The 57,671-nt window shown below is 33.1% G+C and carries 58 protein-coding genes and 1 tRNA gene (1 of these 59 running past the window's edge); 32 read left to right on the top strand and 27 right to left on the bottom strand.

What is annotated here, in order from left to right; all coding sequences use genetic code 11:
- Window positions 1-300: the 5' portion of a hypoxanthine phosphoribosyltransferase gene (gene hpt / locus IRZ78_RS13920; protein WP_194617136.1), read on the bottom strand. 231 nt of this gene lie to the left of the window's left edge; 300 of the gene's 531 nt are visible here — the first part of the coding sequence; it begins with the start codon at window positions 298-300; its stop codon lies beyond the left edge, outside the window.
- A 184-nt stretch (window positions 301-484) separates the two neighbouring features.
- On the opposite strand from hpt, the gene IRZ78_RS13915 reads away from it, so the two are divergent.
- From IRZ78_RS13915 to purE, 5 genes are all read left to right on the top strand, one after another.
- Window positions 485-1,759 carry a sorbosone dehydrogenase family protein gene (locus IRZ78_RS13915; protein WP_194617135.1) on the top strand — a complete coding sequence of 425 codons (1,275 nt, stop codon included), beginning with the start codon at window positions 485-487 and terminating at the stop codon, window positions 1,757-1,759.
- Window positions 1,760-1,981: 222 nt separating this feature from the next.
- A complete protein-coding gene (locus IRZ78_RS13910; protein ID WP_194617134.1) occupies window positions 1,982-4,078 on the top strand; it encodes a TonB-dependent receptor in 2,097 nt (698 codons plus the stop codon).
- Between the two features lie 21 nt (window positions 4,079-4,099).
- Window positions 4,100-4,654 (top strand): hypothetical protein, encoded by a 555-nt coding sequence (locus IRZ78_RS13905; RefSeq protein WP_194617133.1) that lies wholly within the window; start codon window positions 4,100-4,102, stop codon window positions 4,652-4,654.
- A gap of 318 nt (window positions 4,655-4,972) precedes the next feature.
- Window positions 4,973-6,127: a 5-(carboxyamino)imidazole ribonucleotide synthase gene (locus IRZ78_RS13900; protein WP_194617132.1), complete on the top strand. Its 1,155-nt coding sequence runs from the start codon at window positions 4,973-4,975 to the stop codon at window positions 6,125-6,127.
- A gap of 102 nt (window positions 6,128-6,229) precedes the next feature.
- Window positions 6,230-6,712: a 5-(carboxyamino)imidazole ribonucleotide mutase gene (purE, locus tag IRZ78_RS13895; protein ID WP_194617131.1), complete on the top strand. Its 483-nt coding sequence runs from the start codon at window positions 6,230-6,232 to the stop codon at window positions 6,710-6,712.
- 114 nt (window positions 6,713-6,826) lie between these two features.
- Here purE and IRZ78_RS13890 read toward each other — a convergent pair whose 3' ends face one another.
- The gene (locus IRZ78_RS13890) at window positions 6,827-7,498 is read right to left on the bottom strand and encodes a hypothetical protein (RefSeq protein WP_228520484.1); all 672 of its coding nucleotides are present in this window, start codon (window positions 7,496-7,498) and stop codon (window positions 6,827-6,829) included.
- Between the two features lie 220 nt (window positions 7,499-7,718).
- Between IRZ78_RS13890 and IRZ78_RS13885 the strand changes: the two genes are divergently transcribed.
- Both IRZ78_RS13885 and IRZ78_RS13880 read left to right on the top strand, forming a co-directional pair.
- A complete protein-coding gene (locus IRZ78_RS13885) occupies window positions 7,719-9,746 on the top strand; it encodes a M3 family metallopeptidase (protein WP_194617130.1) in 2,028 nt (675 codons plus the stop codon).
- Between the two features lie 131 nt (window positions 9,747-9,877).
- Window positions 9,878-10,537 carry an ElyC/SanA/YdcF family protein gene (locus IRZ78_RS13880; RefSeq protein WP_194617129.1) on the top strand — a complete coding sequence of 220 codons (660 nt, stop codon included), beginning with the start codon at window positions 9,878-9,880 and terminating at the stop codon, window positions 10,535-10,537.
- A gap of 169 nt (window positions 10,538-10,706) precedes the next feature.
- Here IRZ78_RS13880 and IRZ78_RS13875 read toward each other — a convergent pair whose 3' ends face one another.
- The 4 genes from IRZ78_RS13875 to IRZ78_RS13860 form a co-directional block, all read right to left on the bottom strand.
- Window positions 10,707-11,969, bottom strand: coding sequence for a sodium:proton antiporter (locus tag IRZ78_RS13875; RefSeq protein ID WP_194617128.1), 1,263 nt, complete (start codon window positions 11,967-11,969; stop codon window positions 10,707-10,709).
- A 187-nt stretch (window positions 11,970-12,156) separates the two neighbouring features.
- Window positions 12,157-12,855: a hypothetical protein gene (locus tag IRZ78_RS13870; RefSeq protein WP_194617127.1), complete on the bottom strand. Its 699-nt coding sequence runs from the start codon at window positions 12,853-12,855 to the stop codon at window positions 12,157-12,159.
- A gap of 83 nt (window positions 12,856-12,938) precedes the next feature.
- On the bottom strand, window positions 12,939-14,432 hold the full coding sequence (locus IRZ78_RS13865; protein WP_194617126.1) for a hypothetical protein: 1,494 nt from the start codon (window positions 14,430-14,432) through the stop codon (window positions 12,939-12,941).
- 145 nt (window positions 14,433-14,577) lie between these two features.
- A complete protein-coding gene (locus IRZ78_RS13860) occupies window positions 14,578-14,991 on the bottom strand; it encodes a DUF1842 domain-containing protein (protein WP_194617125.1) in 414 nt (137 codons plus the stop codon).
- A 351-nt stretch (window positions 14,992-15,342) separates the two neighbouring features.
- Here IRZ78_RS13860 and IRZ78_RS13855 point away from each other — a divergent pair, with 351 nt between their 5' ends.
- The 8 genes from IRZ78_RS13855 (at window position 15,343) to IRZ78_RS13820 (ending at window position 19,563) form a co-directional block, all read left to right on the top strand.
- Window positions 15,343-15,846: a MarR family transcriptional regulator gene (locus tag IRZ78_RS13855; RefSeq protein ID WP_194617124.1), complete on the top strand. Its 504-nt coding sequence runs from the start codon at window positions 15,343-15,345 to the stop codon at window positions 15,844-15,846.
- Between the two features lie 55 nt (window positions 15,847-15,901).
- Window positions 15,902-16,240 (top strand): hypothetical protein, encoded by a 339-nt coding sequence (locus IRZ78_RS13850; protein WP_194617123.1) that lies wholly within the window; start codon window positions 15,902-15,904, stop codon window positions 16,238-16,240.
- Window positions 16,237-16,974 carry a DUF2071 domain-containing protein gene (locus IRZ78_RS13845; protein ID WP_194617122.1) on the top strand — a complete coding sequence of 246 codons (738 nt, stop codon included), beginning with the start codon at window positions 16,237-16,239 and terminating at the stop codon, window positions 16,972-16,974. The genes IRZ78_RS13850 and IRZ78_RS13845 overlap by 4 nt, the downstream gene beginning before the upstream one ends.
- A 35-nt stretch (window positions 16,975-17,009) precedes the next feature.
- A complete protein-coding gene (locus IRZ78_RS13840; protein WP_194617121.1) occupies window positions 17,010-17,357 on the top strand; it encodes a hypothetical protein in 348 nt (115 codons plus the stop codon).
- 18 nt (window positions 17,358-17,375) lie between these two features.
- On the top strand, window positions 17,376-17,762 hold the full coding sequence (locus tag IRZ78_RS13835) for a hypothetical protein (RefSeq protein ID WP_194617120.1): 387 nt from the start codon (window positions 17,376-17,378) through the stop codon (window positions 17,760-17,762).
- A 109-nt stretch (window positions 17,763-17,871) separates the two neighbouring features.
- The gene (locus IRZ78_RS13830) at window positions 17,872-18,780 is read left to right on the top strand and encodes a TIGR01777 family oxidoreductase (protein WP_194617119.1); all 909 of its coding nucleotides are present in this window, start codon (window positions 17,872-17,874) and stop codon (window positions 18,778-18,780) included.
- A gap of 140 nt (window positions 18,781-18,920) precedes the next feature.
- Window positions 18,921-19,391, top strand: a complete 471-nt coding sequence (locus tag IRZ78_RS13825; RefSeq protein ID WP_194617118.1) for an SRPBCC family protein — start codon at window positions 18,921-18,923, stop codon at window positions 19,389-19,391.
- Entirely contained in the window at window positions 19,381-19,563 is a 183-nt protein-coding gene (locus IRZ78_RS13820; protein WP_194617117.1) for a DUF1090 family protein, read from the top strand. The genes IRZ78_RS13825 and IRZ78_RS13820 overlap by 11 nt, the downstream gene beginning before the upstream one ends.
- A 370-nt stretch (window positions 19,564-19,933) precedes the next feature.
- Here IRZ78_RS13820 and IRZ78_RS13815 read toward each other — a convergent pair whose 3' ends face one another.
- The gene (locus IRZ78_RS13815; RefSeq protein ID WP_194617116.1) at window positions 19,934-20,740 is read right to left on the bottom strand and encodes a hypothetical protein; all 807 of its coding nucleotides are present in this window, start codon (window positions 20,738-20,740) and stop codon (window positions 19,934-19,936) included.
- A 221-nt stretch (window positions 20,741-20,961) separates the two neighbouring features.
- Between IRZ78_RS13815 and gcvP the strand changes: the two genes are divergently transcribed.
- The 6 genes from gcvP (at window position 20,962) to IRZ78_RS13785 (ending at window position 28,912) form a co-directional block, all read left to right on the top strand.
- Window positions 20,962-23,811: an aminomethyl-transferring glycine dehydrogenase gene (gene gcvP / locus IRZ78_RS13810; RefSeq protein ID WP_194617115.1), complete on the top strand. Its 2,850-nt coding sequence runs from the start codon at window positions 20,962-20,964 to the stop codon at window positions 23,809-23,811.
- A gap of 813 nt (window positions 23,812-24,624) precedes the next feature.
- Window positions 24,625-25,683 carry a ketoacyl-ACP synthase III gene (locus IRZ78_RS13805; protein WP_194617114.1) on the top strand — a complete coding sequence of 353 codons (1,059 nt, stop codon included), beginning with the start codon at window positions 24,625-24,627 and terminating at the stop codon, window positions 25,681-25,683.
- Between the two features lie 169 nt (window positions 25,684-25,852).
- On the top strand, window positions 25,853-26,380 hold the full coding sequence (locus tag IRZ78_RS13800; protein WP_173972579.1) for a methyltransferase: 528 nt from the start codon (window positions 25,853-25,855) through the stop codon (window positions 26,378-26,380).
- A 97-nt stretch (window positions 26,381-26,477) separates the two neighbouring features.
- Window positions 26,478-27,326 (top strand): glycosyltransferase family A protein, encoded by an 849-nt coding sequence (locus IRZ78_RS13795; RefSeq protein ID WP_194617113.1) that lies wholly within the window; start codon window positions 26,478-26,480, stop codon window positions 27,324-27,326.
- A gap of 78 nt (window positions 27,327-27,404) precedes the next feature.
- Window positions 27,405-28,151 (top strand): ABC transporter permease, encoded by a 747-nt coding sequence (locus IRZ78_RS13790; protein ID WP_194617112.1) that lies wholly within the window; start codon window positions 27,405-27,407, stop codon window positions 28,149-28,151.
- A complete protein-coding gene (locus IRZ78_RS13785; RefSeq protein WP_194617111.1) occupies window positions 28,151-28,912 on the top strand; it encodes an ATP-binding cassette domain-containing protein in 762 nt (253 codons plus the stop codon). The genes IRZ78_RS13790 and IRZ78_RS13785 overlap by 1 nt, the downstream gene beginning before the upstream one ends.
- A gap of 153 nt (window positions 28,913-29,065) precedes the next feature.
- Here IRZ78_RS13785 and IRZ78_RS13780 read toward each other — a convergent pair whose 3' ends face one another.
- The 4 genes from IRZ78_RS13780 to IRZ78_RS13765 form a co-directional block, all read right to left on the bottom strand.
- The gene (locus tag IRZ78_RS13780; RefSeq protein WP_194617110.1) at window positions 29,066-29,668 is read right to left on the bottom strand and encodes a SprT-like domain-containing protein; all 603 of its coding nucleotides are present in this window, start codon (window positions 29,666-29,668) and stop codon (window positions 29,066-29,068) included.
- A gap of 88 nt (window positions 29,669-29,756) precedes the next feature.
- Window positions 29,757-30,434, bottom strand: coding sequence for an SDR family NAD(P)-dependent oxidoreductase (locus IRZ78_RS13775; protein WP_194617109.1), 678 nt, complete (start codon window positions 30,432-30,434; stop codon window positions 29,757-29,759).
- 35 nt (window positions 30,435-30,469) lie between these two features.
- Window positions 30,470-31,447 (bottom strand): M20/M25/M40 family metallo-hydrolase, encoded by a 978-nt coding sequence (locus IRZ78_RS13770; protein ID WP_194617108.1) that lies wholly within the window; start codon window positions 31,445-31,447, stop codon window positions 30,470-30,472.
- A gap of 140 nt (window positions 31,448-31,587) precedes the next feature.
- Window positions 31,588-32,730, bottom strand: a complete 1,143-nt coding sequence (locus tag IRZ78_RS13765; RefSeq protein ID WP_072960457.1) for an acyl-CoA dehydrogenase — start codon at window positions 32,728-32,730, stop codon at window positions 31,588-31,590.
- A 486-nt stretch (window positions 32,731-33,216) separates the two neighbouring features.
- Here IRZ78_RS13765 and IRZ78_RS13760 point away from each other — a divergent pair, with 486 nt between their 5' ends.
- The 3 genes from IRZ78_RS13760 to IRZ78_RS13750 all read left to right on the top strand — a co-directional run bounded on the left by IRZ78_RS13760 (window position 33,217) and on the right by IRZ78_RS13750 (window position 36,376).
- Window positions 33,217-33,792: a chalcone isomerase family protein gene (locus tag IRZ78_RS13760; RefSeq protein WP_194617107.1), complete on the top strand. Its 576-nt coding sequence runs from the start codon at window positions 33,217-33,219 to the stop codon at window positions 33,790-33,792.
- 146 nt (window positions 33,793-33,938) lie between these two features.
- Window positions 33,939-35,165, top strand: coding sequence for a Glu/Leu/Phe/Val dehydrogenase dimerization domain-containing protein (locus tag IRZ78_RS13755; protein WP_194617106.1), 1,227 nt, complete (start codon window positions 33,939-33,941; stop codon window positions 35,163-35,165).
- A gap of 308 nt (window positions 35,166-35,473) precedes the next feature.
- Complete coding sequence (locus IRZ78_RS13750) at window positions 35,474-36,376, top strand: energy transducer TonB (RefSeq protein WP_194617105.1); 903 nt, start codon at window positions 35,474-35,476, stop codon at window positions 36,374-36,376.
- Between the two features lie 344 nt (window positions 36,377-36,720).
- Here IRZ78_RS13750 and IRZ78_RS13745 read toward each other — a convergent pair whose 3' ends face one another.
- Both IRZ78_RS13745 and IRZ78_RS13740 read right to left on the bottom strand, forming a co-directional pair.
- The gene (locus tag IRZ78_RS13745; RefSeq protein WP_026983008.1) at window positions 36,721-37,116 is read right to left on the bottom strand and encodes a biopolymer transporter ExbD; all 396 of its coding nucleotides are present in this window, start codon (window positions 37,114-37,116) and stop codon (window positions 36,721-36,723) included.
- Window positions 37,117-37,119: 3 nt separating this feature from the next.
- A complete protein-coding gene (locus IRZ78_RS13740) occupies window positions 37,120-37,815 on the bottom strand; it encodes a MotA/TolQ/ExbB proton channel family protein (protein WP_194617104.1) in 696 nt (231 codons plus the stop codon).
- A 131-nt stretch (window positions 37,816-37,946) separates the two neighbouring features.
- Between IRZ78_RS13740 and IRZ78_RS13735 the strand changes: the two genes are divergently transcribed.
- Window positions 37,947-39,173: a folylpolyglutamate synthase/dihydrofolate synthase family protein gene (locus tag IRZ78_RS13735; RefSeq protein ID WP_194617103.1), complete on the top strand. Its 1,227-nt coding sequence runs from the start codon at window positions 37,947-37,949 to the stop codon at window positions 39,171-39,173.
- Window positions 39,174-39,351: 178 nt separating this feature from the next.
- A tRNA-Val gene (locus IRZ78_RS13730) sits at window positions 39,352-39,429 on the top strand.
- A 205-nt stretch (window positions 39,430-39,634) separates the two neighbouring features.
- Here the strand turns inward: IRZ78_RS13730 and IRZ78_RS13725 are convergent.
- From IRZ78_RS13725 to IRZ78_RS13700, 6 genes are all read right to left on the bottom strand, one after another.
- Window positions 39,635-40,102, bottom strand: a complete 468-nt coding sequence (locus IRZ78_RS13725) for a hypothetical protein (RefSeq protein WP_194617102.1) — start codon at window positions 40,100-40,102, stop codon at window positions 39,635-39,637.
- Between the two features lie 121 nt (window positions 40,103-40,223).
- Window positions 40,224-40,799: a hypothetical protein gene (locus tag IRZ78_RS13720; RefSeq protein WP_194617101.1), complete on the bottom strand. Its 576-nt coding sequence runs from the start codon at window positions 40,797-40,799 to the stop codon at window positions 40,224-40,226.
- A gap of 76 nt (window positions 40,800-40,875) precedes the next feature.
- Window positions 40,876-41,400: a hypothetical protein gene (locus tag IRZ78_RS13715; RefSeq protein WP_228520483.1), complete on the bottom strand. Its 525-nt coding sequence runs from the start codon at window positions 41,398-41,400 to the stop codon at window positions 40,876-40,878.
- A 112-nt stretch (window positions 41,401-41,512) separates the two neighbouring features.
- Window positions 41,513-41,695, bottom strand: coding sequence for a hypothetical protein (locus tag IRZ78_RS13710; RefSeq protein ID WP_194617100.1), 183 nt, complete (start codon window positions 41,693-41,695; stop codon window positions 41,513-41,515).
- A gap of 222 nt (window positions 41,696-41,917) precedes the next feature.
- Window positions 41,918-42,688: an SDR family oxidoreductase gene (locus IRZ78_RS13705; RefSeq protein ID WP_194617099.1), complete on the bottom strand. Its 771-nt coding sequence runs from the start codon at window positions 42,686-42,688 to the stop codon at window positions 41,918-41,920.
- Between the two features lie 32 nt (window positions 42,689-42,720).
- Entirely contained in the window at window positions 42,721-43,476 is a 756-nt protein-coding gene (locus IRZ78_RS13700) for a glucose 1-dehydrogenase (RefSeq protein WP_194617098.1), read from the bottom strand.
- A gap of 108 nt (window positions 43,477-43,584) precedes the next feature.
- Between IRZ78_RS13700 and IRZ78_RS13695 the strand changes: the two genes are divergently transcribed.
- From IRZ78_RS13695 to IRZ78_RS13670, 6 genes are all read left to right on the top strand, one after another.
- The gene (locus tag IRZ78_RS13695; protein ID WP_194617097.1) at window positions 43,585-43,938 is read left to right on the top strand and encodes a helix-turn-helix domain-containing protein; all 354 of its coding nucleotides are present in this window, start codon (window positions 43,585-43,587) and stop codon (window positions 43,936-43,938) included.
- Window positions 43,939-44,208: 270 nt separating this feature from the next.
- Complete coding sequence (locus tag IRZ78_RS13690) at window positions 44,209-45,078, top strand: DMT family transporter (RefSeq protein ID WP_194617096.1); 870 nt, start codon at window positions 44,209-44,211, stop codon at window positions 45,076-45,078.
- 246 nt (window positions 45,079-45,324) lie between these two features.
- Window positions 45,325-46,044, top strand: a complete 720-nt coding sequence (locus IRZ78_RS13685; RefSeq protein ID WP_194617095.1) for a hypothetical protein — start codon at window positions 45,325-45,327, stop codon at window positions 46,042-46,044.
- Window positions 46,045-46,110: 66 nt separating this feature from the next.
- Window positions 46,111-48,819 carry a TonB-dependent receptor gene (locus tag IRZ78_RS13680; protein WP_228520482.1) on the top strand — a complete coding sequence of 903 codons (2,709 nt, stop codon included), beginning with the start codon at window positions 46,111-46,113 and terminating at the stop codon, window positions 48,817-48,819.
- Between the two features lie 6 nt (window positions 48,820-48,825).
- Window positions 48,826-50,064 (top strand): DUF4249 domain-containing protein, encoded by a 1,239-nt coding sequence (locus IRZ78_RS13675; protein WP_194617093.1) that lies wholly within the window; start codon window positions 48,826-48,828, stop codon window positions 50,062-50,064.
- A complete protein-coding gene (locus IRZ78_RS13670; protein ID WP_194617092.1) occupies window positions 50,052-51,782 on the top strand; it encodes a hypothetical protein in 1,731 nt (576 codons plus the stop codon). The genes IRZ78_RS13675 and IRZ78_RS13670 overlap by 13 nt, the downstream gene beginning before the upstream one ends.
- Before the next feature lie 96 nt (window positions 51,783-51,878).
- On the opposite strand, the gene IRZ78_RS13665 is transcribed toward IRZ78_RS13670, so the two are convergent.
- From IRZ78_RS13665 to IRZ78_RS13630, 8 genes are all read right to left on the bottom strand, one after another.
- Window positions 51,879-52,616 carry an SDR family NAD(P)-dependent oxidoreductase gene (locus IRZ78_RS13665; protein WP_194617091.1) on the bottom strand — a complete coding sequence of 246 codons (738 nt, stop codon included), beginning with the start codon at window positions 52,614-52,616 and terminating at the stop codon, window positions 51,879-51,881.
- A gap of 78 nt (window positions 52,617-52,694) precedes the next feature.
- Window positions 52,695-53,264: a Crp/Fnr family transcriptional regulator gene (locus tag IRZ78_RS13660; RefSeq protein WP_194617090.1), complete on the bottom strand. Its 570-nt coding sequence runs from the start codon at window positions 53,262-53,264 to the stop codon at window positions 52,695-52,697.
- Between the two features lie 68 nt (window positions 53,265-53,332).
- Window positions 53,333-53,656 carry a MazG-like protein gene (locus tag IRZ78_RS13655; protein WP_194617089.1) on the bottom strand — a complete coding sequence of 108 codons (324 nt, stop codon included), beginning with the start codon at window positions 53,654-53,656 and terminating at the stop codon, window positions 53,333-53,335.
- A gap of 3 nt (window positions 53,657-53,659) precedes the next feature.
- Complete coding sequence (locus tag IRZ78_RS13650; protein WP_194617088.1) at window positions 53,660-54,574, bottom strand: helix-turn-helix domain-containing protein; 915 nt, start codon at window positions 54,572-54,574, stop codon at window positions 53,660-53,662.
- Between the two features lie 37 nt (window positions 54,575-54,611).
- Entirely contained in the window at window positions 54,612-54,923 is a 312-nt protein-coding gene (locus IRZ78_RS13645) for a hypothetical protein (RefSeq protein WP_194617087.1), read from the bottom strand.
- A gap of 13 nt (window positions 54,924-54,936) precedes the next feature.
- A complete protein-coding gene (locus IRZ78_RS13640; protein WP_194617086.1) occupies window positions 54,937-55,743 on the bottom strand; it encodes an SDR family oxidoreductase in 807 nt (268 codons plus the stop codon).
- 226 nt (window positions 55,744-55,969) lie between these two features.
- Window positions 55,970-56,743: an acyl-ACP--UDP-N-acetylglucosamine O-acyltransferase gene (gene lpxA / locus IRZ78_RS13635; RefSeq protein ID WP_194617085.1), complete on the bottom strand. Its 774-nt coding sequence runs from the start codon at window positions 56,741-56,743 to the stop codon at window positions 55,970-55,972.
- Window positions 56,744-56,807: 64 nt separating this feature from the next.
- Window positions 56,808-57,371: a Crp/Fnr family transcriptional regulator gene (locus IRZ78_RS13630; RefSeq protein ID WP_194617084.1), complete on the bottom strand. Its 564-nt coding sequence runs from the start codon at window positions 57,369-57,371 to the stop codon at window positions 56,808-56,810.
- Window positions 57,372-57,671: the final 300 nt, after the last annotated feature.

Raw genomic sequence — 57,671 nt, 5'->3', positions numbered from 1 at the left:
TTCGATGATAATTACGGTTCTGCCGGATAAATCCTGATTGATTCCAATTAATTCCTTTACGGTATTAGTCGTTTCGGTTCCTTGGTATGATGCCATTTTGATGAATGAAACCTCGCAATTACTTTTATACTTTTTTAAAAAATCTGCAACGACCATAAATGCACCATTCAAAACCCCTATAAAAATCGGAGTATCGTCTCCAAAATCATCTTCTACCTGAGCTACTAATTTGGTCAAAGCAAAATCAATTTCTTTGGCCGAAATAAATGGAACAAATTGTTTATCGTGAAGTTGTATCATTATTTTTATGTTTAAAATAATGGGCAAAGATACAGAATTAGAACTAAAGTGTAAGTATCAAAATAGGCTGGACACATATTTTTTTAAGAATGTTAAATATCACATAATATTTACAAATCTTTTCTTAAAAACATTTTTAATTTTACTAAATTGTTGTTCTATAAATATTTAACCCAAAACTATAATGAAAAATACCACGCAACTATTTTCGATATCCCTACTAGCTATACTAACAGCCTGCAACGGACAGGTAAAAAAAGAAGAAAAAGAAGCGCTTAGCAAGCAACCTAATACGGTTGTAAAAACAGCAGTGGGCGACCTGACTTTGCCTCCGCCATATGCAACAGAATCTAAAACAAACAACAGTAAAGTTATTGGCTGGCCTGAAGGAAAAACACCAATCGCGCCCGAAGGTTTTACCGTTACAAAATTTGCGGATGGTTTCGAAAATCCGCGTTGGACTTATATTGCTCCAAACAATGATATTTTTGTTGTAGAAAGCGGAACAAGAACCAGTAAAAATCAAATTACTGTTTTGCGTGACAAAGATAAAGACGGGAAGTTTGAAACTCGCGAAGTTTTTATAAAAGACTTAAACAAACCTTTTGGAATGCTGGTGCTAAAAGACTTTTTCTATATTGCCAATACAGACGGATTGTACAGATATCCTTATAAAAACAATCCGTTAAAATTAGAAACCAAAGGAACTAAAATTCTTGAACTTCCTGCCGGAGGTTACAACAATCACTGGACAAGAAATATAATTGCTAATTCTGAAGGAACCAAAATTTACGTTTCGGTTGGTTCAGGAAGTAATGTGGGCGAAAACGGAATGGATAAAGAAGTACGTCGAGCTGATATATTAGAAATTAATCCTGACGGAACCGGAGAAAAAGTTTATGCTGCCGGACTTAGAAATCCTGTTGGAATGGACTGGAATCCGGCAAACAAGGAGCTTTGGACTGCTGTGAACGAACGTGACGAATTGGGCGATGATCTTGTTCCTGATTATGTAACGAGTGTAAAAAGAGATGGTTTTTACGGTTGGCCTTATTCGTATTACGGAAATATTCCTGATCCAAGAATGAAAGGCGAACGCAAAGATTTAGTAGCCAAAGCTATTGTGCCGGATGTTCCGGTTGGTGCTCATACGGCTTCATTAGGATTGGCTTTTTATACTAAAGATGATTTTCCTGCAAAATACAAAAACGGAATTTTCTTAGGACAGCATGGTTCCTGGAATCGCGCCAAAATATCGGGTTATAAAGTGGTATTTGTTCCTTTTGCGAAAGGAAAACCTTCTGGAAAACCTGAGGATTTTTTAACTGGTTTTATTTCTAATGAACAAAAAGCCGAAGTTTACGGACGTCCGGTTGCAGTTACAGTTACTCCAGACGGATCGCTTTTGGTGAATGATGATAGTGGAAATACAATTTGGAAGGTTACTGTTAATAAATAATATTAAATTCCAATTCTTTTAAATTCCAATTTCCAAACTTTACGCGAATAATTTTAAACGCATAGAACATAGGTTTTATTTTGCGAAAAGGTCATTGAAAAGAAACACATTTCTTTTACATAGCTATGTGCATTAATGCTAAGTGAAACGCCTTTTTAAGTCATCAAAAGCTATGTTTCTATGTGTTTATAATTATGCGCAAAAACTGATCAAAACTCTTTTATGATTTTAAAAAAATATTGTTTTTTCTTTCTTGTGTTTTGTGTTTTTCAAAATAGCAAGGCACAAGAAAAAGAAAGCAAAACTATAGATTCTGTAAAAACTCAAAAATTAGATGAAGTCATTATAAGTTCTCTTCATGTTAATAATCGCTTGCAGAATACACCGGCCTCTATTGGGATTTTATCCAAAAAAGATCTTCTGCAAAATAACGCAACAGATATCACTACGGTAATTAATACAATCCCGGGAGTTTTTATGCAGTCATCGAATTTTACAACTACTCGAATTTCGATTCGTGGTATTGGCGCAAGATCTCCTTACGGAACCAATAAAATCAGGGCTTTTTATGGCAGTATTCCACTGACTTCCGGAAACAGCGAAACGGTTATTGATGATATCGATCTTGAAAACATTGGGCAAATCGAAGTTATTAAAGGTCCGCTTTCGAGTATTTACGGCGCGGGTTTGGGCGGTGCGATTCTAATTTCACCTCAGCTTTCGAAAACAAATGGAGAAAATGCCAGCGTAAGTAGTGTTTTTGGTTCGTTTGGATTACTTAAAAACAGTCTGAATTATAGTCTGACGGAGAAAAGCTCGAGTTTAAATATCAGTTACCACAATCTTAAAACTGACGGATGGCGAGAAAATAGTTCGTACAAGCGTGAAGGAATTACACTTGCCGGAGAATTATTTAGGAAAGAAAACAACAAGCTGACATATTTTACGAATTATACTTATCTGAAAGCGTACATCCCAAGTTCTATTACTAAAGAAGTTTTTGATAATAATCCAGAATTGGGCGCTCCAACCTGGGTGGCTTCAAAAGGTTTTAAGAAATACAAATCGACTTTGGCGGGATTGGCATATGATTTTAAAATTAATGATCATCTGAATAATTCAACTTCAATTTTTATTAATTATAAGGATAGTAACGAACCTCGTCCTTTTGATATTTTACGTCAGTATACTTTTGGAACCGGCGGAAGAACTCAATTTTCTGGGGATTTTAAAATTGGTAGAATAGAAAATCAGTTCATTGCCGGGATTGAATATTTTACGGATAATTATAGCGGAAATACTTTCGAAAATCTTTACAAAAACAATAACGGACAAGGAAGTTTACAAGGGAATCAGCTTACTGAAACCGATCAGAAAAGGCATTTTTATAATATTTTTTCGCAAATCAGAACGTTACTTTCAAATCAATTCGAAATTCAGGCGGCATTAAATTATAATGAAACTCATTTTGAACTAACCAACTTTCTCCCTAATAAAACGGCAACTGAGAAATACAGCTATGATGGGATTTTTTCTCCCCAATTGTCTTTTCTATTTAAACCTACCGATGAACGAACTTTATACTTTTCTGCAAGCCGCGGATTTTCATTGCCTGCTACTGAAGAAACACTTACCAGTACAGGAAATATTAATCCGGATATAAAACCTGAAAGTGGTTATAATTTTGAGGCGGGTGGAAAATTCTATTTCTTTAATAAAAATCTTTATACTGAATTTGCGGTTTACCGAATGGAAATAAAAGATTTATTGGTAGCCAAAAGAATCGGCGACGATCAATACGAAGGTATAAATGCCGGCAAAACATTTCATGAAGGAATCGAAATCCTGGCAAAACACAATTGGATCATTAATCGCTTTTTTACTTTGAATTCTTTTGTTGCTGCTTCGTTAGGCAAATATGAATTTAAAGATTTTGTCGATAACGGAAATGATTATTCCGGAAATAAATTGACCGGAGTTTCAGCGAATAAAGTGAATGCGGGATTCATTTTAAATACTTCTTTGGGTATTTATTTTTCTGCCGATTATCAGTTTACAGATAAAATTCCGCTGAATGATGCCAATTCTTTATATTCAGATTCTTATAGCATAATCAACTTAAAAACAGGTTATCGTTTTGAAATTCGTCCTAATTTAAATACCAATTTAGCTTTTGGCATTAATAATGTTATGGATGAAAAATATGCCTCGATGATTTTGCCCAATGCCGTTGCGGTCGGGAATGCAAGTCCGAGATATTATTATCCGGGACTTCCTGTAAATTATTATGGAACTATTTCACTAAATTACTTATTTTAGATGTGTCCTAAATCGAAAAAAATGTCATCTGAATTACAAGCAAAACTACACTATGTAAATGCTTACAGAGAAAACCGACTCATGGCGGCTCAGTATGTTTTAGAAAACCAGCATTTATTTGAAGAATTGGTTTCGATTTGTTTTTCACCCGAAGACAAAAACAATCATAAAGCCTGTTGGATTTTAGAATTTGTATCCTATGAAGAATTGATCTGGCTACAACCTCATCTTAATTTTTTATGCTCTAATTTGAAAGTTCTAAAGGATGAAAGTTCAATAAGGCCAATTGCAAAAGTGGTTCAGCTTTTAGTAAAATCACATTATAAGAAAAACGATGACAGTGTCTCACTTTCCCAAGAAAACCTGCAGGATTGCATCGAAGTTTCTTTTGATTGGTTAATTAATGATGTAAAAGTCGCCACAAAAGCGTATTCTATAAGAACATTGTATGTTCTGGGAAATCATTACGACTGGATTCATCCTGAATTGCAAATTATCCTAAACAAAGATTACGGAGATCATTCTGCGGCTTATAAAGCTGTCGCTAAAGAAGTTTTGAAGAAGATTGAAAAGTAAACTTTTAGAATTTGCCACGAATTTCACAAATTAGCTCGCATTTTTAATCTGCAAAATTTTAAACATACTGCTTTGTGACCTTAGCCGCTATTTATAGCCTCATTATATAGACTTTGCGAACTCTTTGCGGTTAAATTTTTAGCCACAGATTAAAAAGATTAGAATGTTTTTTTTTATAGCTCGCCACGAATTTTACGAATTATATTTTCTCAAAAATTGAAGCTTAAAAATTTGTGTAATTCGCGGCAAAAAAAATAATCTTACTCCATATTGTGGCAAAAAAAGATTAAAAAGTATCTTTGCAAAAACACAACTACAATGAACTATTTTTCTTCTGATTTTAAATTAGGAATATTAGGTGGCGGACAATTAGGAAAAATGCTATTGTCTGACACTCGAAAATTTGACATACAAACTTATGTTTTAGATCCGAGCGATGAAGCTCCGAGTAAAATTGCCTGTAATAAATTCTTCCAGGGCGATTTGATGGATTATGAAACAGTGTACAATTTTGGAAAACAAGTCGACGTTCTGACTTTCGAAATCGAATTGGTCAATCTTGAGGCTTTAACGCAACTAGAAAACGAAGGTCTAAAAGTATATCCTTCTCCAAAAACCTTAAAAGGAATTCAGAATAAGGGAGTTCAAAAAGATTTTTATACTCAAAGTAATATTCCAACAGCTGCATATTTACGATTTGAAAGCCCGTCACATTTGCAAAAATCAGTTGGAAATAACGAAATCACGATTCCTTTTGTATGGAAATGTACTGAGTTTGGTTACGACGGAAACGGTGTAAAAGTCATTCGTCAGATTTCTGATATGGATGATTTACCAAATGTAGAATGCATTGCTGAAACAATGGTTCCATTCAAAAACGAATTGGCGGTTATCGTAGTCAGAAACCCATCAGGAGAAATAAAAACATATCCGGTTGTAGAAATGGAGTTTCATCCGGAAGCCAATCAGGTAGAATACGTAATATGTCCAGCCAGAATCGATGAGAAAGTGGCCGAAAAAGCAAGAGCAATTGCTTTGAATGTTTCGGAGAAATTTAACCATGTTGGTCTTTTGGCAGTTGAAATGTTCCAAACTCATGAAGATGAAATTCTGGTAAACGAAGTTGCCCCTCGCCCACACAATTCTGGTCATTATTCTATCGAAGCAAGTTATACCTCACAATTCGAAAATCATTTACGTGCCATTCTGGATCTTCCGTTAGGAAATACAGACAGTAAAGTTGCCGGAGTTATGGTAAATTTAGTGGGTGCCGAAGGTTTCTCTGGAGATGTTGTTTATGAAAATATCGAAACCATTTTAGGTTGGGATGGCGTTACACCACATATTTACGGTAAAAAACAAACACGACCTTTTAGAAAAATGGGGCACGTTACCATCGTCAACGAAAACATGAACGAAGCCAGAAGAATTGCTGAGGATGTTAAGAACACTATTAAAGTAATAAGTATATAGTTTTCAGTCCCGGTCGCAGTCAAGTTTTCAGTCTCAACAAAAACCTGAAACCTGAAACTTGAAACTTGAAACTTGAAACAAAATTAAACAAACAAAAAATCTATGAGCAAAGTAGCCATTATAATGGGAAGCATCTCAGACATGCCAGTCATGCAGGATGCCATCGACATATTAAAACAATTCAATATAGAAACTGAAGTAGATATCGTTTCGGCACACAGAACGCCGGAAAAATTATTCGACTTTAGTAAAAATGCACATACACGAGGAATTTCGGTAATTATTGCCGGAGCCGGAGGAGCTGCACATTTACCTGGAATGGTTGCGTCAATGTCGCCGCTTCCTGTAATTGGAGTTCCAGTAAAATCAAGTAATTCTATCGATGGATGGGATTCGGTTTTATCGATTCTGCAAATGCCAGGCGGAGTTCCGGTTGCAACTGTAGCTTTAAACGGAGCCAAAAATGCCGGAATTCTAGCTGCGCAAATCATCGGAAGTCATGATAAAAAAGTATTGGATACGATTATCACATATAAAGAAGAATTGAAAGCAGCGGTTAATAAAGCAGCTGAAGGATTGAAATAGTTTTCAGTTTTCAGTCGCAGTTTTCAGTATAAGCTGTAACTCAATAGAATACTAAAAAAAACAAAGACTTCCGTAACTGAAAGCCTTTGTTTTTTTTAGTATTCTTTTTTGAAATTACGCTTCTTCTTCGATATCCTCGAGAACAGATTCAAATTCATATTCAGTTATATCTTCTTTATTTATCCAGTTTTCTGACGTAACGAGATTATAGTTCATATTATCTTCTGTTGTCAATTCCCAAACAATAGCTTCAGCTTCAGGAAACGGAATATTTTGAGAGATTTGATTTTCAAATAATCTTTTGATAAGATTTCTATCAGATAAACCATTGTTCAATAATTTCAGCACATTTTCGGCTGTCAGTTTTTGTACTTCACCATCAGTTGGTGTCATAGAAAAATGGACAATAGAAGCTTTTGCATTCGGGAATTTTCCATTATAAGCTTTAAAAAGTAATTGGTTGATGTGAAACAAAGTTCCCTGCATGTCTATTTCGGGATATTCCTCACAAACTTTATCAATCAACATATTGTGCGATATTTGCTCAATTTGTCCGTCGCTTAATCGATCAGGAAATTTATATTTCAAAACTATTTCGGCAGCTTCGTTAGGTTCGTAATCAGAAATAGCCATTTCTAACAATTCCGGTAAACTCGCTTTATCTGCTGTTGCCCCATCAGGATAATTGAATTTTTCTAATAACTCAACAAGATCTTCATCAGACCAATATCCTTCTACTTCATTAACTGTATCTATAATCTTTATTACAACTTGATAATTCATCATTTTTCTGTTTTACAATTTCTGATTAGCATTTTATATTCTAAACGTATTTTTTCAATTTACGCTTTTTAAAACCCTTACAGAAATAAATAACATATCTATAACACAATTTAAGAGGATTTTATGCCCAGAATCGATTTTGTATAGACCATTAGATTTTTATAAATTACTATCTTTGGAATTCAAAAATCTGACTTCAATTAATATAAATAATTACATTATAATGAACGTTTTACTTTCAAAATTCACAACCAAACATAACACAGCTCCTTTTTCGCAAATTAAGATTGAAGATTATCTTCCGGCTTTTCAGGAAGGAATTACTTTGGCTAAAGCCGAAATTGATGCTATCGTAAACAATCCCGAAGCACCAACTTTTGAAAACACTGTGGTTGCGATGGATTTTTCAGGGGATATCTTAGATCGTCTTTCTAGTGTTTTCTTCAATTTAAATTCGGCTGAAACGAGTGACGAAATGCAAAAAATCGCTCAGGAAGTTTCCCCTTTATTGTCTGAATTCGGTAACGACATTACACTAAACGCAGCTTTGTTTGCTAAAATAAAAGCCGTTTACGACCAAAAAGAAACATTAAATCTAAATCCGGAACAAACTACCCTTTTAGATAAAAAATATAAAAGCTTTTCGAGAAACGGAGCGAATTTACCAGAAGACAAAAAAGATAAACTTCGCGAAATCGACAAAGAATTATCGAAGTTAAGTTTACAATTTGGTGAAAATGTTTTGGCTGAAACCAATGCTTTCGAATTGCATTTGACTAATGAAAAAGATTTAGCCGGATTACCGGAAGGAACAATTGAAGCTGCCAGATTATTGGCTAAAAGCCAGGAAAAAGAAGGTTGGATTTTCACCTTAGATCATCCAAGTTATGTTCCGTTTTTGACTTATGCAGATAATCGTGAATTGCGTAAAAAAATGGCGATTGCTTTTGGCGCAAAAGCATTTCAGAATAACGAATTCGACAATCAGGAAAATGTCTTGAAAATTGCCAAATTACGTTTCGAAAGAGCTAATTTATTAGGATATAAAACTCATGCTCATTTTGTTTTGGAAGAAAGAATGGCCGAAAGTCCGGAGAAAGTTTTCTCTTTTTTGAATGATTTATTAGCTAAAGCAAAACCTGCCGCTCAAAAAGAATTTGCTGAATTAACGGCTTTCGCCAAAGAACTGGACGGAATCGAACAATTAGAAAAATGGGATGGTGCTTATTATTCTGAAAAATTAAAACAACAACTTTTTAATTTAGACGATGAGAAACTAAAACCTTATTTTCAATTAGAAAAAGTATTAAACGGCGCTTTTACGGTTGCCAAAAAATTATACGGATTAACGTTTACCGAAGTTTTTGACATTGATAAATACCATGAAGAAGTTACGACTTATGAAGTAACAGATGCTGATGGTAATTTAGTTTCGATTTTCTATGCTGATTTCTTCCCAAGAAAAGGAAAAAGAAACGGTGCCTGGATGACGTCATTCAAATCGCAATCTAAAAAAGACGGCGTTAACGAAAGACCACATATTTCGAACGTTTGTAATTTTACAAAACCAACAGAAACAAAACCATCTCTATTGACTTTTAATGAAGTAACGACTTTATTTCACGAATTTGGTCACGGTCTACACGGAATGTTAGCCAATACAACATATCCAAGTTTATCAGGAACTTCTGTTTTCTGGGATTTTGTAGAATTACCAAGTCAGATTATGGAAAACTGGTGTTACGAGCCTGAAGCTTTGGCCTTGTTTGCAAACCATTATGAAACCGGAGAAATTATTCCGATTGAATATGTTCAAAAAATTAAAGAAAGTGCCAGTTTCCAGGAAGGTTTGGCAACTTTACGTCAGTTGAGTTTTGGATTATTAGATATGGCTTGGCATGGACAAGATCCAACTTCTATTATAGATTTAAAAACTTTCGAAACAGAACAATTTGCCAACACACAATTGTATCCTGATGTAAAAGAAAACGCGATGAGTACGGCATTTTCTCATATTTTCCAAGGTGGATATTCTTCAGGATATTACAGCTACAAATGGGCGGAAGTTCTGGACGCCGATGCTTTTGAATATTTCCAGGAAAACGGTATTTTCAATCATGAAATAGCTACAAAATTTAAAGACAATGTTCTTTCTAAAGGAGGAACAGAACATCCTATGATTTTATACAAACGTTTTAGAGGTCAGGAGCCAAAACCGGAAGCTTTATTGAAAAGAGCGGGATTATTATAATTTTAGATTTCAAATCTTAGATTTTAGATTATAAACCGAAGCATTTCCGCTTCGGTTTTTTTATTTGATTTTGCCTAACAATAAATTTACTTATCTTCGTGTTTTTAAATCTTAATCTTACAAAATAAATTTTGAAAAAATATTTTAAAATTATTCTTTACCTTGCCATTATTGGATTAGTTGCTATTGTTTCCGTAAATTATTACGTGAAATCTTCGACCAAAAAAAACATTTATTATTCGATTAAGAAATTCCCTAAAAACGATGTGGGAATTATTTTTGGTGCAGGAATAAACGGAGATCAACCAAGTAAATATTTAAAAGATCGTCTTGATGCCGGAATTTCTTTATACAAAGCAAATCGAATTAATAAAATTTTACTTTCGGGAGATAACGGCAGTGATGAACATGATGAACTAACAGTAATGAAAAATTACTGTTTCAATCATGGAGTTGACACCACCAAAATATTTATTGACTATGCCGGATTTGATACTTATTCAACAATGTATCGTGCCAAGCATATTTTCAACATCAAAAAAGCGACTTTAATTTCTCAGGAATATCATTTAAACCGTGCGATTTATATCGGGCAAAAACTCGGGATAAAATCTGTTGGATATTCGGCAAATAATGGAGAATATTTGGGATACAAATATGTAACTTTCAGAGAATATGGTTCTATTTTTAAATCCTTCTTTGATGTTTTAAGAAATAGAGAGCCTCACTTTTTAGGAAATCCAATTGATATCAATGGAGTTTCAAATTATTCGAAAGACGACAAACGATAAAAATGATCGGGTTAATTATATCGCTCCTCTGGAGCTTTTTAACATTGGGAAACGGAATTTGCTATAAATATTCTGCTCCGCTGGAGCAGCAAAAAAAAGGGCTGACTCACTTTTGAAACAGCCCTTTTTCAATCTTAAAATAAAATCTTTATTCTTTACTCTATTTTCTCTATTCCTTTTCTAAAACTCTATTGGCTAATTTCCCAACGGTCAGTCCCTGAACTACAATTGAAAATAGTACCACAATATAAGTTACTTCCAGCAACAGGTTTTTATATTCTCCCTCTGGCATAGAAAGTACCAACGCAATAGAAACTCCTCCACGAATTCCTCCCCAAACCAGAACCATTAAAGAACCTTTGTTGTAAGCAGATTTAATTCCGAAAAATTTAAATATATCAAAGAATTTCCAAGGTAAAACGATAGAAAAGATTCTGGCGAATAACACTATAAAAATAGCGACAAAACCAGTTAATAATTGTTTATTCAAATCTGGCAGCAATAACAACTCAAAACCAATAAATAAGAATAAAATAGCATTTAATATCTCATCAATAAGTTCCCAAAATTTACCCAAATAATCTTGAGTAACTTCGCTCATGGCTACTTTTTTACCATAATTCCCAATAATCAATCCGGCAACTACCATCGCCAACGGACTTGAAACGTGTAAACTTTGAGCAATTAGAAATCCTCCCATTACAATGGAAAGCGTTATTAGAACAGAAACTTTATAATCGTCGATTTTCTTCATAACCCTCGATGCGGTATATCCTAAAACGGCTCCTAATAAAAGTCCGCCAACTCCTTCTTTTGCAAACAACCAGGCGATAGAACCAAAAGTCATATCAAATGTAGGATCGGTTGCCATTTTTAAAACAACAGCAAACATTACTACTGCTACTCCATCATTAAACAAAGATTCACCAACAATTTTGGTTTCTATTCTTTTAGGAACTTTTGCCTGTTTTAAAACCCCCAATACCACAATTGGATCAGTAGGAGAAATTAATGTCCCGAAAACCAAACAAAATATATAAGGGATTTTTATGCCTAAAATTGGTGAAATATAATACAGTAGCATAGAAATAATCAATGCTGACAATACTACACTAACCGTAGAATAAATCATAATAGGAACTTTTTGTTCCTTAAGATCAGACATATTTACGTGTAGTGCGCCCGCGAACAAAAGAAAATTCAACATTGCTCCCATTAAGATTTCGTTGAAGTCAAATTCTTTTATCAATTCAAAAAAATGTTTGGTTGTGGCCGGAAAATAAGAATCTCCCAACAGACGAATGCCTACGGAAACCAACATGGCAATAATCATTATTCCAATAGTTCCGGGAAGTTTTAAAAATCTTAAATTTAAATAGGCGAAGAAAGAGGCCAATACAATTAGTATTGAAAAGGTGTAGTATAATTCCATAAATTTGATTTTTACAAAAATAAATTTCCATTATCTAATACAAAATTTCATTTCCTAAATTAACATAACTTTACAATTCTTAAAGTGACTTAAAAGAAGATAAACTATATGCAGAAAGCCAAAGTAAATTTAATTTTACTTTGGCCTTATAAAACAAAACGAGATGATTAATCTTTAAAGAAGATTACTACTGCACTCTTCCACCTTGCACAATCCACTGTCCTCTGCTTGTGAAGGTAACCGTTACCTCTGAATTTCTAAAATCACTCAATTCAATTCTTGCAGCCTGGTTAGAAATTGTACCAAAATCAGCAAGCTGAGAACTTGAATAAGAACCAGTAGATATGTAGAATGCAAATTTTGGAGTAATAGTATTTTGATTATTTGGTGATGGAGACCAGGTAACCCCAATAAATCCATTTTCTGTTTCAATACCAAAACTCATATTACTAAACCAACCTCCATTTTCGTTATTCATTTTATCGAATGAATTAGATAATAAACCAATAGTATTGTTGGGACTTCTTTGACCTTGTATCAAACTTAAATGTGGTCCCTGCTTAGGTGGTATAGAGGCATACTGAGCCTCCCAGGTTTGTTGCAAGTCAACTGCATTAACAACAGATGAATCAATACGTACACCCAAACCTACCGCGTTATTAGATGCACCAGCTCCGATAACGAATTTAGCGGGAATATTAAATTTATTTGTTCCGCCATAACCTGACATTACAAATAGATTGGCAGATGAATTTGCAAAAGCGCCATAATCTGATATTCCATCTGGTTTTTCTAAAAAACACCAGAAGTTTTTGTCATTATTACTTTCGTTTTTTAAATAAATTGTATAATTAGCTCCTGCACTTAGTGTTTCTATATTTGACATAATTTATATATTTTGGATTATTTTTCCCGTAGTTAAAAGCTTTTCGGGTCATGTTTCGTAATTATTTACTGAATACCGACAATTTATTTTTTTTGCTTTTCAGCATTAATAAAATCTATAAGTTGTTGTGTTTTCAATGCTTCTATTTCTTTAATACGTTTTGCACGTGAGTTGTCTAATTTATTGGCATTTTTACCGGTAGACGCTAAAGCCGGTTTAGTAAATAGTAAATAGTCTCCAAATAAATGACTTAAAAACAAAGGAGATTTTCCTGGTCTCTCTTTATCAAAGTTTGCAGATCGATGACAAGAGAAACAATTTGCTAAATTGCTATTGTTAATTTTATGTATATCATCTTGAAAAGTCTGTGTATAGGTTTCCATCGTAATGTTGGCCAAATTAACAGAACCTCTGGCTAACGAATCCGGAAGCGCACTTGCAATGTTTTTTGTTACAATTGCTTTCTTTTGATTTTCAGAAGAAACTCCGTCAAAATTTAACCAGATAGAACCATTATAAAAATAATTTCTAAAAACATCTTTTAAATTAGATGCTACACATTTATTGATATCCTCAATATTATTAAAATTAGCAGGTTCTGACTGACTTGTAGCCATAAAAGCACCAGTGTTTAAATCCTTTGGCACACCATATTCATAAAGAATAAAAGCTTTATTTGCAACAACCGGAGAAGTTGCACCTCTAAGCCATCTGATACCATCTATACCCCTACTTGTTCCTTTTCCATAAAACAACATTTCGCTTGCAGCCGTTACCGAATTGTTTTTCTTATCGTAAACAGGCGCCATATCTTTATGTTCAAAAGTGGCCCAGATAAATTCAGGATGATTTTTTACCACTCCCACTACGTGCATTCCTAATAATGCAACGGTTTTTTCAACATATTGCCCTTTGCTGTTTTGAACAGCGGCCTTGGTGGTAAAATAATCCTTTTGCTGTGCTTTTGCAATGGCATCGATATTAATCCAAGAAACTTTTAATTCTAAAGCTCCAACCGGAAATGTCTCTAAATTAGAAACAGGTAATTTCCCACTGTTGATCAAGGAAGCCATTAAAACTGCTTTATCTTTTAACAGCGCATTAATATGAATGGAATAATACACCGTATCTGCGACATTATTAAATTTAGGATTAGAACGTAAAACAGCACTAAAACCAGCTTGATTAATAGAACTCAACGTAAGTTTAAGTCCTAATTGTGGCGCAACATCTTCCATTTGCGGACTAACTAAATCGAGAGAATCTAAAAAGAAAGGATTTCCGCTTGGCAATGGTTTTGTTACCCACAAAAACTTTTGCCAGGACCATTGGTGAAAATCACAATTTGTAGTGGACTCGCTATCAAACGGGCTTCCGTCCCCTTCTTTTGGAGCTGGAGTCTGCTCATGTGGAAACCAACTTGTTTCGCAATTACAAGAATCAGCTGATGCAGATGCGTAAGAAGATGTAACTCCATCTTTATAGATTCCGTTATTTTTATTAAAAAGAAACAGCCACAAACCAACTGCTACTATGATAATTAGCAGCAAACTAATAACAACGTATTTTTTTTTCATTTTTTTATAAGTTTAAATTGATCAGATAACAGGATTAGTCAATAAAAAAGACCGCCTGAGTCAGGCGATCTTTAAATCAAAACTCTTTTCGAGTCAGGAAATTTTTATTATCCTGTTGAATTTGTTTTTGGGGAGAAATTTATTTCTAAACCAATTCTTCTTTTAAATTTTTTATTGCTGCAACCGGTACATTTTCAACATTATGGTTGAAATATGAAAAACCTCCGGTTCCGTTCCATGCATTATCGATCGCTAAGTGAGCATCAAAATTGGCTAAAAAAGATCCAATTGCAGGAGGAGGAACACTATGAACGTATTGTCCTTGCAGACTAACTACTTTCGTAACATTTCCTATTCCTGTTGCATATATTTTTCCTGTTACCTGAACCACAATATGGCTATCAGGACCTGGTATAGCCTGAGTAATTACTACAGTACCTGAAACTGAATTTTGTGATGGTACTACTACTAAACTAAATGTAGCGATTGGAGCACCTGGTGTTCCAACATTCCCAATTGTGCCTTTTGCTAAATAAGCACCTGCTAATAATTCTGACATAACTTTTTGATTTAGGTTTCCTACTCATAAGGCTTTTCGGGGACGCCTCGTTTTTTTTAGTGGTTTCTGCTCCACCTGATTTGTTAATGCTATTACTTAGTGTTTTAAAAACATCTTAAATAATGCATTTGGGATGATTTCTATTTCAAAACTATATCAAATAAAAAGGCATATTTAATAAAATGATACAGGATGGAAATTATTGGGCATGAATGAGATAATGAATGACACAGAATATTTTTGCACGTAAAAACACCTATTCCTGCTCATTTAAAAAAATTAAATGCAATTATTTTAATCAAACTTTCATTTATTTTCGAAAGTTTAAAAACTTTTACTTACATTTGATCTATGGAATTCAAAGAAGCAAAAAATAAGTTCGTACAAACCTGGGGAGCATTAGGTTCTCAATGGGGAATTAATAAAACAATGGCGCAAATCCATGCTTTATTAATGGTCTCGAACGAGCCTGTTTCTATGGAAGATATTATGGAAGAATTGCAAATTTCCCGCGGCAATACCAGCATGAATTTAAAAGCTTTGATGGATTGGGGAATTGTATATAAAGAATACAAAGCCGGAGAAAGAAGAGAATTTTTTACTGCCGAAAAAGATCTTGACGAATTGGCCGTAAAAATTGCCCGAGAAAGAAGCAAAAGAGAAATTAAACCTGCTCTTAAAATATTAAAGGAAGTTTCTACAATTGATGCCAGTAATTCGGCTGAGGAAAAACATTTTGTAGATCAAACTTCTAAATTGTATGATTTCGTTTTGAAAGCAGATAATATGCTAGATAAAATGACAGAATTCAACGAAAACTGGTTGGGTCGTTTGGTTCTAAAAATAATGAAGTAAAAAAATTTAATTAAAACTTTCATTTTTTTCTGAAAGTTTAAAACACTCAATAACTATGAAAGCTATAAATTATCTTAATTACTTCTTTGTTGGCATGCCAATCTTACTAATTCTAATAGGACTTATTTCTAGTGCAGAAATAGCCTGTTGCGGTCTACTTTCAACAATACTTACCGGTTTATTTCAATTGATTTTCGGAATAAAAATGTTAATCGATGAGCCGCAGGACAAAAACCTTCAAAACTATATAAACGGGGTTATTTTTTTCTTCTTATTGTTGTTTGTGAATGCGTTAATACTTTCATGGGAATTTGTTTACTTAATTTTAGTTACAATACCTCCAATACTTGCAATTTACTTTTCTTATATAACGTTTAAAAAAGCACACCAATGAATTTCTTAAAAGCCGAATGGAAAAACCTAGCACTTTTCAATTATGAAGTTGATGCTAAAATCTTAGAAAAATATGTTCCTGCAGGAACTCAAATAGATCTTTGGAACAACAAATGTTATATAAGCCTGGTTGGTTTTATGTTCAAAAACACCAAAGTTTTAGGATTGAAAGTGCCATTTCATGCAGATTTTGAAGAAGTCAATTTAAGATTCTATGTAAAACGTTTCGGAAACGGCCAATGGAAACGCGGCGTAGTTTTCATCAAAGAAATTGTTCCTAAAAAAGCAATCACTTTTATCGCCAACACTTTGTATCAGGAACATTATGAAACTCAGAAAATGAAACATGAAATTATTGAAGGTGACACAACCAATACTTTCATTTATCAATGGAAGAATCAGGAAAGATGGAACACGATTCAATTAGAAACTAAAAAAGGTTTAACGGAAATTAAAATTGATTCTGAAGCTGAATTTATTACAGAACATTATTTTGGTTATACCAAAATCACAAAAAACCTCACTTTCGAATACGAAGTTCAGCATCCAAGATGGGAGCAATATGAAGTTTTAAATCATGCAATTGAGATTGATTTTGAAAAAACATATGGAGAGGATTTTAAATTCCTTCAAAACATAAAGCCAACTTCAGTTTTTCTTGCGAAAGGTTCCAAAATTACAGTTAAGAATAAAAGAAAATTAGAATCTGTAAAGGATCTGGAGGAAATGGCATAATAAATTCGCGATCATTAATTTATAAATCGGCAATTATGAATCTTAATATTACAGGATATTTTATCTATCTCAGCATAACGATTTTTATCATCTTGAGAGTTGGAAAAATTTGTTACAAAAACGGAAATATTTATGTAGCAGAACTGATTCCTAATCATGCAGATATTTGTCAAAAAATAAATCAGGTTTTGCTTTTAGGCTATTATCTCTTAAATATTGGTTATTGTGCGATGACCCTAATTTCCTGGCAGAAAATCTTATCCTCAACTCAGCTTATAGAAACAATCGGGATAAAAACAGCCATCATAATTTTTATCATTTCAGTTTTGCACTATCTCAACATTATAATTCTAACCAAGTACATTGACAAATTAATCAAATAACACTTAAATTCAAATATCATGGAAACTACAAAAATCTTAATCGGTTACGGCATTTATTTACCAGTTGCTTTATTCCTTACTTATTATGTTTCTAAAACACTTTTTAAAAACGGAAAAATTTTCATGCTGGATATTTTCAAAGGCCGTGAAGAAATTGCCGAAGCAACCAACAGACTTTTTGAAACCGGCTTTTATCTTTTAAATATTGGTTTTGCTTTAATGATTTTACAATTGCAATTAGGACAAGATACTTATCAGGAACTGGTCGAAAGATTGAGCTACAAAATTGGGGGATTTTCTATCTATCTTGGTGTCATGTTATTCTTCAACTTATATTTCTTTTTTAGAGGAAAAAGAAAAGCAAAAGAAGCTCACGAAGAAGAACGATTGGTTTTTAAAGCATAACTTCATATTAAAAAAGTTTGCCACGAATTTCACCAATTTTCACGAACTATATTTTTTTAATTATCAAATTGAAAATTCGTGCAATTCGTGGCTAAAAAATCACTTACAAATGAAAAAACTCATTATTGCCGCCGGAACCGGTTTTCTAGGACAAGTTTTAATTAATCATTTCAAAGATAAATTTGAAGAAATTGTAATTCTGACCCGTGGAAAATCTCAAACAATTGACGGAATAAAATATGTAAACTGGAATGCCAGAAGTTTTTCAGGTTGGGAAAATGAATTGGAAAATGCAACGGTTCTAATAAACCTTGCAGGAAAATCAGTTGATTGTCGTTATACCCAAGAAAACAAAAAAGAAATCTTACTATCCCGAATTGAGAGTACAAAGGTTTTAAACAAAGCCGTTTTGAATTGCAAAAAACCGCCACAACATTGGCTGAATTCATCAACTTCTACAATATATCGTTTTTCTCTGGATAAAGAAATGGGTGAGGTTGACGGAGAAATCGGAAATGATTTTTCTATAAATGTCGCTTTGTCCTGGGAAAAAGCATTCTTTAAAACTGAAACTCCTAATACTTTAAAAACTGCTTTAAGAACTTCAATTGTTTTAGGAAAAAATGGCGGTGCTTTTATTCCGCTTAAAACTTTGGCAAAAATTGGTTTTGGTGGAAAACAAGGTAAAGGAAATCAATTCATCAGTTGGATTCATGAAGAAGATTTTGCCAATGCGGTTGATTTTGTTATTGAGAAAGAAATTACAGGAGTAATTAACGTTGTTTCTCCGAAACCAATTCGCAATGCTGATTTTACAAAGAAACTTAGAAAAGCTGTCGGTTTTCCTTTCGGGATTCCAGTGAATACTTTTCTCCTTAAAATTGGATCTTTCTTTATTCGCACAGAAGCAGAATTGGTTTTGAAAAGCAGAAATGTGATTCCGAAAAGGCTTTTAGAGAATGGGTTTGAATTTAAGTTTGGTGATATTGATGAGGCATTTCGAGATTTAGTACACTAAAACTATCCATACTTTTGTCATCCCGAACGAGGGATCACACACGAAGTTCGACAAAGAATTGTCGATATCCTATGCGGAGTTTCTAGTGTGATCCCTGGTTCCTCGGATGACAAAGATTGCGCAAAAACAAGCTTAAATCAATGACAACAATCAATCTCACAACCAAAATAAAAGCACCAAAACAAACCGTTTTTAATGCTTCGCGAAACATCGATATTCATCAAAAATCTGCAAGTCCTACAAACGAAAAAGCAATTGCCGGTGTAATATCTGGATTAATAAATTTGAACGAAACGGTAACCTGGCGTGGGAAACATTTCGGCTTTTATCTCACACACAAAAGCCGAATTACGGCAATGACTTTCTACGATTATTTTGTGGATGAAATGGAAGAAGGAAAATTCAAATCGTTTAAACACGAACACTTTTTTGCAGAAGAAAACGGAATTACCATAATGAAAGATAAATTACAATATGAAACTCCGTTTGGACTTTTCGGGGAACTTTTCGATATATTATTTTTAGAAAAGCATCTTACTAATTTTCTTCTAGAACGAAATAAAGTTTTGAAAGAAGTCTCAGAAAAAACAGACTTAAAATATGACTTCTGATCTTGACAAAAAGGTAAAAGAAAAACAACAAAAAGTTAAAGAGAAAACTGCTGATTTGAACGAAGCGATTAAAGACAAAGAAAGTCAAGAAAAAATCGATAAAAAAAGAAAGAAATTAAACGAAGCTAAAGCTGATTTGAATAAAGCGTTGGCAGAAGAGAAAACAAAATAATTATTTTGAAATTTTTCTCTCGCAGATTTAGCAGATTGGGCAGATTTTAAAATAATCTCAATAGGCTCCAGCTTTAACTGGAGAAAAATATAATAGAATGTTAGTGGCTTTAGCCAAACTTTATCTTTCGGCTAAACCCAGATTGAATTTCATTTATTACCTCCAGCTAAAGCTGGAGGCTATTCATACAAATGATTAATAAATTTCTCTTGAAAATGAATTTTCTCTTTTTACAGTTTGCGTGAAGGATTGAGGCGGTATTCTTTTATGTAGCGGAGCGGAATAGAAAGATATAGTCGAAAGCCCGGCCCGGAGGGACACGCCTAAAATATTATCATTTAGAAATCCCGATGCATCAACATCGATTTTTTTATAAAAATACAATCATCAACCACCAAAATATCGGAACGCTTTCGACCCAGAAAGAAGTATAATATTTAGATCGGTTTGAGTTTGCGAATAAGATAAACAACATGAGCATGACCACCATAATCAGATTTATAATAAGGTCATGAAAACTGAAAGACAAAATCCCCACAATCCAAAACGGAACTAAAAGCGAAAGCCCTAAAATCTTGGTGCGCTTTATGCCTATGGTTTGGGGAACGGTTTTGAGATGCGGATCGTCATTGGCCAAATCTAAAATTTCGAAAACCAGAATCAGTACAAAAACCAATACAAATCGCTGAATACACTTAATGAAAAAATTGGATGTAAACGGAACTTCTACATTTATATAAGGCAAAACCAAAGTGGCTCCTACCCAACAAAGCGCCACGATATAAATCTTGACACCTGCCCAGTTTCGGGCATTTTTTCTGTTCGGGAAAAAGGGTAAAGTATAAAGTGCGGTGATAGCAAAAATGATAACCGAAACGATTTGTGTAATTCGTTTGAGATGAAAAAAATAATACCCAACTAAAACGAGTGAAATGAGACTTAAAACAGCGATAATTTTCAATTGATTTCCTATTGGTTTTTTCTTCAAACGAACCAAAGTATCATATTTAACAAAATTATACCCCACAATTGTTCCAAAAAAAACGAACAAAGCCATTGGTTCATCATACTGAAGATGAAACACATGAAACGTAACCCGAACCAAAGCATAACAGGATAAAGCCACATGAATACTGCTATTGAGGTAAAAATCGAATATCTGTTTTAGTAGTTTCATTTCTTAAATCTAATCAATTATTAACAAATCAACTCTTTAGTTGTAAATTTCATAAAAATTGAAGTTAAAAATACCTATTAAATTATTAATAATACTTAATTTTGCGCGACAAAAAAACAACACATTTACTATAAAATGTAATAAACCTTGTGTTACACTTGATTAAGTCAAAGACAATACATCGTGAATTGCATTGCCCTTAAAAAATTAGATAGCTACAAATGAGAACAGATGCTTTTGCTTTAAGACACATTGGCCCAAGAGAAACAGATCTTCAACACATGTTACAAACCATTGGGGTTGAATCGATCGAACAACTTGTTTACGAAACCCTTCCGGATGATATTCGTTTAAAAGCACCTTTGAATTTGGATCCTGCAATGACGGAATACGAATTCGCTAATCATATTCAGGAATTAGGAAAGAAAAACAAAGTATTCAAATCATATATTGGTTTGGGTTATCACCCAACTATCGTTCCTGCGCCAATTCAGAGAAATATCTTCGAAAATCCAGGATGGTATACAGCTTACACGCCTTATCAGGCAGAAATTGCTCAAGGTCGTCTTGAAGCAATATTAAATTTCCAGACTACAGTTATTGAACTTACAGGAATGGAAATTGCAAACGCTTCTTTACTTGATGAAGGAACTGCCGCCGCCGAAGCTATGGCTTTGTTATTTGATGTTCGTACTCGTGACCAAAAGAAAAATAACACCAACAAATTCTTCGTTTCTGAAGAAATTTTACCACAAACTTTATCCATACTTCAAACGCGTTCGACTCCTATCGGGATTGAATTAGTTGTTGGAAACCACGAAACTTTTAATTTCTCAAATGAATTCTTCGGAGCCATTTTACAATATCCGGGAAAATACGGTCAGGTAAACGATTATAGTGCTTTTGTTGCTAAAGCAAAAGAAAACGAAATCAAAGTTGCCTTTGCTGCTGATATTTTATCATTAGCGGCTTTAACTTCTCCGGGAGAAATGGGAGCTGCAGTAGTGGTTGGAACTTCACAACGTTTTGGTGTACCAATGGGTTATGGTGGTCCTCACGCTGCTTTTTTTGCAACTAAAGACGAATACAAACGATCTATGCCAGGTCGTATTATTGGAGTTTCGATCGATGTAAACGGAAACCGCGCTTTACGTATGGCATTAGGAACTCGTGAGCAGCACATTAAACGTGAAAAAGCAACTTCTAATATTTGTACGGCTCAGGTTTTACTTGCAGTTATGGCCGGAATGTATGCGGTTTACCACGGACCAAAAGGATTACAATATATTGCAAACAAAGTTCACGCATCGGCGGTTACTACTGCTGAAGAATTAAATAAATTAGGCGTTTTTCAAACTAATACAGCTTACTTTGATACTATTTTGGTTAAAGCAGATGCTCAAAAAGTAAAAGTGATTGCAGAGAAAAACAAAGTTAACTTCTACTATGTTGATGCAGATACAATTTCTATTTCGTTAAACGAAACGACTTCAATTGCTGACATCAATCAAATTATTGCCATTTTTGCTGAAGCTTTAGGAAAAGAAACTTTCACAGTTGCTGAACTAACTGCTGCAAGTCAATTACCGGCTTCACTACAAAGAACATCACCTTTCTTAACACATGATGTATTCAACAATCATCATTCAGAAAGTCAGATAATGCGTTACATCAAAAAATTAGAGCGTAAAGATTTATCATTGAACCATTCGATGATTTCATTAGGTTCTTGTACGATGAAATTAAACGCAGCTTCAGAAATGTTGCCTTTATCAATGCCTAACTGGAACAGCATTCACCCATTTGCACCAGTAGAACAAGCAGAAGGTTACATCACAATGCTTAAAAAATTAGAGCAGCAACTAAATGTAATTACCGGATTTGCCGGAACAACATTACAGCCAAACTCTGGAGCTCAGGGCGAATATGCAGGGTTAATGGCTATTCGTGCTTATCATTTATCAAGAAACGAAGCTCACCGTAATGTATGTTTAATTCCTTCATCTGCTCACGGAACCAACCCTGCTTCTGCAGCTATGGCCGGAATGAAAATCATCGTTACTAAAACGACTCCTGAAGGAAACATTGACGTAGAGGATTTAAGAGAAAAAGCTATTGAACACAAAGATGACTTATCTTGTTTAATGGTAACATATCCTTCTACTCACGGAGTTTTCGAATCTTCGATTATTGAAATCACTAAATTAATCCACGATAATGGCGGATTAGTATATATGGATGGTGCAAACATGAATGCGCAAGTTGGATTAACAAATCCTGCTACAATTGGAGCCGACGTTTGTCACTTAAACTTACACAAAACATTTGCTATTCCTCATGGTGGTGGTGGACCTGGAGTTGGGCCAATTTGTGTAAACGAAAAACTGGTTCCATTTTTACCAACAAACCCAATTCTTAAAGTAGGCGGAGAACAAGCAATTACAGCTATTTCATCTGCTCCTTACGGATCTGCTTTAGTATGTTTAATTTCTTACGGTTACATCACAATGATGGGAGCTGAAGGATTAAAAAGTGCTACAGAGCATGCTATTTTGAATGCCAACTATATGAAATCCCGTTTCGAAGGACACTACCCAATTCTTTACACAGGAGAATGCGGAAGAGCGGCTCACGAAATGATTTTAGATTGTCGTGCATTTAAAGAAAACGGAATTGAAGTGGGTGATATAGCAAAACGTTTGATGGATTACGGTTTCCACGCTCCTACGGTTTCTTTCCCGGTAGCAGGAACTTTAATGATCGAACCAACTGAATCTGAAGATTTAGCAGAATTAGATCGTTTTTGTGACGCTCTTATTTCAATCAGAAAAGAAATTGAAGTTGCAACAGCCGATGATAAAAACAATGTATTGAAAAATGCACCGCACACATTGGCAATGTTAACAACTGACAATTGGGATTTCCCATACACTAGAGAAAAAGCAGCTTACCCATTAGAGTACATTGCTGAAAATAAATTCTGGCCATCAGTTCGTCGTGTAGATGATGCTTACGGTGACAGAAACTTAGTTTGCAGCTGTGCTCCTATCGAAGCTTACATGGAAAACTAAGAAATAAGTTTTACCTAAAATAAATTTCCAAACCCGACACGTTTTTAAAGCTTGTCGGGTTTATTTTTTGTTTCAAGTTTCAAGTTCAGCAACGTGAAACCAGAGGCTTTCTCAAAATCTACAATCAGAAATCTATAATGTAAAATTTAATCTGGGCGTGCCACCATCCCGGTAAAACAGCTAATTTACTGTACGCTTATTCTCCCTTTTATCGGGATGCTGTCGGGCTATCCAGTCCGCTGCGGCGGATTCCTCCTATCTCAATGTCATTAAGTTAAGATTTTAGAAAATAAAATTATTGCAAATCAAATCCGTTTTTATCCGCGTTTTTACGAAGTAAATCTGTTTTTATCCGCGTCAAAATTAGACGCTGATTTTACTGATTCGCTAAAGCGAAAACGCTGATAAAAACAGATTTTTCTAATTACGTTCTTGATTGAACTGTTAAGTAATTTTATAGATTTTTCCTTAACTTAATGACATCCTCCTATCCTCACGCAAAAACTACATTAACGCCTACAAAACTTCAAAACAAAGCGTAAGGTTTTCTATTTTTTAACACTTTTTGAAACTTCGGTTTTATTTGTAACAAAACATAAAAAAACTTTACAATTTTTCCAAAAAAAAATAAATCAAAAAACAAATCTCAATCGTTTGAAATCTCGGTAAAACTTAAAATTCGTTAGAAAATTAACAATAAATCCCACAAATAATTATTATTTCATAATTATATGCATGCATAGTATTTTTTATGATAGTTATCATGAATTTATTTATACTTTAGCAATAAATTTATCGGATAATTACTGAATAATGAAAATAAAAATAATAGGCATCGGAAGCTATATTCCAAATAAAGAAGTAAGCAATACTGACTTTGGTGATCATGTTTTTTTGAATGAAGACGGAACTCCTTTTGCTTACCCTAACGAAGTTGTAATTAAAAAATTCAAAGGTATTACCGGAATCGAAAATCGCCGTTATGCCGAAGACCAACATACCTCATCTGATTTAGCCTTTTTCGCTGCCGAAAGAGCACTTGAAAATGCTAAAATAGATCGTGAAACCTTAGATTATATCATTTTCGCCCACAATTTTGGCGATGTAAAATCTGGAACCAATCAATCTGACATTTTACCAAGTTTAGCTACTCGTGTAAAAAACAAATTAAATATTAAAAACCCTAAATGTGTCGCTTACGACATTCTTTTTGGATGTCCGGGCTGGATCGAAGGTGTTTTGCAAGCCAACGCTTTTATCAAGTCAGGTATGGCAAAACGTGTTTTGGTAATTGGTGCTGAAACGTTATCAAGAGTTGTAGACGATCACGATCGTGATTCTATGATTTATTCTGATGGTGCCGGTGCTTCAATTCTGGAAGCTTCTGATGATGAAGCAGGTTTACTATCTTACGAAAGTGCCACTTTTGCCAATGATGAAGCCAACTTTTTGTTCTTCGGAAAATCATACAACCCAGATTTAGATCCGGATATTAAATACATCAAAATGTACGGTCGTAAGATCTACGAATTTGCTTTAAGCCAGGTTCCTTGTGCCATGAAAAGCTGTTTAGACAAAAGCGGAATCGGTATTGATGAAGTAAAGAAAATCCTGATTCACCAGGCCAACGAAAAAATGGATGAAGCCATCGTTGCACGTTTCTACAAACTATACGATAAAACTGCACCTGAAAACATTATGCCAATGAGTATTCATGATTTAGGAAACAGCAGCGTTGCAACTGTACCTACTTTATTTGACTTATTGATTCAGGGAAAATTAGAAAATCATGAAATCAACAAAGGAGACGTTGTTATTTTTGCTTCAGTTGGAGCAGGAATGAATGTCAATGCATTTGTTTATAGATATTAATTTATAGTTGCAGTATTCAGTCACAGTTTACAATATGCTGAACTCAATACTGTAAACTGCGACTGTAAACTAAAAAAAAGTCCGCATTTTAAAATGCGGACTTTTTAGTATATTTGCGACCTAATTATAAAATCAAGAACGAGAGATTGTTTCGTTCCTCGCAACGACTATGTACGAAAAAACGTTTCCGAATAAAAGATTCAAACTTACCTTAGAGTTTTTACAAAAACACGTTAAAACATCAGAAACCATTTTTGATTTTGGTGTACCAAATCCATTCTCAAAAATAATGGAAGAAAACGGTTATACCGTAAAAAACACCAAAGGCGAAGATTTAGACAACGATCAAACAGCTTTACAAACAGAAGACTATACTGTTTTTACTGCATTTGAAATTTTCGAACACCTGCTAAATCCGTACACCATTCTACAAAATGTAAAGTGTGATAAATTATTAATTTCAATTCCGTTACGTTTATGGTTTTCTCCGGCATATCGTTCTAAAACAGATATGTGGGACAGACATTACCACGAATTTGAAGACTGGCAATTAGACTGGCTTTTAGAAAAAACAGGCTGGAAAATAACGGATCGCCAAAAATTCACCCATCCGGTAAAAAAGTTTGGCTTCAGACCATTACTAAGATATTTCACTCCAAGATATTATATTGTGGTAGCTGAAAAGATAAAAGCATAAAACAAATTCCAATATTTAAATTCCAAATTCCAATTTGAACCTAACCGGTAAGATTGGAATTTGGAATTTAAAAAGATTGGGATTTAATTTGACAAACATGAAATATTACATCGTTATTCCCGCGCACAACGAGCAAAATCTAATCGGTCTGACTTTGCAATCTTTGGTTTCGCAAACTGTTTTGCCATCAAAAGTAGTGGTTGTAAACGACAACTCGACTGATAAAACCGAAGAAGTGGTTTTGAGTTTTGCCAAGGACAATCCGTTCATTTCTGTTGTAAATAAAACTTCAGATGCGATTCATATGCCGGGAAGCAAAGTAATTCAGGCTTTCCAGAAAGGTTTCGAAACACTGGATTCGGATTATGATATTATTGTAAAAATAGACGGTGATTTAATTTTTCCTCCTAATTATTTTGAAACGATAATTAAACATTTTGAATCTGATCCTAAAATTGGAATGGTCGGAGGATTTTGTTACATCGAAAAAAATGGCGACTGGATATTAGAAAACCTAACCGATAAAGATCATATTCGTGGCGCACTGAAAGCATATCGTACAGCAACTTACAAGCAAATTGGAGGTTTAAGACCCGCTATGGGCTGGGACACGGTAGACGAATTACTTTGTAAATATTATGATTGGAAAATCGTTACCGACGAATCTTTACATGTAAAACACCTTAAACCAACAGGTGCAAATTACAACAAAACAGCACGTTATAAACAAGGAGAAGCTTTTTATACGTTAGGATACGGTTTTTGGATTACCGCAATTGCATCGGCAAAACTGGCGATGATGAAAAAAAAACCATTTTTATTTTTAGACTATATAAGAGGATTCTGGAAAGCAAAAAAAGCAAAAACACCTCTATTAGTTACACCCGAACAAGCTAAATTTATAAGAAATTATCGTTTTCAGAAAATGAAACAAAAGCTTTTTTAGTTTTTAAAACTTAAAAAACTGTAAACTCAAACTGTAAACTGTAAACTAATCCTTAATTTAGCCAATATTACTAAAATTATGATGCTAATCCGTTATATATCTCAACTAGGAAGATATTTTTTAATGCTGAAAGAAATTTTTAACAAACAGACGAAATGGTCTGTGATGAAAAAATTGATTTTTAAAGAAATCGACGATTTAATAATCGACTCTCTTGGCATTGTTTGCTTTATCTCTTTTTTTATTGGAGGAGTTGTTGCCATTCAAACCGCGTTAAACTTAACTAATCCATTAATTCCAAAATATTTAATTGGATTTGCTACACGTCAATCGGTGATTTTAGAGTTTGCTCCAACTTTTATTTCGGTAATTATGGCCGGAAAAATGGGATCTTACATCACATCAAGTATTGGTACAATGCGTGTTACAGAACAGATTGATGCCTTAGAAGTTATGGGTGTTAACTCATTAAACTACTTAGTTTTCCCAAAAATAATAGCTTTATTAATGTATCCTTTTGTAATTGGTATTAGTATGTTCCTTGGGATTTTTGGAGGATGGCTTGCTTGTGCTTATGGAGGATTTTCAACCAGTGAAGATTTTATTCAGGGTGCTCAAATGGAGTTTATTCCTTTTCATATCACTTATGCTTTTATTAAAACTTTAATATTCGCAATGTTATTGGCTACAATCCCGTCTTTTCACGGATATTACATGAAAGGTGGCGCACTAGAAGTTGGTAAAGCAAGTACAGTTTCATTTGTATGGACCTCTGTTTGTATCATTCTTTTTAATTATATATTAACTCAATTATTATTAGGATAATGATCGAAGTAAAAAACATAGAAAAATCATTTGGTGACAGTAAAGTTTTAAAAGGCGTTTCGACGGTTTTTGAAACTGGAAAAACCAACTTGATTATTGGACAAAGTGGATCGGGAAAAACGGTTTTATTAAAAACCTTATTAGGAATTCATACTCCAGATTCAGGAACAATTGAATTTGACGGTCGTATTTATTCTGAATTAAACCCTGACGAAAAACGAGAATTAAGAACTGAAATTGGAATGGTTTTTCAGGGAAGTGCTTTATTTGACTCCATGACTGTTGAAGAAAATGTCGCTTTCCCATTAAAAATGTTCACCAACGATAACAAAGCTAAAATTCAGGAACGTGTTGATTTTGTGTTAGAAAGAGTAAATCTTGTTGACGCGCATAAAAAATTACCTTCTGAAATTTCTGGTGGTATGCAAAAACGTGTGGCGATTGCCCGTGCGATTGTAAACAATCCGAAATATTTATTTTGTGACGAACCTAACTCAGGTTTAGACCCGAACACCTCAACTTTGATCGATAACCTGATTAAAGAAATCACCGAAGAATACAATATCACTACGGTAATCAATACGCACGATATGAATTCGGTAATGGAAATTGGTGAGAATATTGTTTTCCTAAAAAAAGGTGTAAAAGCCTGGCAGGGAACTAAAGAAGAAATCTTTAGAACCGATAACAAAGATATTGTGAAGTTTGTTTACTCTTCGAACCTATTTAAAAAAGTGAGAGAAGCATATCTTAAGGGATAAAAATTCCAATATTTTAAATTCCAATTCTGGAAGAACTCAATAAAAAAATTCCAAATTCCAACTGCATCAGTATTGGAATTTGGAATTTTTTATTTGGAATTTCCTCTCTACGGTTGGAATTTGGAATTTAAAATATTAGAATTTTCATCAGGCTTAATGATGGTTTATCAATTCTACCTCAGCATTTGGGTTAAAAAGATACGTTCTTCCTGAACTGATTTCGATACATTCAAAACGTTTTGTTCTCACAGCTAGTTTCTTGAATACTTTTCCGTTTTTAATTCTGAATACACTTCCGTACGGAATTTCAAAAACATAGTTTTTATCGTTTTGCGCGTCATATTGCTTTAAAGCCAAAGACAAAGTAGTATCAGTGTCACTACTCGCAGATGGGTTCTTAAAATGCCTTGCTAATAAAGGCAATAATTGACTTGGGAAAATCTCCGGACGGATAAAAGGAACCATCATACGCTGAAAGGTAAGTTTCCATTCATTTCCGTGTGGCTTTATATTTCGTCCAAACCTTTCAAACGCAACTAAATGCGAAATCTCATGAATCAACGTAATCAAAAAACGGTATTTATTTAAACTGGCATTTACCGTGATCTCATGTTTTCCACTCGGTCCTCTCCTATAATCTCCATGACGTGTTTGGCGTTCATTTACGATCTTAAGATGCACCTGATTGGCAACAATCAAATCAAAGACAGGCTTTACAGCATGTTCCGGTATATATCTGGCTAAAGTTTCGTTCAATTTCTTTTTACGTTAAAAGTTATTTGTTAGAAGTTAAAAGTTTAATATTCAGATTTGGAATTTGGAATTTCTAAAATTGGGATTTTAATTAAGGATTAGTAGAAGAAACCTCCAGCACTTTCCCGTTAAAATATTTATTTCCGTTAAGAGTAAAATCATAAATATAAGTTGCCATTCCTTCAGCAGAAATTGGGGCCTGATATCCCGGGAAAGCTTCATTTAGCATTTCAGTCTGAACTGAACCCAGAGCCAGAACATTAAACGAAATTCCCTGTTCCTTATATTCTTCTGCCAATAATTCGGTTAAGGTAATTACAGCACCTTTACTTGAACTATAAGCGGCTAATCCTGCAAATTTAAGACTTCCTCTTACACCACCGATCGAGCTAATTGTAACGACATGACTTCCTTTTTGAAGATACGGCAAACAAATGCGGGTAAGATTCGCCACAGCAAAAACATTCACTTTATAAATACTTTCAAAATCAGCCTGAGTGGTTTCAGCAAAAGGTTTTAATAATAAAGCTCCGGCATTATGCACTACAGCATCGACTTTTTTCCAGGTCGAAGAAAGAAAACTGTCTACTTCCTTCAAAGCAGCTTCATCGGCCAAATCGACTGAAAGGCAAGTGATGTTTTGATGTTCTAAAAGTGTTTGAGGTATTTTTCTGGAAATGGCCAAAACCTGATTTCCGGCATTAGCAAATTGTAATGCTAATTCGTAACCAATTCCTCTGCTGGTTCCGGTAACAATAATATTTTTCATAAGGCAAAAATAAGCAAATCAGATAAAAAGACCGATTATTTATTCATTGTAATTTCTTGAGTTGGCGTAGTAGCAATTTTGGTCACCGCCGGTAAAAATTCCTGAATAAAAGAAGTCATGTGCGGAATGTCCATTAATTTAAATTCATCCGCAACATGGTGATAGAAATCGAAGTTCTCAAAATCAAAAGTACTTATAGACTGACAAGGTTTCCTGAACGCTTCATAAAACGAATAATTATCTGATCTGTAAAACAATTGATACTCGGCTTCTTTTGGTAAAAACCCAATAGTCTTTTTTCCTGTGTATCCATTTATTTTTTCGGCCATATTCGATTTATCAAAACCGGTAATGTAAGCCAGATAATCGCGTTTCATTGGCACACCAATCATTTCGATATTTAGTTGTGCATATAAATTGAAGTTTTGCTTTTGAAGTTCCTGCACTAAACTTTTAGACCCTAACAAACCTTTTTCTTCACCGGCAAAAAACACAAAAAGAATACTGCGTTTATTTGATTTTGTTTCACTAAAATATTTTGCCATTTGTGCAACAGCCGTAACTCCTGAAGCATCATCGTTAGCACCATTATTAATCACATCTTCCTGTTGCTTTTTCTCCAGACCAATATGATCGTAATGCGCACTTAATACCACAAATTCTTTTTTTAGCACAGGATCTGTTCCTTCCAGAACCCCAACAATATTATAGGCGGGAGATTTAAAATTAGTCAGCGTATCACGATACGAGGAAAAATAAGGTTTTACATTATTCTTCTTAAAAAAATCTTCTAGAAACACTGCTGCTTTTTCGATTCCTTTTGTACCGGTTTCACGACCTTCTAATTCATCCGAAGAAAGATATTTTAGAAAGTCAGACACTTCGGCCTCATTTATTTTATAGGTAATTTCAAGTGGTTCCGAAATTGATTTTGACTCTTTTTCGCTTACTGTTGTTGTATTCGACTTACAGGCTAACAAAGCAAACAGAAGAAGGAAGTATAGCTTTTTCATAAAAATAAAACTGAATTAATAGCTGAGTTATTGGTTTAAAAGTATAATATTCCGAAAATTAAAAAAATTATCCATAAAAAAACCCTTTCGATGCTAAAAAAGCTGAAAGGGTATTTTTTTATAATAAAGGGAAATTAAATTTATCCTGCAATTACAGATCTTGAAATTACAATTTTCTGAATTTCAGAAGTTCCTTCATAGATCTGAGTAATTTTTGCATCACGCATAAAACGCTCTACATGGTATTCTTTTACATAACCATTTCCTCCGTGAATCTGAACCGCTTCAACCGCAGTATCCATTGCCACTTGCGAAGCAAATAATTTTGCCATTGCACCGCTTACATCGTAGTTTTTATGCTGGTCTTTATCCCAAGCCGCTTTCATACACAAATGACGTGCTGCTTCAATATTCACCGCCATATCTGCCAGTTTAAAAGCAATTGCCTGATGATTGCAAATTTCTGTTCCAAAAGCTTTACGTTCTTTCGAATATTTCAAAGCCAACTCATAAGCTCCCGAAGCAATTCCCAAAGCCTGAGATGCAATCCCGATACGTCCGCCTGCAAGTGTTTTCATCGCAAACTTAAATCCGAAACCGTCTTCTCCAATTCTGTTTTCTTTAGGAACTTTTACATCACTAAACATTAATGAGTGTGTATCAGAACCGCGAATTCCCATTTTTTGTTCTTTTGGACCAATAGAAAAGCCCGGCATATCTTTGGTCATGATCAAAGCATTAATTCCTTTGTGTTTTAATTCAGGATGCGTTTGCGCAATTACCAAATAAACTGATGCTGTATTTCCGTTTGTAATCCAGTTTTTGGTTCCATTTACAATATAGTGATCTCCCATATCTACCGCAGTAGTTTTTTGCGAAGTGGCATCACTGCCTGCTTCCGGCTCACTTAAGCAAAATGCTCCGTGAATTTCTCCAGATGCTAGACCCGGTAAATATTTTTGTTTTTGTTCTTCGGTTCCAAATTCCTGTAAACCCCAACAAACTAATGAATTGTTTACAGACATTACTACAGAAGCTGATGCATCTACTTTCGAGATTTCTTCCATAGCAATAACATATGAAATCGCATCCAGACCGCTACCTCCGTATTTAGGATCAACCATCATTCCCATGAATCCTAGTTGTCCCATTTTTTTTACTTGCTCAGTCGGAAAAATTTGTTTTTCGTCACGTTCAATAACGCCCGGTAACAATTCATTTTGAGCAAAATCTCTGGCAGCTTGTTGAATCATTAAATGTTCTTCGGTCAGATTGAAATCCATAGTTATATTGTTTTATTATTTCCCCTAAACCAAATTTTAAAAATTTTGCTTAGCTGATGGTTACTTTTGTTTTTTTGAATTGTTTTATTTCCTTAAAAAAGGCTTTCAAAGATAATTTTTAAATGTGGAATTAACAATGCGTGCATATAAATTTAATAGATTTGCAACAATTACGATATCGTTTTCGTAATAATTATGAAATTTAGCAATACAGACGCTAAGTTTGCAACGTTTTCTGTAAAATTGAAGAATATAATTACAGCTAAAAATAAGGTAACACATGAATCTTTGGCTCATTTACCAGAGCAAAAAGATTAAACAAGTCATAAAACACGTAAATCTACGTAAAACAAGTCTTACTAATTTGATTATTAATTAAATACGATAAAAAAACTTGACTACCCCAAGAAAAAAACTCACGAATAAACGACGTTTAATTGATAAATTAACATTATTTTTGCCTAAAAATTATAAAATTGACAGAACATGAAAAAGATTTTACTACTCCTTACTCTCCTTTTAAGCATACAATTTTCTACCGTTTCTGCCCAAACTCAACTCGAAGTAAATGGCGTTACAGTTCCAAGAAAAATTGAATTTCAAAACAAATCTTTACAGCTTAACGGAGCCGGAGGAAGATCTAAAATGTGGCTCGAAGTTTATGTTCAGGCATTGTATTTATCTCAATTAAGTCAGGATCCTCAATTTATTATTGATAGTGATACTGAGATGGCAATTCGAATTGAGATTACATCATCTATGGTTTCTTCAAACAAATTAACCAAAGCAATGAATACCGGTTTCGAAAAATCGGCAGGAAGTAATCTTGAAGAATTACGACCAAGAATAGAAGATTTTAAAAAACTGCTAAGTGATCCTATTAAAGAAAAAGATGTTTTTGTTTTAGGTTACAATCCGCTTGATCAAACTATAAATGTTTATAAAAATGAAGTTTTGAAAGGAAAGGTTCCCGGATTCGATTTCAAAAAAGCATTGTTCGGAATCTGGCTTTCTAATAAACCAGTAGACGAAACACTAAAAAAACATTTACTGGGAATATAAAAATTCTACTAAATTTTACAGAATATGAAAGCCGAAAACGCATTGTTTTCGGCTTTCTTTTTTTTGTTTGTTAAAATTGCAACAGAATACATTATTCGCATTATTCTATTTTATACTTTTACGCAAACTAAACATATCTCAACAAAATGAAAGATTTATTACAGCAATTTGAAAATAAAGAGCCTGAAATTGTTTTTAACTGGAAAGATTCTGAAACTGAAGCTGAAGGTTGGACTGTTATTAATTCACTTCGCGGAGGAGCTGCAGGTGGAGGAACAAGAATGAGAAAAGGCTTAGATATGAATGAAGTTTTATCATTGGCCAAAACAATGGAAGTGAAATTTTCGGTTTCGGGACCTGCTATTGGAGGAGCCAAATCAGGAATCAATTTTGACCCGAATGATCCTCGTAAAAAAGGGGTGTTACAACGTTGGTACAAAGCGGTTTCTCCTTTATTAAAAAGTTATTACGGAACTGGTGGAGATTTGAATGTAGATGAAATTCACGAAGTAATCCCAATGACAGAAGAATGTGGTGTATGGCATCCGCAGGAAGGTGTTTTTAACGGACATTTTAAACCAACCGAAGCAGATAAAATCAATAGAATTGGTCAATTACGTCAGGGTGTAATTAAGGTTATCGAAAACCCTAAATTCTCTCCGGATGTAACCAGAAAATATACTGTTGCCGATATGATTACAGGTTATGGCGTTGCCGAAGCGGTTCGTCATTTCTACGCGACATACGGCGGAGACATAAAAGGTAAAAAAGCAATCGTACAAGGTTTTGGAAATGTTGGTTCTGCAGCTGCTTTTTACCTTGCTGAAATGGGTGCAAAAGTTATCGGGATTATTGACCGTGATGGTGGATTGATCAAAGAGGAAGGTTTTTCTTTTGAAGAAATAAGAACTTTATTCCTGAATAAAGACGGAAACAAATTAGTGGCCGACAATATGATTCCGTTTGAAGAAATCAACTCAAAAATATGGACCATTGGTGCTGAAATTTTCACGCCTTGCGCTGCATCAAGATTGGTACAACAAACCCAAATTGACAGCCTGATCGCAAATGGACTAGAAGTAATTTCTTGTGGTGCGAATGTTCCTTTTGCTGACAAGGAAATTTTCTTTGGTTCGATCATGGAAGAAGTAGATCATAAAGTAAGTTTGATTCCTGATTTTATTTCGAACTGCGGAATGGCAAGAGTTTTTGCTTATTTTATGGAGAAGAAAGTTCAAATGACAGATGAGGCTATTTTTAATGATACTTCTGAAATTATAAAAAATGCGATTGTAAAAGCTCATGCTTTAAATCCATCAAAAACAAATATTAGTGCAACGGCTTTCGAAATTGCATTGAAACAATTAGTATAATTTTCTTTATACTTTTATTTTAAAACGAGCTAAATTATTTTGCTCGTTTTTTTTATGCCATAGATTATTAAGATTAAAAAGATTTTCAAGCTGTGTAATAAAGTTTTCTCGCAGATTTGGCAGATTGAGCAGATTTTTTCTTTTGAAGAATCAATAAATAGTATATTTTCAAAAATTGACCTGCTAAATCTTCCAAATCTGCGAGAGAAAACAACTCATTACAAAATAGCTGCAGCTCTTTGATTTTAAACAATTTTTACTACTTTTAAACGTTTTTATTATATACTATTACAAAACTCAGAATCAAAATGACTTTTACAGATTCTTCAGATAAAAAGAAATCGCTATTAATATCTACAGCTATTTATGCTGTTTTGTTGCTGCTTTTATTTTTCATTCGTTTTTGGCCTCCTTATAATCCGGAGAACAATGCAGCACTTGCTTCAGGCGGTGGCGGTGGCGGCGTGACGGTTAATTTTGGAGATAGTGATTTAGGATCAGGAGCGAATTATAAGAGTGAAGTTTTAAACATAAAAAACAACGTTAAACAAGCTCCTGCAAAAGCAACTCCAGACGAAGCGATCATAACACAGGAGAATACAAAAGACGATGTGAATGATGTAATAATTCCGGCAAAGGAAAAACCTAAAAAAGCTACTCCAGTTGTAAAACCGCAAGCGAAACCTGTTCCTGAAAAACCAAAAGTTTCTAATTCTACAAACGATGCTTTATCAAGTATTTTAAAAGGATCGAACAAAGGTGGCGATGGCGACGATAAAGCAGCAGGAAATAAAGGAAAAGCTAACGGAAGCTTAGGTTCTAACGGATATTATGGCGCCGGAGGTTCCGGTGGCGGAACTGGCGGTGGAAACGGCACAGGAAATGGAGTTGGTACAGGAAGCGGTTACGGAGCCGGAAGCGGCGGTGGTTCTGGCGGTGGCTCAGGATACTCGTTAGGAACTCGAAAAGCATTATCGAAACCGGCACCAAAATATACCTGCAATGAAGAAGGAAGGGTTGTCGTTGAAATTACAGTCGATCAAAACGGAAAAACGATTAGTGCAACTCCGGGAATAAAAGGTACTACAAATACAGCAAGATGTTTACTTGATCAGGCGAAGATTGCTGCCATGAATACAAAATGGGAACCAGATTCTGATGCGGCTGCCAAACAAGTGGGTAAGATTATTTATAATTTTAGTTTGGATTAAGAAACATGAATTGCACTGATTTACACTAATTGCTGGATTTCGAATATATAAAAAAGGCTTTCTGAATATTTCAGAAAGCCTTTTTTATTCGCTTTTATGTAATCTCGACGCAGGAGAAATCCTTACAATCACATACTCTACTACTTTTTCTTTAATCTTTTTTCTATTTTCTTTCTTCTATTCTCTTTTCTATTCTCTTTCTTCTATTCTCTTTTCTTCCGCGTAAGGGATAGAAGCTGGCTACCGAAGTAGTGCTGATAGCCCGAACGCAATAAAAAAATGGGCAAATCAACGTGATGCTGATTGGCCCATTTTTTTATTGTGGTCACGCCCAAATGATCATTTTACTTGGGACTTGTAGCAATTACAAACTTCAAATTGTTCTTTACTCCTATTTGCAGTACGTCGACTAAATCCTGTACTTGCAGATTAAACGGAATTCTAACTACAACGGTTTGCTCCTTGTCTGCTCCTATTTTTGACATCAGACTCGTTTCGAGATTTTCAAAATCTACGGGTTCTTTGTCGATGTAGAACTTTTTATCTTCGGTAACTGATAAACTGATCAGTTGCTTATTTGTTTTTTCATTTGATTTCGCTTTAGGCAAAGTCATTTTTATAACATTAGGGTTTGCAAGTGTTGAGATAATAAGGAAAAACAACAGCAGGAAAAACATAATATCACTTAATGATGAAGTCGCCACTTCGGCATGAAATCTTCTTTTTCTCTTAATAGACATACCTTATGCTCTTTGAATTATATTTACAAATTCTAATATTTGTTTTTGGATTTTTAAAGCAAAATCATCAATTTTTCCGTTTAGTAAATGGTAAGCACTATAGGCAATAATACCTACGATTAATCCTGAACCTGAACTGATCATTTTTTCGTATAATCCTCCGGAAATGTTTCCGATACTAATGTTTTCTGTAACTGAGATGCTGTAGAAGATTTTGATAACTCCGGAAATGGTCCCGATAAATCCTAAAGTTGGTGCGATACCGGCGATAAGTCCCAGATGCCCCAAACGTCTTTCCATTTCTCCAATTTCGATATCGGCAGCACGGTCCATGTTTGATTCTATTTCTGCAATTGGTCTTCCGATTACGAGAACTCCTTCTTTTAGAATATTTCCTGCAGCGGTATTGCTTCTTTCTACAATTGTTCTTGCCAATTCTATATTACCGGCATTTAGTTTGTCTCCTACATCCTGCATTAATCGTGCATCGATTTTAGAGGCTTTACTTATATATAGATAACGTTCTATAATAACGTAAAAGGTGTAGAATAATAATAGGGCAATTGGGATTAGGAAAAAACCTCCTTTTAAGATAAATCCTAAAACTGAGATTTCGGTATTTGGTGCAATTTTTTCGATAACTACTTTTGATGCGGCGTTTGCAATGGTGTCTGTTTGTAATTGAATAAAACTAAACATATATTAATTCTGGTTTTTAATAATTAATTCTAAAAAATATTTGAAATTTGCAATAAAGATAATTTTCGCTGTAATATAAAACTAAAAAAAACGAAAATTATTTCAATCGACAACTATTTTATCCAAAATACATGAACTATCAGGAAACTACGAATTGGATGTTTAATCAACTCCCGATGTATCAACTTCAGGGCGCCTCTGCATATAAGGAGGATTTGACCAATATTAAACTATTGGCAACGCATCTTGATAACCCTCAAAACAGGTTAAAATGCATTCATGTTGCAGGAACAAACGGCAAGGGATCGACTTCGCATATGCTGGCCTCGGTTTTACAGGAAGCGGGATATAAAGTGGGTTTGTATACTTCGCCTCACTTAAAGGATTTCAGGGAGAGAATTAAAATAAATGGTGAAGAAATTTCGGAAGATTTTGTTTGTGAATTTGTCGCCAAACACAAGGATTTTTTTGAAGCGAATGATATGAGTTTTTTCGAAATGTCGGTTGGTTTGGCTTTTGATTATTTTGCTTCTGAGAAAACAGATATTGCAATTATCGAAGTGGGTCTTGGCGGAAGATTAGACGCTACTAATATTATCACGCCTTTGGTTTCGGTTATTACGAACATCGATTTAGATCATACTCAATTTTTAGGCAATACTCCGTCAGCAATTGCTGGTGAAAAGGCCGGAATTATTAAACCTAATGTTCCTGTTGTTATTGGTGAATATACGAATGAAACTCAGCCTGTATTTTTGGCTAAAGCCGAAGAAAACAAAGCGACTATATATTTTGCTGCTGATTTAATTGCTGAAGTTTTCCCTTCGGATTTAATTGGGGATTACCAATTTCATAATAAGAAAACGGTTCAGGAAACTATTGCTGTTTTGAATTCTCAAAATGAATTTAAGGTTTCTGATGAAAGTCTGAAATCTGGTTTATTGAAGGTGGTAAAAAATACGGGCTTACAAGGAAGATGGCAGCAATTGGGCGAAAATCCGAAAATCATTTGCGACACGGCACATAACAAACATGGTTTGGCGGTTGTGATGAATCAGATTCAAAAAGAAACTTTTGATCGTTTACATATTGTTTTGGGAGTTGTAAACGACAAAGACCTGGATGCTATTTTGCCTCTTTTTCCTAAAAATGGACACTACTATTTCTGCAGGCCTGATTCGTCGAGAGGTTTAGACACTGAAATCCTGAAAGAAGCGGCTAAAAAACATGATTTATTAGGAGAGAAATACGATTCTGTAGCCGAAGCTTTCACTGCTGCGAAGCAAAACGCCACAGAAAATGATTTTATCTATGTTGGCGGAAGCACTTTTGTTGTTGCCGAATTGCCATTAAACTAACGGAATTTTAAATTGTCTGAAAAAGACTAAAAAAACTTCTTTTATAATAAATTCAATTACAACGAGATAGAAAAAACTTTAAAAAAACTTTAAATTTTTAGCGGGTTTTGTTTGCAGAACTGAAAAAGTGCCTTATATTTGCACTCGCAATCACAAACGATAGCAACCTAGTAAAATAGGGCGATTAGCTCAGCTGGTTCAGAGCACCTCGTTTACACCGAGGGGGTCGGGGGTTCGAACCCCTCATCGCCCACCAATTTTAAGCAACCTCTAAAGTCTTTTGATTTTAGAGGTTTTTTATGGTTCGAAAAAACTTCACTTTTCTGCGTCCATCTGTGATCCCTTAATTTTGGGATCAAACGCAAAGTTTGGGGATTAGGCAAAAAGATTAGATAATCTGAATAAGAAGAAATCTAGAAATATACTAAATTTAGTAAAAACACAAAATTCTCAAAGCTTTGTTATTTTTTCTCTTTTACCTGAATAATTTCACTTTTTATGGAATCATTCGGTTTTAGTGTATCCTTTTCTTTATTAATGATTTCATTATCACTAATTGTATCATTATCGATTACTGCTGGCTCTCCATCTATTACTGCTTTTCCCATACAGCTTGATAAAGAAAAAAGAAGACTCAAGGAAAACAAGACTAATTTCTTAATTGGTTTAATCCTAATTCTGCTCACTCTATTTCTCAAGTTATCATATTTGAAACTATTGTCATTCTTAATTTGATCAAACTTAAAATGGCCACAAATACTTTCTTTTCCTGAGTTTTCAATCAAATAATTTTTAATTTCAATATTCTCCATTTTCGTAAAATCAATTACTGTTTTACTACAAGAATTACAAAATCTGCCCTCTTTATTTGGTATCATTGAATTCCAATTTTGACTGCAGGGTTTTGGGATAATAATTTTATTTTCCATTTGATTAAAGAATTATTAATTGTTGTTTAAAGCTTGTTAGCTTCTTCACGCAAGACAAATATAATGCCGCAATAAATGAACTCTTAAAATTGAGAAAAAATATAGTTGCAGTTCTTATTAATCAATTACTCAATTTCACTTTTATTATTTTAAAATTTCCGTTTTCATCTTCTTCCCATTTATCTTGGCCAATTAAATAATATTTCCCTTTTTCTTTAATTATCCGATTTTCAAAATCCTTGTCTTCTGATATGAATGCATTAGTTTTTGCGATCATATGCCAGATTCTATTTTTAAATGACCAGATTGAAATATTATTCCACCAACCTTCATTTGTCCTTGAAAAAACTATTATTTCGTTTGCCTTGTCATTATTAACATCTTCAGTTTTCACTACAAAGATCCCTAAACTTTGAGCAAAACTTATTTTAGGAATATTATCTTTAAATTCAATATCTATATCACAACTATTTCTTCCGCATTCAATTTCACTTGTTATTACATTCCATTTATAATTTACAAATGCCGTATCATTAATTTTATCATTATCAAGATCCCCCACAAAAAATTTTCTGTTATATATTTCTATTTTATCCGTAATAGGTTTTTCTATTTTCGTTTTTTTCGAAATACTTTTTTCTGTTTTAGTTTCGCAACTATAAATAACCAAAAGCAAAATTAAAAATCTAATTTTCATAATTACATTTCCTCTATTATACTAAACGTCGATTAACTCATTTACATCAGCAATAAAAAATCTTAATCTCTTCAACTTATAAACGTTCAATGCTTTTTATGGTAATCCCAACAAAGCAATCATCCATACAGCCTTTTTCGACATATCCGCATTGCGATATTAGTCCATCATTTTTTGCTTCAAAATAATTCGTTACATTTTTTCGTTTCACTAGCCATTCATCTTTCGCTTTTGCGTAGATTTCGTCTAATGTTAAAGCAGCGGCAGCACCTGAATTTTGATGACTATTTATTTCGCTTTCATTCTCTGTCCACTCTAATTGTTCTGCCGGAATATTGGCTGTATTACCAATATATTTAAAATTTCTGGATATGATTTTTCCATTAGATACTGTTATTGTAGTTTGCCAGCTGTACGTTGCAAATACAGAACCTCCCACAACAACATATTTATATGAATTTTTCGAAGATTCTTTAAAATTAAACCACGTAGCCTGACTGCTTTGAAAATCGTTTTTATAACTCAAACTTTCATCTGAAGAACAGGAAATTATTAAGGTACTAATAAATAATAATGTCATGCAGTAAATTTTGTTTTTCATAATTTATGTTTTTAATGTTATACTGTATTTTTTACTATTCTAAGCTACAACACAAATACAACTTTTTAGTTGCTTGCGCATTGGAATACTTTTAAGCAAATATTGTTGCAAATTATTCTTCAAAAACTAAACCCATCTGCATTAGGCGGCTTATCGTTTTATCTTCTAATAAATCTTTCGATAGACTTGAATGCTCAATATTCATCACATCAGGAAATTGAATAGTTCTCAATTTATTGTTTTTTAAAGCAATATCTCCTAGTTTTTTGTTTTTGGAAAAGTTTAAGCTTTTCAATAAATAATATTATTAAAAAAATGTCAAAAGTTTCAGTTTTTTAAACACTTTAACGAATATAACATTTTACTACAATTAATAAGCTATTCCTAATTGGTTTACAAATCAAAACCCTCCAAAGTCATTTGATTTCGGAGGGTTTAGGTTGAAATTTGCTATTTAATATTGTAGCCCTACATTAAGATCAATTCGTTAGATTAATCATTTATAGTTGTATGATAATTATTTCATCAGGCTAATATTTGTCAAACCGCCATCAGATAAGATTTCGGTGCCTACTATAAAAGCTGAATCATCAGATGCCAGGAATACAGCGGCTTTTCCAATATCAGAAGGAAGTCCTTGTCTGCCTACAGGTGTGATATCGATCCACATTTGTTTTACTTGCTCTACATGTTCCTCTGGCACGATTTTTCCAAAAACAGGTGTATCAATAGAACCAGGTGAAAGTGCATTGACGCGTATTTTTCTTGATAACAAATCCAAAGACAAACCTTTAGCCAATGATATAATAGCTGCTTTTGCTGCTGAGTAAATAGCCATACCTGGTGCTGCACGATGAGCCGCACTTGATCCGATCAATATAATGGATGCACCATCATTCAAATACGGCAGTGATTTTTGCACCGTGAAATAGGCACTTTTCAGATTCAAATTCATATAGCTGTCATAACTTTCTTCTGTAGCATTCTCTATGGTTCCCATTTCTACACCATCTATAGCACCTCCCGCATTTACTACTAATACATCAATTTCACCAAATTTATCAAAGGTCTTTTTGAATGTATTTTCCAAGTCATTACTATTCGTAACATCGCCTGGAATGCTAATAAAATCTGAACCCAGAATCGCTACAGCATCGTTTAATGTTTTCTCATTTCTTCCTGTAATAGTACCAACGGCTCCTTCTTTTTTGAATGCTTCTGCTATGCCAAATCCAATCCCACTATTACCGCCTGTAACTACTGTTACTTTATTTTTTAATTTGCTCATTTTGTTTCTTTTTAATTTTTTAATCGATGAAATTAAAGACCGTAAATACCCCCTGAAACAGAAATTTTTTCACCTGTAATCCAACCTGCATCTTCAGAAGCAAGAAATACCGCTACTTTGGCAATATCTTCAGGTTGTCCGGTACGACCAAGCGGCGTAGTGGCAACAAATTTTGTTTCGGCATCACTACCAATAAAACCTGCGCTACGTGAACCTTCTGTTTCTACAATCCCAGGCAAAATAGAATTGATGCGGATGTTTCTTCCGCTAAATTCCTTAGATAATGAAATTGTAATGGCATCCAGAGCTGCTTTAGTTGCTGAATATACAGATCCTGTTGGAAGAGGCGTATTACTTGCTCCCGAACTAACATTGATAATATTCCCACCTTTTTCACCAAATGATTTTAAAGCAGCCTGAATAGAAAGCAATGATCCTAAAACGTTAATATTAAACTGCGAGTGGAAAGATTGGGCTGAAAACTCTTCAATTGGTGCATATTGATAAATACCCGCATTGTTTACCAAAATATCCAAAGTACCGAAAGCTTTTTTTGTTTCCTCAAAAATTCTTGTTACGTCTGATTCTTTTGAGACATCACCTTGCACTGCAATTGCATCTCCGCCATTATCTGTAATCTCTTTTACTACTTTATCCGCATCTTCTTTACTTGATGCATAATTTACTACCACTTTTGCACCTTCGGCTGCAAAATATTTAGCAATAGAAGCGCCGATTCCTTTTGAAGCACCTGTAATTACTGCTACTTTGTTTTTTAATTTATTCATTTTTAATGTTTTTTATAATGTTACTGATGCAAATTTATAGCAGTTTAATTTATTTTAGTAACTTTGTAACTAAAAGTAACAGTAACCTTGAAGTAACAAAGTAACCTTATGGAATGCACAGTACCCGAAAAAGAGCAACACAAAAAAGAGATGATGGCTGTCCAGGACTCAATGGATGTTTTGAGTGGAAAATGGAAAATTGCTATTATTTCTTCTATCTGCTATTATAACAAAAGAAGATTTTCTGATATATTGAATGATGTTATTGGCATTTCGAATAAAATGCTAAGCAAGGAATTAAAAGAATTGGAAGTAAATAAACTGATTAAAAGATCTGTTTTAGAAACGCAACCTATCACTGTTCAATATACACTAACAGATCACGGAAAAACACTGCAGACAATTATTAATAATTTGACAGATTGGGGCATAGAGCATCGAAAAAAAATTATTGGTGATTAATTTCTTTTTACTTCCAATATAAAATTTCTCCTCTTAACGTCTATTATTATATAAAAAAAACGTAGTCAAATTTAGAGTATCACTCAAATTTTCATACATTTGAAAAAATAAAAACAATGAATAGAAAAGGTTGTCTTCCTCCGCCAAGAGTTTAATTTCTTTCTAAAATGAGATGAAGTTACAAGTTGATAGCATATCAACTGTTTCTGTGTATTTCATATTTAACTAGTAATTAATTAAATCTTGTTCGGTTTCGAGCAGACACTTTTCATGAAAAATTCATATCTAAAGTTACACTTAGCTGTACTACTTTCGGGTTTTACCGGTATTTTCGGTAAACTCATTTCTCTTAATGAAGGACTTTTAGTTTGGTATAGAACCTTCTTTTCTGCCATTATTTTATTTTTTCTTATCCAATTGACCAAAACATTGGTTCAAATCAATATTCGGGAAAAATTAAATATTGCTAAAATCGGTTTTTTTATAGCCATTCATTGGGCATTTTTTTATGCCAGTATAAAATATTCAAGTATTTCTATTGGAGTAGTTTGTTATTGCCTTACCAGCTTTTTTACGGCGATTTTCGAACCCTTGATCAATAAAAACAAACTCGTTTTTTCTCAATTAATCTTTAGTGTCATCACATTATTTGGCATCAGTCTGATTTTCCATTTTGATAGTTCTTATCATACCGGAATTTTATTAGGCTGCGTTTCATCTGCATTTGCCGCTTTGTACACCATTTACAATGAGCGTTTGGTAAAAACCTACGACAGTAAAGTCATCAATTATTATCAAATGATTGGCGGAACAATTTGTTTAGGAATTTTAATGCCTTTTTATTTGATCTTTTTTCCTGTTGAAAGTTTAATCCCTAACGGAAGCGACTTTTTTTATCTGATATTGCTGTCATTATTTTGTACCGTTGGCCTCTATGTTTTGTTTGCCGAGGCATTAAAAAAAATACCTGCCTTTACAACCAATCTTACCTTTAACCTAGAACCTATTTATGCGATAATTTTAGCATTTGTATTTTTTAATGAAGGCAAGGAAATGAGCAAATCATTTTACCTTGGATTATTTTTCGTGATGACTTCTGTCATTCTTCAAACCATTATTTCCTTAAGAAGGAAGAAATAAAAACGAAACCTCCAGAGTCATTGACTTTGGAGGTTTTTAAAATTTAAAGACTTTTCTATTTTTTCACCAAGGGCTAACCTCTGTTTATTCTTATTTTTCACTTTTGTTAAAATTGTAAACATTACACGTTTGCTTTTTAATATTATTTAACGAAATTTAAAATATTTATAGGTTTTTTCTAATATTTTTTAATATTTTTGAAAACCAAAACCAAAAACGAAACCAAAACCTTTAATATTTAATCTTTTGAAAAAACTTCAAAAAGAACTTCTTTATATATTTCTATTTGGATTATTCCTAAACACTCCAAAAATTTTCAGCCAAAATAATAATGAAGTTTTAACTTACAATTGGTTCGACAAAAATTTAGGTAAAGAATCTCTGAATTACAATAATGGGACCGGACATTTAAATTTTGACAGAACAATAAATGATTCGCATCGTTATTATAATACTACCGAATTCAAAAATGGCAGTATTATTTATGAAGGTCAAAGCTACTTTAATTTAGACTTAAAATATGATCTTTTTAATGATCAGCTAATAGCTAGACCTTACATTGAATCACCAAACATACAAATCAATCTTATTAAAGAAAAAGTTGATTCTTTTAAAATTGACAATGAAAATTTCATCAATATAAAGCAAACATCTACCAACTTTAAATCTGGTTATTATGAAGAAATTATAGTTGGAAATAATGATGTTTTATACATAAAATATAATAAGGAGAAAAAAGATGTCATAAAAGACTATTCTGTTTTCGTCGATTATAAATCTCATAATGACTATTTACTATTAAAAGATAATAAACTTACCTTAATTAATGATAAAAAAGAAATCATAAAATTATATCCTGATCAAAAAAGAAAAATAAATGATTTCTTTCTTATGAATAAGGATTTAAGAAAGACCAATCAGGTTTTATTTATGAAAAATCTAATAAAATACATTAACAATTTTTAATTTCTAGAAAATAATTAAATGAGAATTTTTACTATTATTTTACTTTTTTTTGGTTTAAATCAGTTAATGTATTCACAAGACTCAAAACCAACTATTAATATTAATTACAGCAACATTAATCAAATCGAAGTTTTAAAAAAAATTGAGGCTTCGACAAATTACAAATTTTACTTTCAAGAAGAGTGGTTTGATAATACTGTTTTAATTTCTGGCAACTTCCAAAATAAAACAATAGACGAAATATTGTTTAAAATATTCAAGGACACAGATCTTAATTTTTTTGTGGATAAAAATAAAATCATCTTTACTAAAAACAGTGTTATTTATAATAAATACCCTGTAAAAGGCGCGGCTGATTCCAGAAACATACAAACTCCTGTATTCTTTCAGCAATATGACTCAATTGGTAAAAATGAGCCAAATGCAAAAGATAATCACATTGCATTAATTGGTAAAGAGCAAGTAGAAGAAACTGAAGTAGATTTTTATACTTTATCTGGTATTATAACAGACCTAAAGGATAATAAACCTCTTGCTGATGTAACGGTAAAAGTAAAAAACACAAAAATCATTGCGACAACTGATGCTGCAGGTTTTTATAGTTTAAAACTTCCTACTGGTATAAATACTATTGAAGTTGAATCGTTAATCTATAAAAATACTTCGAGAAAAATAATGATTTACAGCAATGGAACTTTAGATTTTTCTATTATCGAAAAAATAAACCAGCTGAATGAAGTTGTAGTAAAAGGCAAAAACAGCCAAAATATTAGAACAGCAATTACTGGAGTTACAACATTAGAAGCAGAAGGTTTAAAAAACATTCCGCTTGTTCTTGGTGAACGTGACATTTTAAAAGTCGCTCTAACAATTCCAGGAATAAAAACAGCAGGAGAAGGCTCATCAGGATTTAGTGTTCGTGGAGGAAAAGAAGATCAAAATCTACTTCTTTTAGACAATGCAACTCTTTATAATCCTACTCACCTATTTGGATTCTTTTCATCTATTAATCCTTATACTATAAATAAAGTAGACATCTATAAAGGTGGTATTCCATCTGAATTTGGAGGAAGACTATCGTCTGTATTTGACATTACTTCTAAAAATGGAAATGTAGACAAAATCTCTGGAGAAGGTGGAATTGGACCTGTAACGAGTAATTTAACCGCTTCAATTCCTGTTGTAAAAGGAAAAGCAAGTTTATTGGTTGGAGGAAGAGCAACTTATTCTGACTGGATTCTTAAATCTTTAGATGATGAAAATCTTAAAAACAGCCAGGCTTCTTTTTATGATCTATTTGCAAAATACAATCATAAAATAAATCAAAACAATTCAGTTGAGGGAACTGCCTATTATAGTAGAGATGCTTATAATATAACACCTGATTCTTTATATAAATACAGTAACAGACTTATTTCTTTGAAATGGAAGCATAATTTCAGTGAAAAAACGAACACCGAATTTAATGTAAGTAACAGTGAATATAACTTTAGTATTAATTACAATTCAACCAATCCGGAATCTTTTCTTTTTAAATATAAGATAAACGAAACTCAGGCTAGTATAAAATTTAACACTTCATACAACGCAAAACATAAATTTACTTATGGAATTCAAACTAAACTTTACAAGGTTAATCCTGGAGAAATGACACCAAATGGATCGTTTTCTTTGATAACCCCAATAAAAGTTGATGACGAAAAAGGATTAGAATCTGCAGCATATTTCTCAGATAAATTTCAAATTACCGAGAAATTATTACTTGATGTTGGCGCAAGATATTCATTGTATGCTGCTTTAGGAAGATCAACTCAAAAAATATATCAGGAAAACGTACCTTTAACTCCATCTACAGTTATTGAAGAGAGAACTTATGGCAATAATGAAGTCATAAATACTTCAGGAGGTTTTGAGCCCAGAATTGGATTACGTTATATTTTTGATCCTTCATTTTTTATTAAAGCAGGTTTCGATAAAAACTTTCAATATATCCACCTATTGTCAAACAACTCTACTCAAGCTCCAACAGATACCTGGAAATTATCTGATTTAAACGTAAAACCAGAAAGTGGAATACAGTACTCATTAGGTCTCTTTAAAAAATTAGAAAACCATGATATCGAATTAAGTTTAGAAGGATATTATAAAACATCTAAAAACATATTAGATTATAAGGTTGGTGCAAATATTATATTAAACCAGGATTTAGAAACCGAATTACTTCAAGGAGACGGAAAATCTTATGGAGTAGAATTTTTACTAAAGAAGCCAAACGGCAAGCTTAATGGATGGATTGGCTACACATATTCAAGATCTTTAATAAAACTAAACAGTCAGTTTTATGATGAAAAAGTAAATAACGGAGAATTTTTTCCTTCAAATTTTGATAAACCCCACGATGTTAGCATTGTGATGAATTATAAATTTACTCATAGATATAGTTTTTCATCTAATTTTGTATATCAAACCGGAAGACCAGTAACTTACCCTATTGGTAAATACGATTACAATGGGATAGAATACACATTATATAGTGACCGAAACAAATACAGAATACCTGATTACTATAGACTGGACATTGGCTTAAACATTGAAGGGAATCATAAAATAAAAAAATTAGCACATAGTTTTTGGAATATTTCAATTTATAATGTGTTAGGAAGAAACAATCCATACTCTGTCTTTTTTGTAACAGAGGACGGAAAAGTTAAAGCCTACAAAACGTCAATTTTTGCAGTTCCAATACCAACTATTACTTATAATTTTAAATTTTAAAGAGTTATGAAAAAAATCTTCTACTATAGATTTCTTATAACGATACTGCTTGCATCAGTTTTTGGATGCACAACTCCGTATAACTATCAGGCCAATGGCTTTGAAGATGTTATTGTTATTGAAGCAACCATCACGAATGAATACAAGTTTCAGGAAATAAAAATATCAAGAACATATACTCTTGAAGAAAGTACTCCTAAATTTGAAACTGAAGCTGTTGTATATGTGACTGATGACGCAAACAACAGATATGAATTTGAAGAAGGTGACAGCTCATATATTTCTGCAACACAATTTCAGGCAAGTCCGGAAAGACAATATCAATTGCATGTTCTAACCAAAAATGGAAAATCATATGTTTCCACTACTGAAAAATTAACTACGCAAACGCCACTTGAAAGTGTTGAGGCCAAAGCAGTAACCAAAAATAATATTTTGGGCGTAGAAATAACTGTAAATAGTACCGATCCAACAAATACATCTAAATACTACAGATACGAATACGAAGAAACATCTAAAATTATTGCTCCGAAATGGTTTCCACAGAAAGCTGTTGCCAACATGTTTCCTGCAGGATCTAAACCTAAAGGTGAAATCATTTTTGTGGAAAGAACCACAGAAGCCAGAGTTTGTTTCTCAAGTCAAAAATCAAACACTATACTTTTAACAAGTACGAATAATTTATCTTCAGACAAGGTGGTAAATTTCCCTGTAAGATTTATTAGCAGTACAGATAATTATATTAGAAACAGATACAGTATTCTTGTAAAACAGTATGTTCAAAGCCTTGCTTCGTATACGTACTACGAAACATTAAAAAGTATATCAAGTTCCGGAAGCTTACTCTCACAAACGCAACCGGGGTTTTTCGCAGGAAATATTAAATCTGTTGATAATCCACGAGAAAAGGTCATTGGATTTTTTGATGTAAGTTCATATTCAGAAAAAAGACTGTTTTTTAATTTTATAGATATTTTTCCTAAAGAAAAAATTCCGGAATATCAGTATCACTGCCCTGATGAAAGTCAAATTGTTAAAGAAGCACCTGACCTTTACTTTTATAACTATTGCTTTAATGAAGATCCTGCTTTTCTTTGTAGAGGCAATGAAATTCTTGATTTCATTAGTACAAACAGCAAAATCTACTACCCAAGCAAACCAACAATCTACATATTGTATCCTGTTGCATGCGGAGATTGCACATCTTTTTCATCAAATATAAAACCATTATTTTGGATAGATTAAAACATATATTAGTCCTAGTATTATTATTGAGCTGCAAGCAAATAATCTTTGCTCAAAATAATAATTCTTCAATTGAACTGAATGAAGTTGATACAAATCTTAACGAAACTGTTTATATAAGTACCAATAGTAACTCATTTTTAACTGGAGAAACTTTATTATATAACATTTCCTGCCTAAATAAAACAACAAATTTACCAACTAAGTATAGCAAAGTTGCGTATTTTAAACTTATTGACAGCAATAAAAAAACCATTACAACACAAAAGATATTTCTTAAAAACGGAACTGGAAATGGTGATTTTTTTATTCCTACCACTTTAGAAACTGGTACTTATAAAATAATAGGATATACTAACTGGATCTTAAATAAAAATATTGAAAATTATTTTATCACTGATATTTATATAGTAAATCCTTATAAAGAAATTAGCGCACAAACAACAAATCAAAGTCAAGTATTAATTTCAGAACCAGCAACTAACAGCAATATTTCATTTAATTTTAATAATAAGATATTAGCGAATCGTCAGAAAGTTGAATTAAGCGTTAAAACTTCTAATGACGATTTTTTAAAAGGAAATTATACAATATCTGTAAGAAAATCAGATGGTTTTTCTGTTCAGAAAGCGTTATTTAACGATTATAAGTTAATAAATCAAAACAAAAATCCTAACAATATTATTTCTTCTGATTTTATTCTTCCGGAATTAAGAGGAGAAATTATTAAGGGAAGAATAAAATCTAATTTAGGTGAAATAAATAACCAAAAAGTAGCTTTATCGATTGTTGGAAAAAATTATGATTTAAAAATAGCTAAAACAGATGAACAAGGGCGATTTACTTTTAATTTAGAAAAAGCAAATACAAACCCCAATATCGTAATTCAATTACTTGGAGACAATAAAGAAAATTATAGTATCGAAATTGACGAACCTAAGGAAACGGACTTTTCTTCGCTAGTATTTCCTGCTCTTCAATTAAATTCAGAATCAAATAAAAACATTACTGAAAGATTAATTTCAAGTCAGATAGAAAATGCATATTATAATACAAAAAAGGATAGCATAATTAATAATGATAAATTTGTTCCATTTTTTGGCACTTCAACTATCGAATATAAATTTGATGATTTTACCAGATTTCCAACAATGGAAGAAACCGTTACCGAAATTATAACTAGTGTAGTTTTTAGAAAAGAGAAAGATAATTATAGTTTACTGGTTTACGATCATAATCAAACTTTCAACTCAACAATACCTCCATTAGTCGTTGTTGACGGATTGATACTTGAAAATTTGAATGATTTTTTTACATACAATCCTAAAAATCTCTATAGCGTAAATGTTGTAAAAGGTCTTTACTACTATGAAGCAAAGTCATTTAACGGATTACTTTTCTTTACAACAAAGAAAGGTGATTATGAAACAAAACTTAGTGGAAGCTACATAATAAAGCCTCAGCTTTTAAGACCAGTAGATACAAAAAGATATTTCCAACCTGATTATACTCAAGATAAAAATACAAGAATTCCTGACTATAGACATCAACTTTTATGGCTGCCAAATGCTGATTTAAGTGCAATTAACTCAAATATTCAATTTTACACATCGGATGTTTCCGGTAAATTTGAAGTAGTATTAGAAGGTTTTTCGGCAACAGGAAAGCCTGTTTATATAAAAGAAATTATTGATGTAAAAAGTATAGATTCAAACTAAAAAACAGTAAGACTGATAAATTTTTCATCTAAAGTGTATTTTATTAGAGTACAGATTTAAACTCCATTTGAATCTGTACTCTAATTTTGAAATATTTTACCACGGGCTTATTCCGGTTTCATCTTCTATATCATTACTAAAAAATTGTCCTGTAGGCGCATTTTCATCTGTAAAAGTATGTTTGATAATAAAAGCCGCAGCACTTTCTACTGAACCCGGACCACTATGATGATTAAAATCTGTAGCCGTATAACCCGGATCAATTGCATTTACTTTAAAAGGGAATTCTCTCAACTCATACGCCAATGCAATAGTATAGGCGTTCAAAGCTGCTTTTGATGTAACATAACTTGCTGCTTTAAAATTATAATATTTCCACGCTGGATCGCTATGCAAGGTCAGAGATCCTAGTCCCGAGGTAATATTACTTATTCTTGGACTTTCCGATTTTTTAAGAAATTCCAAAAATGCTTGAGTAACACTGATAACACCAAAAAAATTAGTATCAAATACATTTTGAATGTCTTTAATCGATGTATCTAAAGCACTTTGCGGAAACTCCCCGCTGATTCCTGCGTTGTTGATCAGAATATCCAATTTTCCTTGCTCACTTTCGACAATGTTTTTCGCCGCTAAAATGGTGTCCGGTTTCGTAACATCAATTTCAATGGGTTTGATATTTTCAAATCCGCTTTCGCTTAATTCTTTTACTACCGCCTGCCCTTTTTCAAGATCACGGGTTCCTAAATAAACAAATAATCCTTTTTTAGAAAACTCTTTTACCAGTTCTAAACCAATGCTTCTATTTGCTCCTGTAATTAATACTGAATTCATTTTTTTCTTGTTTTAAATTATTGAAGCAAAGGTCATTCCTTTAAAAATAAAATCATTTGCCATTTGACAAAAAGCAATTTAACTTATATTTTTTCTTATTCTGCTTAATGAGGATTGAGTAACACCTAAATAGGAAGCAACATAAGATAACGGAACACGATTGACAACATTGGGATAGATTTCTAAAAATTTTAAATAACGTGTAGTCGCATCTTCTGAAATTTGCGGACTTCTTCTTTCTACTTTCTGCATTAACGCTCTCGAAATAACTTTATGCACTATTGCGTCCCATCTCACGATAGTATTAGAAAGTTCTTTCCAGTCTTTTTTAGAAAAAACCACAATGGTAGTATCTGTAATTGCCTGTACATACGCTGTCGAAGCAATTTCATTTTCAAAACTTTCCAAATCCACTACAAGATTATTTTCATCAATAAAGTACTTCGTAATTTCTTCTCCCTTATTATTATAATAACAAACCCTAACAATACCATTTAAAACAAAACCTACTTGCTGTGCAACTTTTCCGGCTTCAGAAAAATATTCCTCTTTTTTTAATTCTAATGCTGTAGCTTTATTTAAAACCAAGTCGATTTGTTGGGAATTTAAATTCCCAAATTGCAATATATATTCTATAAACTGTTCCATAGTTGCAAGTTAGTCAAAGTTATTAGGGAAGAATTTGTCATTTGGCAAAAAAAATAAAATCCTAAATATTATTTCTCAAATAAATTTTCGGTTTTACTTAAAAACTCTTCTGTTGCTTCTTCTATATTTATATTCATCCTTTCGGCTAAAATGGCCAACCACCAGATAGATTCTCCTATTTTATGTTTAAGTTCTTTCTCTGTATTTTCTTTTGGCCATCTGCCTTGTTGCGACATTACATGGCGTCCTACCAAGCCGGCATCTGTTAAAAAAGCCAATGCATCTTCTTCTACAGTCCATTCACTTCCATGATGATTCAGTTCCAGTTCGTGATAACGTTGTCTTATTTTTAAAGAACGTTCTTTTAATTGTTCAAAATTTATCGATGCCATAGTTTAATTTTTGTTGAATGATTCTTTGAATGCGACAGGACTTAAGCTGGTCTTCTTTTTAAATAATTTATTGAACGATTGCGGATGTTCGAATCCTAATTTATATCCAATTTCTGCAACTGAATAAGTCCCGTTTGCAATATATTCTTTTGCTTTTTCAATTAATTTATCATGAATAAACTGTTGTGTATTTTGACCACAAAGATTGCGTAACAAATCGCTCAGATATCTTGGTGAAAGATTCAATTGCTCCGCCAAAAACTGTACGGTCAGCACGCCCTTTATCAATGTTTTCTCCTGATCAAAATAATCATTTATTTCATTTTCTAATTTAGCCAATACATCATGATTCACTGCTTTGCGCGTAATAAACTGCCTATTGTAAAAACGATTACTATAATTAAGCAAAAGCTCTATCTGAGATAGGATAACATCCTGACTAAAATTATCTATACGTTCCTTAAGCTCATTTTGTATAGAAGCAAAAACTCCTAAGATTGTTTGCTTTTCCCGCTCTGATAAATACAAAGCTTCAGATGCCGAATAATTAAAAAAGCCATATTTTTTAATAGTATTATTTAAAGCATACGGACGAATAAAATCGGGATGAATATGCAATGACATTCCACTATAATCCGCTTCTTCATCCTGCATTCTCAAGATTTGTCCTGGAGAAACAAAAGACATTCCTCCTTCTTCAAAATCATAAAAACCCTGACCATATCGTAATTTTCCTGAGAAGTTAGTTTTAAAAGAAATTTTATAAAAATCCAAAATAATTCCCTGTTCAAAATCCTTAGGATCAAAAATGGCTTCTCCGTAATTCAGAATACTAATAAGCGGATGCATTGGCTTAGGCTGCCCCATAGCAACATGCAGTTCAGATATTGTATGGAATATTTTAGGCTGATTTTTCATTGTTGCTGTTTTTATTACTGCTCTACTTTTAAGGTTTTTACTTTCCCAAATTCACAAAATGTTCTACAGGCGTAATATTCCAACTCACAGTGTTTTGATCAATTAAGTCATGCACAATAGAATCGCTGAGTTCGGTCATTAATTTGTGCATAGCATTTGTACCGTCTTCAGCATTTCTCCATACAAGCAGGTCGTGTACAATACCTTTTTTTAATTCAAAAATACTTCTCGACACAAATCCTTTTTGTCGCTTTAAAAATGCATCAACCACTTTATTGGCCACGATGAATTGATCGATAGTACAGTTATTTAATCTAAAGGTAGTTAGTTCTATAGCCTGATTTTTCATTTTCATTTAAAATTTAAAAAGTAAACATTGTTTTAATATTCTGAACCTGAGTTTCACTTCCCAATTTTAGTCGTTCATCATACAATTGATTTGCATCATTACCTGCAACATATCGCAATTGATTTTTATTATCTGTAGCCGATTGATAGACAATTTCAGCAATGTCTTCTACCTTAGTATAATTGCTTATTTTTTCGGGACTGTAACCTTTACTTACTTCGGCTGTTAATTTTTCATAAGCATCATGTTGTCCTGTCTCCATAGATCGAACAGCAAAATCAGTCTGCATTCCGCCTGGCGCAATAACTTTAACTTGAATCCCAAACTGAGCCAGTTCGTAAGCCATACTTTCGGAAAAACCATCGATAGCAAATTTTGTAGCGCTGTAAACAGAACACATTGGAAATCCTATCAATCCAAAAGTAGAAGTAATATTGATAAACATACCGCTCCTTCTTTCACGAAAGTGAGAAGTAAAAGCTTTAGAAACTCTTATAACACCCAATAAATTTGTTGTTATCTGACGTTGAATTTGTTCATCATCTAAAGATTCCAATACCCCAATTAAACCATATCCTGCATTATTCATCACAACATCTACAGAATATAAATGGTTCACTTTTTCAATAACCGAAATTATCTGATCCTGATTGCTTACATCCAAAGGAAGTAGAATTACATCTTTGAGTTTATTTAATTCCGTTTCATTTTCAGGATTGCGCATTGTCCCAATTACGCGCCAACCCTTACTCTGAAATAATTTTGCTGTTGATTTTCCTAAACCAGATGAAGCTCCTGTAATAAAAATTGTCTTTTGCATTTTTTTTATTGTTTTAAAATTATAAAGCAAAAGTCTGAAGAAGTGTTATCTGAGATGTAGTCATTTTGATCCTTCTATTAGCCAAAATGACAAAAGAATATGAATGGTATTTTATATCTGAATAAAAAAACAAATAAATACGTATAATAAAATCAATTGAAGTTTATAAAGTAAAATAATTCCACAAGATCTCGTAAAAGCTTCATTTAATATTAATGAAGCTTTTTTATTCAACTGTTCCTTTTATAATTCCTCTGGTTGACTGTCTAATAAAAGTTAAAATGATATCACGTTCTATACTCTGTTTAAAATTTTGTTCTATCAGATGTAAAGCATTAGTTGTATTGCGTTTCTCCAGAAAAATAATACGATAAATATCTTTTAACTCATTAATCTTTTCATTTTCAAAGCTTCTTCTTTTCAATCCAACTATATTTAAACCACAATAAGACAAAGGCTCCCGTGATGCTAAAACATAAGGAGGAACATCTTTTACAATACGGCTCATTCCGCTAATCATAGAATGTTGCCCAATAATTGAGAACTGATGTATTGCTGTCAAGCCACTTATATTACCCCAATCACCAACGATAACTTCTCCGGCCATTCCAACATTAAATCCAATAACACAATTATTACCAATACAACAATCGTGACCAATGTGCGTATTCGCCATAATTAAATTGTCGCAACCAATAATAGTTTTACCTTTTGATGCCGTTCCTTTGTTGATCGTTACAAATTCTCTAATAATCGTATTGTTCCCAATCTGAAGTAAAGTATATTCTCCTTTGTATTTCAAGTCTTGCGGATTTCCACCTAAAACAGCTCCCGCATGTATTTCACAATTTTCCCCAATCCTTGTACCATTCAAAATGTTCACATTATTACCAATCCAGGTATTATCTCCAATTACGACATCATTTTCGATAGTTGTAAAATTTCCAATGTGTACATTCTTTCCAATTATAGCCTTTTGCCCAATCACAATATTCTTCAATTTATTTTATTTTGTATAGAATACAAATGTTGCAAAGAAATAAATCTTATTTATTGATCTAAAGTCAATTAATTTGAGTTCTGATTCTGCTCAGAGTCTCCGGACTTACCCCAATTAAAGAGGCAATATCCTTCAACTTAGCTTTTAAAATAATTTGAGGTAATGTGTTTAGCAAATACAAATACTTTTCCTGAGCATTCATCGATGCATAGAAATGATGAAACTCATTTAATTTAGACAGATAAAAACGTAACAGCTTAATATGGAACTTAGAAAATAAAGGATATTCCAATAAAATTTGTTCATCGTCATAGGACAAAGAATATAAAATAGTCTCTTCAGAAGCCTGAAAATTTTCGAACGAAGGTTTCTGTTCAAAAAAACTACTCAACGACGTAATAAATTGATTATCGGTATAAATCCATTTTGTAACTTCTACACCATCTTCCAGGTAAAACCTACGAACCAAACCCGATTTGATAAAATAAATTTTAGAACATATTTTGTCCTCAGTAATTATAAATTCGCCCTTTTGAAATTTTTCTTCGATAAAATACTTTCTTACCGCTTGCTCCGTTTCCGAATCCAGTTCTTGAAAGCTATCTATTACATCTAATAATTCCGTCATGATTTAAACTATTGCTAAAACAAATTTACCAATATAATTGAATAATGAATTTTAAAATACATCACAACAGGTTTCACAACCCCGAAATTACAAAACAAAAGAATTAAGGCATTATTTTCTCTTTACTACAATCGAAGTAGCAAAAATTATTATACAAGCTAAAAAAATAAAATAAAGCACCTTTACACATGATCAAAGTTTATCTGTGCATATTGAAAAATAATAATTTGGGCATCTACGCCGCCGCGGACCGGGCTATCCGCTAAATCTTTTCCGAAAGAGGTTTTGGCCAGGCTTCGA

This window comes from Flavobacterium sp. CSZ, from assembly GCF_015350725.1.
In the GTDB taxonomy this organism is placed as follows: domain Bacteria; phylum Bacteroidota; class Bacteroidia; order Flavobacteriales; family Flavobacteriaceae; genus Flavobacterium.
This window is presented reverse-complemented; position numbering and strand designations above follow the sequence as displayed.

Excerpts from the sequence above, each read along its gene's own strand:
- IRZ78_RS13915 (WP_194617135.1), top strand. The coding sequence starts at position 485 with ATGAAAAATACCACGCAACTATTTTCGATATCCCTACTAGCTATACTA.
- IRZ78_RS13910 (WP_194617134.1), top strand. The coding sequence starts at position 1,982 with ATGATTTTAAAAAAATATTGTTTTTTCTTTCTTGTGTTTTGTGTTTTT.
- IRZ78_RS13905 (WP_194617133.1), top strand. The coding sequence starts at position 4,100 with ATGTCATCTGAATTACAAGCAAAACTACACTATGTAAATGCTTACAGA.
- IRZ78_RS13900 (WP_194617132.1), top strand. The coding sequence starts at position 4,973 with ATGAACTATTTTTCTTCTGATTTTAAATTAGGAATATTAGGTGGCGGA.
- purE (WP_194617131.1), top strand. The coding sequence starts at position 6,230 with ATGAGCAAAGTAGCCATTATAATGGGAAGCATCTCAGACATGCCAGTC.
- IRZ78_RS13890 (WP_228520484.1), bottom strand. The coding sequence starts at position 7,498 with ATGATGAATTATCAAGTTGTAATAAAGATTATAGATACAGTTAATGAA.
- IRZ78_RS13885 (WP_194617130.1), top strand. The coding sequence starts at position 7,719 with ATGAACGTTTTACTTTCAAAATTCACAACCAAACATAACACAGCTCCT.
- IRZ78_RS13875 (WP_194617128.1), bottom strand. The coding sequence starts at position 11,969 with ATGGAATTATACTACACCTTTTCAATACTAATTGTATTGGCCTCTTTC.
- IRZ78_RS13870 (WP_194617127.1), bottom strand. The coding sequence starts at position 12,855 with ATGTCAAATATAGAAACACTAAGTGCAGGAGCTAATTATACAATTTAT.
- IRZ78_RS13865 (WP_194617126.1), bottom strand. The coding sequence starts at position 14,432 with ATGAAAAAAAAATACGTTGTTATTAGTTTGCTGCTAATTATCATAGTA.
- IRZ78_RS13860 (WP_194617125.1), bottom strand. The coding sequence starts at position 14,991 with ATGTCAGAATTATTAGCAGGTGCTTATTTAGCAAAAGGCACAATTGGG.
- IRZ78_RS13855 (WP_194617124.1), top strand. The coding sequence starts at position 15,343 with ATGGAATTCAAAGAAGCAAAAAATAAGTTCGTACAAACCTGGGGAGCA.
- IRZ78_RS13850 (WP_194617123.1), top strand. The coding sequence starts at position 15,902 with ATGAAAGCTATAAATTATCTTAATTACTTCTTTGTTGGCATGCCAATC.
- IRZ78_RS13845 (WP_194617122.1), top strand. The coding sequence starts at position 16,237 with ATGAATTTCTTAAAAGCCGAATGGAAAAACCTAGCACTTTTCAATTAT.
- IRZ78_RS13840 (WP_194617121.1), top strand. The coding sequence starts at position 17,010 with ATGAATCTTAATATTACAGGATATTTTATCTATCTCAGCATAACGATT.
- IRZ78_RS13835 (WP_194617120.1), top strand. The coding sequence starts at position 17,376 with ATGGAAACTACAAAAATCTTAATCGGTTACGGCATTTATTTACCAGTT.
- IRZ78_RS13830 (WP_194617119.1), top strand. The coding sequence starts at position 17,872 with ATGAAAAAACTCATTATTGCCGCCGGAACCGGTTTTCTAGGACAAGTT.
- IRZ78_RS13825 (WP_194617118.1), top strand. The coding sequence starts at position 18,921 with ATGACAACAATCAATCTCACAACCAAAATAAAAGCACCAAAACAAACC.
- IRZ78_RS13820 (WP_194617117.1), top strand. The coding sequence starts at position 19,381 with ATGACTTCTGATCTTGACAAAAAGGTAAAAGAAAAACAACAAAAAGTT.
- IRZ78_RS13815 (WP_194617116.1), bottom strand. The coding sequence starts at position 20,740 with ATGAAACTACTAAAACAGATATTCGATTTTTACCTCAATAGCAGTATT.
- gcvP (WP_194617115.1), top strand. The coding sequence starts at position 20,962 with ATGAGAACAGATGCTTTTGCTTTAAGACACATTGGCCCAAGAGAAACA.
- IRZ78_RS13805 (WP_194617114.1), top strand. The coding sequence starts at position 24,625 with ATGAAAATAAAAATAATAGGCATCGGAAGCTATATTCCAAATAAAGAA.
- IRZ78_RS13800 (WP_173972579.1), top strand. The coding sequence starts at position 25,853 with ATGTACGAAAAAACGTTTCCGAATAAAAGATTCAAACTTACCTTAGAG.
- IRZ78_RS13795 (WP_194617113.1), top strand. The coding sequence starts at position 26,478 with ATGAAATATTACATCGTTATTCCCGCGCACAACGAGCAAAATCTAATC.
- IRZ78_RS13790 (WP_194617112.1), top strand. The coding sequence starts at position 27,405 with ATGATGCTAATCCGTTATATATCTCAACTAGGAAGATATTTTTTAATG.
- IRZ78_RS13785 (WP_194617111.1), top strand. The coding sequence starts at position 28,151 with ATGATCGAAGTAAAAAACATAGAAAAATCATTTGGTGACAGTAAAGTT.
- IRZ78_RS13775 (WP_194617109.1), bottom strand. The coding sequence starts at position 30,434 with ATGAAAAATATTATTGTTACCGGAACCAGCAGAGGAATTGGTTACGAA.
- IRZ78_RS13770 (WP_194617108.1), bottom strand. The coding sequence starts at position 31,447 with ATGAAAAAGCTATACTTCCTTCTTCTGTTTGCTTTGTTAGCCTGTAAG.
- IRZ78_RS13765 (WP_072960457.1), bottom strand. The coding sequence starts at position 32,730 with ATGGATTTCAATCTGACCGAAGAACATTTAATGATTCAACAAGCTGCC.
- IRZ78_RS13760 (WP_194617107.1), top strand. The coding sequence starts at position 33,217 with ATGAAAAAGATTTTACTACTCCTTACTCTCCTTTTAAGCATACAATTT.
- IRZ78_RS13755 (WP_194617106.1), top strand. The coding sequence starts at position 33,939 with ATGAAAGATTTATTACAGCAATTTGAAAATAAAGAGCCTGAAATTGTT.
- IRZ78_RS13750 (WP_194617105.1), top strand. The coding sequence starts at position 35,474 with ATGACTTTTACAGATTCTTCAGATAAAAAGAAATCGCTATTAATATCT.
- IRZ78_RS13745 (WP_026983008.1), bottom strand. The coding sequence starts at position 37,116 with ATGTCTATTAAGAGAAAAAGAAGATTTCATGCCGAAGTGGCGACTTCA.
- IRZ78_RS13740 (WP_194617104.1), bottom strand. The coding sequence starts at position 37,815 with ATGTTTAGTTTTATTCAATTACAAACAGACACCATTGCAAACGCCGCA.
- IRZ78_RS13735 (WP_194617103.1), top strand. The coding sequence starts at position 37,947 with ATGAACTATCAGGAAACTACGAATTGGATGTTTAATCAACTCCCGATG.
- IRZ78_RS13725 (WP_194617102.1), bottom strand. The coding sequence starts at position 40,102 with ATGGAAAATAAAATTATTATCCCAAAACCCTGCAGTCAAAATTGGAAT.
- IRZ78_RS13720 (WP_194617101.1), bottom strand. The coding sequence starts at position 40,799 with ATGAAAATTAGATTTTTAATTTTGCTTTTGGTTATTTATAGTTGCGAA.
- IRZ78_RS13715 (WP_228520483.1), bottom strand. The coding sequence starts at position 41,400 with ATGAAAAACAAAATTTACTGCATGACATTATTATTTATTAGTACCTTA.
- IRZ78_RS13705 (WP_194617099.1), bottom strand. The coding sequence starts at position 42,688 with ATGAGCAAATTAAAAAATAAAGTAACAGTAGTTACAGGCGGTAATAGT.
- IRZ78_RS13700 (WP_194617098.1), bottom strand. The coding sequence starts at position 43,476 with ATGAATAAATTAAAAAACAAAGTAGCAGTAATTACAGGTGCTTCAAAA.
- IRZ78_RS13695 (WP_194617097.1), top strand. The coding sequence starts at position 43,585 with ATGGAATGCACAGTACCCGAAAAAGAGCAACACAAAAAAGAGATGATG.
- IRZ78_RS13690 (WP_194617096.1), top strand. The coding sequence starts at position 44,209 with ATGAAAAATTCATATCTAAAGTTACACTTAGCTGTACTACTTTCGGGT.
- IRZ78_RS13680 (WP_228520482.1), top strand. The coding sequence starts at position 46,111 with ATGTATTCACAAGACTCAAAACCAACTATTAATATTAATTACAGCAAC.
- IRZ78_RS13675 (WP_194617093.1), top strand. The coding sequence starts at position 48,826 with ATGAAAAAAATCTTCTACTATAGATTTCTTATAACGATACTGCTTGCA.
- IRZ78_RS13665 (WP_194617091.1), bottom strand. The coding sequence starts at position 52,616 with ATGAATTCAGTATTAATTACAGGAGCAAATAGAAGCATTGGTTTAGAA.
- IRZ78_RS13660 (WP_194617090.1), bottom strand. The coding sequence starts at position 53,264 with ATGGAACAGTTTATAGAATATATATTGCAATTTGGGAATTTAAATTCC.
- IRZ78_RS13655 (WP_194617089.1), bottom strand. The coding sequence starts at position 53,656 with ATGGCATCGATAAATTTTGAACAATTAAAAGAACGTTCTTTAAAAATA.
- IRZ78_RS13650 (WP_194617088.1), bottom strand. The coding sequence starts at position 54,574 with ATGAAAAATCAGCCTAAAATATTCCATACAATATCTGAACTGCATGTT.
- IRZ78_RS13645 (WP_194617087.1), bottom strand. The coding sequence starts at position 54,923 with ATGAAAAATCAGGCTATAGAACTAACTACCTTTAGATTAAATAACTGT.
- IRZ78_RS13640 (WP_194617086.1), bottom strand. The coding sequence starts at position 55,743 with ATGCAAAAGACAATTTTTATTACAGGAGCTTCATCTGGTTTAGGAAAA.
- IRZ78_RS13630 (WP_194617084.1), bottom strand. The coding sequence starts at position 57,371 with ATGACGGAATTATTAGATGTAATAGATAGCTTTCAAGAACTGGATTCG.